We start from the raw sequence: 47,441 nt of genomic DNA on the forward strand, positions 1-47,441 counted from the left end.
GGCGTGGCCGACAGGTTCACCAGCGCGGCAGTGACGGTCGCGCTTTCGTCCGCCGCGTCCGGCGTGGGCATGTCCTGCGGGTCGGCGCCATAGTCCCAGCCGGGCATCACCGTGGCCTGGGCGGTGTCGCCCAGCATGGAGCGCGCCACTGCCTGCAAGGCCTGGTCGCGCGCCGCGTCGACGGCGAAGCTGTAGGGAATGACGCGCAGGCGCAGCGGCACCGGGCTGAGCGAACCCAGCAGCTTGCGGTAGTAGGGCTGGCCCATGTCCAGCGGAAAGTCCGCGCGCAGGCGTGTTTCCTTCCAGCGCGCCGCGGCCGCCAGCGCCAGGCGGGGAATCACGACCACGATGGCCAGCAGCGCCGCGTACAGATGGACCCAGCGGGCGCCGCCCGGCACGAAGCCGGCGGCGTCGAATCGCAGCGCGGCGATTTCCGCCGGCGTGAAACCCGGCAGGCGGAACAGCCAGGTCGCCGGCGCGAACAGCACGCCCAGGATGGCGTGCACCTGGCCGGCATCGAGGAAGGTGCTTTCCCAGCCGACGCGGTATTCGACGGTCAGCCCACGTGCGTAGAGCGACAGGGCGACGCCTGCACCGAACAGCGCGGCGCAAAGATGAAGGATGCGCTTGCCGCGCGCCAGGTGCAGCGGCGCCGCCAGGCGCTGCCAGTCGAGCGCGAAGCGCGCCCCGGCGGCGGCCAGCGCGGGCGAGCCCCGGCGCCGGCGCCAGCCTTGCGGCAGCCAGGGCCGCGCGAACAGCGCCGCGCCCCGACGCCGCAGGGGCGGCACCGCGACGGAGACGGCCAGGAGCGCATACATCAGCAGGTTCCAGCCCAGCACGGCCAGCAGCGGTGGCGACAACAGGTCCATGCGGTGCGGGTTGGCGATGCGTTCGGTCAGCGCGCCGGCCAGGAAGGCCGCCAAGGGAAGCAGCCAGCCGGCCAGGGCGGCCAGGCGAGGAGGATGGCGCATGGCCTTGAGCGCCGGCGCGCGCCGCTCCAGCCCATCCAGCAGCAGGGCCGCGCGGGTTTGCAGGAAACTGCCGGCCGGGTCCCGTCCGGCGTCGCGGCCGCCTTGCAATCCGCACAGGTTGCGGGCGCTCAGGCTGGCCTCGCGGCGATCCTCGGCGCGCAGCAACTGGTGTTCGTCGTCGGTGGTTTCCAGGGCGTGGGCCAGCACCACGTCCCTGGCCGCTCGTTCGTCCATCGGCGTCCTGATCGGGTCTACAAGCCGACAGACTATATAGGAATCGGCGCCCGGGGGCAGTGCGGGCCTTAGTGCGAAGTGTCCGCGGCGGACATCGTCTGGGCCTTGCGCCGGGGCGGCCGGTCCAGCGCCGCGCGCAGGGAGGCGTACTCCTGATCGATGCGCGTCAGCCGCGTCTGCCGCGCGGCCTCGTCGGTCCAGCTGCCCTGCAGCGCGCTTTGCCGGTCGAAGCGGTACACCAGGCCGGCATTGTCCAGCAGCGCGGCGTCGCCCGCGGGCTCGAACCCGGCAAGATCGTGCCGGGCCAACTGTTCCTGGCCCGGACGAGTCTGTTCCAATGAAGTCAGGTGGGCGGCCAGGCGCGCCCGCACGGATTCCGGCAGCGCGCGCCGGGCCACGACCAGCGGCGCGGGCAGCGGATCCGATCGCCACAGCACGGCCAGCCGGCCGTACTCCATCGGAAAACGTTCCTTGAAGCGCGCCAGGTCGGAGCCGGTGGTCAGGCCCACGTCCGCTTCGCCGTTGGCGACCGCCAGCGCATTGGTCTGGTGGCTGCCCTGGACCTCGGCCGCGAAGAAGGCTTCCATGCGCAACCCGCGCGGCAGGAACAACTGAAGCTGCGGGACCAGATAACCCGAGAAGGACCGCACCTCGCCCCGCGCCAGGCGCCACTTGGCCGACAGGGCCAGCATCTGGTCCAGCGTGGCGGGCGCGGCGCCGCGGCGGGCGATGAGGACGGTGCGATGACGGTCGGAGTCGGCGGGCAGGCCGCGGGCGATCACCGTCATGCCATAGCGGGTGACGGCGTCGATGGCCAACTGGCCTGACAGCACCGCCAGGTCGATGTCGCCCCGCCGCAGGGCCGCGGCCATGGCGTCATAGGAGGTCGGCGCGAGCAGTCGGGCCGGCTGGCCGAGCGCCCGCGACAGGTCCGCGACCAGAGGGGCCCAGTCGTTGCGCGTTTCCAGCGGGCCTTCGACCGGCAGTACGCCCAGCCGGAGCGATTGGCCGTGGACGGCGGAAGCAGCGGCCACCAGCCCCAGCGCCGCCAGGCGCAGCAGGGCGGGCGCCACGGACCGGGAAGGGCGCCGCGGCGGACGGCGAAAAACAGGCATGGGCGCGTCCTGATGAATCGGATCTGTGCTTATGGATTTATTTTTGGTATCTTGTTTTCCGTAATTGGATTCTTTTTTCATGTCCATTGCAAGGCGCGTCACAATATTTCCCTTCGAGCCCTTCCTGCCCATGCCCCTGCAAGCTCCCGGCCCGGCCGATCCGGTATTGGAGTTGCTGCTTTCGCGGCTGCGCCTGCACGACACCGTCACCACGCCGTACTACATCCAGTTGCAGCGCCAGATCCAGGCGCTGATCGACGGCGGCGAACTGCGTCCCGGCCACGGGCTGCCGTCCGAGCGCGTGCTGGCCCAGGCGCTGAACCTCAGCCGCACGACCATCAAGCGCTGCTATGACGCCCTGCGGGATACCCAGGCGGTGGCCAGTTCGCAGGGGCGCGGCGGCACCGTGGTCAAGGCGGCTCCACGCGTGTCGCCGGCCATGCAGCGGCTCAAGGGGTTCACCGAGGAAATGCGGGAGCTGGGGCTGGTTCCCTCGACCCGGGTGCTGGCGCGCGCCGTGGTCCAGGACCGCATGGTGGCGTCGATCTTCGGGCGGCCCTCGAATGCCGAGTTCCTGAAGCTGGTGCGGGTGCGCCTGGCCGACGACGCGCCCATGTCGCGCGAGGTCGCGTGGTACGACCTGGCCGTCGCGCCCGGGCTGGCGGAATGGGATGGCAAGGGGTCGGCGTACGCCCACCTGCGCGAACACTGCGGCATCGAACTGGCCTGGGCCGACCAGTCGGTCGAGGCCGTGTTCAGCTCGCCGGAAGAAGGCGAGGTCTTCGGCTTCGCGCAGCCCGGGCCTTGCCTGCTGCTGAAGCGGCGATCCCATTCGGCCCAGGACGTCCTGGTCGAATACGTGGAAGGCACGTTCCGCGGCGACGCCTACGTCTACCGGCTCAAGCTCCGGTCCTGAGCATCGCGCGCAGCCCGTCGCGGTCCGGCAGCGAGGCCAGGATGCCGGGATGCGCGATCGACCACGCGGCGCAGGCGCCGGCCGTCTCCAGCGCGGCCGCCATGCTTCGTCCGCCGGCCAGCGCCCGGCACAGGCCGGCGCTGAAGGCATCGCCCGCGCCTATGGTCTTGACTATGCGGGTGGGAATGGGCGCGGCCACGTGGTGTGCGCCGTCGCGGCTCCACGCCGCGCTGCCCTGGTCGCCCAGCGTGACCACCAGCCAGTTTCCCGGCCAGCGCCGCCAGAGCGAGGGCAGGGCGGACGCGATCGCGCGCAGCCGCTGGTCCCGGCCGGCCGGCAAGGCGCATTCCAGCAGGGCCTGCGCTTCGCCTGCGTTGACGACCAGCACGTCGGTGCAGGCCAGGACGTCGTCCGGCAACGCCTGCCAGGGCGAGGGATTGAGCACGGCCAGAACGCCGTGCGCGCGCGCCCGCGCCAGCGCGGCGCGCACCGTGTCGAGCGGGACTTCGAGCTGGGCGTAGAGCAGCGCGGCCGACGCGATGTCTTCTTCCGCCGCGGCGATCTGGTCCGGTCCCAGTGCCTCGTTGGCACCGGGGTGCACGACGATCTGGTTGTCGCCGTCGGCGCCGATGAATCCCGCGCCGTGGCCCGAGGGCTGGCCGCAGCGCAGGATCCGGCGGGTGTCCAGTCCTTCGCCGTGCAGCCATGACAGCAGGCTATCGGCCGGGGTGTCGTTGCCGATCGCCATCAACAGGTCGACCCGGGCGCCCAGCCGGTGGCATCCCACCGCCACGGCCAGCCCCTTGCCCGCCGCCTCGGCGACGAAGCCGCGGGCCCGCAGCGTTTCGCCCGGCCGGGGCAGCCGATCCACGCTCCAGCAGCAGGCCTGCATGAAGCTGCCCAGGACGGCGATGCGCGGCGGCTTGGCGGACATGGCAGGGTCCTCGTGTCGCGGGTGGCCTTTCATGGTCGAGCAAACCCTTCCTGCGCCGGCGAGCGCCTTGCATTACGACTTCGTAATGGTCTTTGGCGCCCGAATCGCGCGTATGACGGGCGTGAGCGCCAAATGGCCCCTTTCCGGATAGTAACCGTCCAGGCGGCCACGGCGGGGGGGCCGACACTAGACTGGAAGTTCTCAATAGGAGGACTCGCCATGGCTACATTTCTGGTCTTTATCGGCATCATCGCGGCAACGGTGGCCGTCATATACATCCTGGTCAAGCTCCTGATGATGTTCAACGGCGGGGACAAGAATGAAGAGACCCCGCAGGATGTCGCTTCCTCCGATCACCATCACGGCAAGGTGGAAACGGTCCGGAAATAGCCGTGGGCCACGCGCGGCCTCACGGGTCCGAAAACTCGTCGAAGATGAGGCCGCGCAGCCACTGGTTGGACGGCTCGCGGTGGAACTTCGCGTGCCAGAATAGATTGATGCCGATCCGGGGCAGCGCCACCGGATGGTTCACCGCGGTCAGGTTGAACGGCTCCAGGCACTCGTTCGCGTAGCGCTCGGGCACGGTGGCGATCATGTCGGTCGATCGCAGGATGTGGCCGATCGCCACGAAGTGCGGCACGGTCAGGCGCACCTTGCGCTGCACGCCTTTCTTCTTCATGAATTCGTCGACGATGCCATGCCCGGTGCCGGCCGATACCGCCACCACGTGGTCGGCCTTGCGGAACGCATCCAGCGTGAGCTTGCGGCCGTCCAGTTCGTGGCCGCGCCGGAACATGCAGACGTACTTCTGCGTGAACAGCCGGCGCTGGAAGAAGCCGGCGTTGAGCTGTGGCAGCAGCCCGATGGCCAGGTCCACGTGGCCGGCTTCCATTTCATCCCTGAGGTTGACCGTGGTGTTGCGCACCGTGTTGATCGACACGCCGGGCGCGATCCGGGCGGCGGCCTCCATCAGCCTGGGCAGGAAATAGATCTCGCCTATGTCGGTCATGCCCACCGTGAAGGTGCGGTTGCTGCTGGCCGGATCGAAGCTGCTGCGGAAATTCAGCGTGTCCTGGATGGTGCCGAGCGCGTAGGCGATCGGCTCGGCCAGCTGCCGCGCGTAGGGCGTGGGCTCCATGCCGCGGGTGGTACGCAGGAACAGGTCATCGCCCAGCAGCTTGCGCAGCCGGTTGAGCGCGTTGCTGACCGCCGGCTGCGTCAACCCGAGCTTCTGGGCCGCGCCGGATACCTTGCGTTCCATCAGCATCTGGTTGAAGACGACCAGCAGGTTCAGGTCGATGTCTTTCAGTTCCATGGGCGTCACCATTCACGCTGGTGATTGAGTCTATTCACGATATTCTATATATAAATAATCCGCCCGTTCCTATACTTTCGTCGACGAATACAACTACTCCAAGACGCGAGACACACATGGAATTGGTCGTTCAGCCCATGGGCCGCTCGCTGGCGGTGGAGCCGGGCGCGAACCTGCTGCAGACGCTGCGCAGCAACGACGTGCCGGTGTCCTACAGCTGCATGGCCGGCCGTTGCGGCACCTGCCGATGCAAGGTGCTGGACGGCGGCGTGCTGGAGTCGGGCCGCGAGGCCAAGCTCACCAACCCGCATGACGGCCGCTACGTGCTCGCCTGCATGAGCGTGCTGACGGACAACTGCACCATCGAGATCCCCGAGGTCGACGAACTGGTGGTGCACCCGGCCAGGGTGCTCAAGGCTTCGGTGGCCAGCATCGAGGCCGTCACCCACGACATTCGCCGCGTGGTGCTGCAATCGGCCAAGACGCTGGAGTTCTCGCCCGGCCAGTACGCGACGCTGCAATTCACCCCCGAGCACATCCGGCCGTATTCGATGGCCTGCCTGAGCGGCAACGAGCTGGAGTTCCACGTGCGCGTGGTGCCCGAGGGGCGCGTCTCGGGCTACATCGACACCCGATTGAAGGTGGGCGACCAGGTGCGCGTCAGCGGCCCGCTGGGCACGGCCTACCTGCGCCGCAAGCACACCGGTCCGATACTGTGCGTGGCCGGCGGGACCGGGCTGGCGCCCGTGCTGTCCATCGTGCGCGGCGCGCTCGAGGCGGGCATGCGCAACGACATCCACCTGTACTTCGGCGTGCGTTCCGAACAGGACGTCTACGGCAAATCCTGGCTCGACGCGCTGGCGGCCCGGCACGACAATCTGCGCGTGCACATCGTCGTGGCGGCCGGGGCCGAACTGCCGGGACATCGCAGCGGCCTGGTGACGGACGCGGTCGACGCCGACTGGGCCGGCCTGGCGGGCTGGCGCGCCTACCTGTGCGGGGCGCCGCCCATGGTCGACGCCGCCGCCCTGGTGCTGGCGCGCAAGGGCCTGTCCGCCGACCACGTCTACGCCGACGCTTTCTACGCAAGCAGCGATTGACCGCGCCCGCGCGCGATCCCAACCATCACGACAAGGAGGCAAGCATGGGCGAAACCACCGTTTTCCCGCGCGAACTCGAATGGAAGGACAGCGGTTCCAGCCGCATCCCGTTCTGGGCCTATACCGACGAGTCGCTCTACAAGAAGGAGCTGGAGCGCTTCTTCTATTCGGGCCATTGGAATTACGTCGGCCTGGAGGCCGAGATCCCCAACCCGGGCGACTTCAAGCGCACCGTGGTGGGTGAGCGCTCGGTCATCATGACCCGCGCCGAGGACGAGACCATCCATGTGATCGAGAACGTCTGCGCGCACCGGGGCATGCAGTTCTGCCGCGAGCGCAGCGGCAACCGCAAGGAACTCGTCTGTCCCTATCACCAGTGGAACTACACGCTGAAAGGCGACCTGCAGGGCGTGCCGTTCCGGCGCGGCGTCAAGCAGGGCGGCAAGGTCAACGGCGGCATGCCGGCCGACTTCAAGACCGCGGACAACAACCTGAACAAGCTCAAGGTCGCCACTCGCGGGGGCGTCGTGTTCGCCTCGTTCGACCATGACGTGCCGTCGTTGGAGGAGTTCCTGGGGCCGGTCATCCTGGGCTATTTCGACCGCCTGTTCAACGGCCGCAAGCTCAAGCTGCTGGGCTACAACCGCCAGCGCATCCCGGGCAACTGGAAGCTGATGCAGGAGAACATCAAGGACCCGTACCATCCGGGCCTGCTGCACACCTGGTTCATCACCTACGGCCTCTGGCGCGCGGACAACAAGTCCGAGCTGAAGATGGACGAGCGGTTCCGCCACGCCGCCATGATCTCCACGCGCGGCTCGGCGGGCGTGAAGTCCGAGGTTACCGCCGGCGTGACCAGCTTCAAGGAAACGATGGAGATCAACGACAAGCGCCTGCTCGACATCGTGCACGAGCCGTGGTGGGGCGAACCCACCGCCGTGATGATGACGATCTTTCCCAGCGTGATCTTCCAGCAACAGGTCAACAGCGTGTCCACGCGGCACATCCAGCCGAACGGCCATGGTTCGTTCGATTTCGTCTGGACGCATTTCGCCTTCGAGGACGATACGCCGGAGATGATCCAGCGCCGCCTGGTCCAGGCCAACCTGTTCGGCCCGGCGGGATTCGTCTCGGCCGACGACGGCGAGGTCATCGAGTTTTCGCAAAGCGGTTTCGAGCAGAAGCCCTACCACCGCGCCCTGGCGGAACTGGGCGGGACAGCGGTCGAGAACACGGACCACATGGTGACCGAGACGCTGATCCGCGGCATGTACGAGTACTGGCGAAAAGTGATGGACGTCTGAGGGCCTGGAGAAACGAACATGAACGATGTGCAGACCTATCTGGAAGTGGCCCGCCTGCATGCCGACTACGCGGCGGTCGTGGATAGCCGCCAATGGGAGGCGTGGCCCGACTTCTTCCTGGACGAATGCGAGTACAAGATCCAGCCGCGCGAGAACTTCGATCGCGGGCTGCCGCTGGCCACGCTCTACCTGATCAGCAAGGGCATGCTCAAGGACCGCGTGTACGGCATCAGCGAGACCCTGTTCCACGATCCCTATTACCAGCGGCACCTGTGCGGCCTGCCCCGCATCCTGAAGGACGAGGATGGCGAGTTGCACGTGGAGGCCAACTACGCCGTGTTCCGCACCAAGCTGACCGGCGAGTCCACGGTCTTCAACGTGGGCCGCTACATCGACCGCATCCGGCGCACCCCCGAGGGGCTGAAGTTCGCGTCGCGCGTGTGCGTGTTCGATACCGAGATGATTCCCAATTCCCTGATCTATCCGATTTGAGGTGACCATGGCTGACTGGACCGATGTGGCGGCGACGGATGACGTGCCGGAAGACGACGTGATCGGCGTGCAGGCGGCGGGCAAGGACCTGGCGCTGTACAGTGTGGAAGGAGAGTTCTACGCTACCGACAACATCTGTACGCACGGCCACGCGCGCCTGTGCGATGGCTTCCTGGAAGGCGCGGAGATCGAATGCCCGCTGCACCAGGGCCGCTTCGACGTGCGCAGCGGCAAGGCGATGTGCGCGCCGTTGACCGAAGACATCAAGACCTACCCCCTCAAGGTCGAGGGCGGACGCATCTGGCTGCAACTGGCGTAGAAATTCGCGACAAGGAGACATGCATGCAGGAGCCTGACCAGGCGGGCCGCCCGCTACGGGCCTACACCGATCCGGCGTACCGGCCGCTGTGCGCGACGCTGGCCGAGGTCCGCGCCAGCATCGACCGGCTCGACGACCAGATCGTGGCGCTGCTGGCGCAGCGCGCCATGTACGTGAAGGACGCCGCGCGCTTCAAGAAGGACGCCTTCCAGGTCAGCGCCCCGGCGCGTCAGGCCGAGGTGTTCGCCAAGGTGCGCGCGCTGGCCACCCGCCACAATCGGGGGTTCGAAGGCCTGGAGGACGTGGTGGATGCCGGCTACCGCGCGCTGGTGGCCGCGTTCATCGCCGTCGAACAGAAGTATCACGACAGAATGACCAGCACGGAGGACGGACATGCATAAGGAATGGAAACGCGCCGCGGCGCGAGGAGTGATGGCCGCGCTGGTGGCCTGCGCGCTGCCGCTCGCGGCCCAGGCGCAGGCCTGGCCGGCCCATCCGCTGAAACTTATCGTGCCGTTCGGGCCCGGTTCCAGCCCCGACCAGGTCGCGCGCGTGGTGAGCGACCGCCTGGGGGGGCTGCTGGGCCAGACCGTGGTGGTCGAGAACCGTCCTGGCGCCAGCGGCAACATCGGTACCAATGCCATTGCCAAGGCGCCGCCGGACGGCTACACCTTCGGCGTGTCGATTACCGGCCCGCTGGTCAACAACACGGTGCTGTTCGACTCGCTGCCCTACGATCCCGCCAAGGACGTTGCACCGCTGACGCTGGCGGTGCACCAGCCCAACGTGCTCGTGGTGCCGACCGCGTCGGGCATCGCCAACGTGGCGCAATTGCTGGACACGCTCAAGAAGAATCCGGACAAGTACAACTTTCCGTCCACCGGCGCCGGCACGGTATCGCACCTGTCAGTGGAGCTGATGCTGCAGCAGATCGGCGCCAAGGCCGTGCACGCACCGTATCCGTCGTCCCCCGCCGCGCTGACCTCGCTGCTGTCCGGCGACACCCAGTTCGCGGCACTGCCGCCCATCGCCGTCATGCCCATGGTGAAGGACGGCCGGCTCAAGGCCCTGGCCGTGACTTCGTCCAAGCGTTCGGCGCTGCTGCCCGACATCCCGACCCTGGGCGAGGCCGGCGTGCCCGGCATCGAGGGTTCGGCCTGGATAGGCTTCGTGATTTCGTCCAAGGTGCCGGCCGACATCCAGAAGAAGCTGTCGGATGCGCTGATTACCGCGTTGAAGGACCCGGAAGTCCGCAAGAAGCTCGAGACGCAATACATGGAGCCGGCCGCCACAACGCCGCAGGCGTTCCGCCGCTACATGGACGACGAGCTCAAGCGCTGGGCGCCGTTGATCAGGAAGCTGGGGTTGAAGGGGCAATAGACGGGAATCCTGCCCAGACTGGCGGGCATGCTGCAAAATAGGAGCCGATACCCCGCAAGCCGGCCTGTCGCGCTTGCGGGGGAAGATCAGGATGGCTCATTGCATATGAAGAACGAAACTGGAACGAAGCGCAAGCCGCGGGCCGAGCCGGAGAGGGCGGCGGCCCCGAAGCCGGGCCGTCGGGCGGCCTCGGCGCGAGGCGTCAAGACCGACCTGCAGCGGGCCGATTGGGTGCGCGCAGGCCTGCGTGTGCTGGCGCAATCCGGGGTGGACGCCGTGTTGATCCCGCGCCTGGCCACGGACCTGGGAGTGACCAAGGGCAGCTTTTATTGGCATTTCGAATCGCGCGACGACCTGCTGCTCGCGCTGATCGAGGAGTGGAAGCAGCACGCCACGCTGCGCGTGATCGAGATCGTCGAAAGCGCGTCTACGTCCCCGCAGGAAAAAATCCGCCTGATCGCCTTCATCGGCACCAACTCGCCCATCGACGAATTCGGCGGTGCCATCGAACTGGCCGTGCGCAACTGGGCCCGGACGAATCCCGCCGTGCGCAGCGCCGTGGCCGACGTCGACCAGCAGCGGCTGACCTACCTGACCAGCTTATATGCCGAGATGGGCGCCAAGGTCGATCCGGAGCTGCTGGCCTGCCTGCACTATAGTTTTTCGACGGGCCTGCGCCTGATCTTCGCCTACCCCGAGCAGCAGAAACTGGCGATGCGGCAGGCCGCGCTCGACACCATTTTCTTTCCTTCGCCCGTCAAGTAGCCCGCCCGGCCAAGCGTTCGAGATCCGCCAGGGCCTGGGCATATTCGGCCGCCAGTCCATCGACGATGGCGGCGGTGGAGGCGATGCCGGTGACTGCGCCCACGCCCTGGCCGGCGCTCCAGACGTCGCGCCATGCCTTGGCCTCGCCGCTGTCCGCCCGCTTGCCGAATGAAAAACTGCGGCGTTCGCGGGACGCCAGCGTGCCGATGTCGACTCCCGCCGCCTCGAAACTGCGGACGAGGTAGTTGGCGGGCAGCCCCGTGACCGCATCGCTGCAGACGATGTCGGCCGCCGTCGCATCTACCACCATGTTCTTGTAAGACGCCTGGGCGTTGGCCTCGTGCGAGGCGATGAAGCGCGTGCCGATGTAGGCCAGGTCGGCCCCCATTGCCTGTGCGGCCAGCACCTGGCGGCCTTCGGCGATGCACCCCGACAGCACGATGAGTCCATCGAAGAAACGCCTCGCTTCGGCGGTGAACGCCATCGGGTTGATGCTGCCGGTGTGTCCGCCTGCGCCCGCGCAAACGAGGACGAGGCCATCGACGCCGGCATCGACGGCCTTGCGCGCATGGCGCAGCGTCGAGACGTCGTGCAGCACGATGCCACCGTAGGCGTGTACGCGGTCGACCACTTCACCGGGGGGATTCAGGCTGGTGATGACGATGGGCGATTCGTGTTCGCAGACGATCTCCAGGTCGTGGGCCAGGCGTGGATTGCTCGGATGGACGATGAGATTGACCGCGTAGGGGGCGGCGGGCCATGGCGGCGAGCCGCGGTTCCATTCATCTATCTGCGCCTGCACATGGGAGAGCCAGAGCGACAGCTCGCTTTCCGGGCGCGCGTTCAAGGATGGGAAGGCTCCGATGATGCCCGCCTTGCATTGCTCCGCCACCAGTTCCTTCGACGAGACGATGAACATGGGTGAGCCCATCGCGGGGATGCGCAGGCGCCATGGATGAGCAACGCGGTGCGATCGCGGACGAGGCGTGTTCAAGGGTTTCTCCCAGGGTTGACGGTCATGGGGGCGTTCAATAGAGTAGCTTCCATACCGACCAGTATGGAACGGAATCCAGTTCAAGGCAAGAAGCAATGACGAGCTCCGATCACTCTTTTGGCCCAGCATCCGGTCACGCGTCGATCGGCGAACGCAGCGTTGCGCTGCGCTCGCTCTGGTCCCGCGGCGCGCGTCTGGCTCAGGGCCTGCGCGAGGGAGGTGTCAGGGAAGGCGACGCGCTCGCGATACTGATGCGCAACGACCTCTGCTTCCTTGAGGCCATGATCGCCGCCAGCCTGCTCGGGGCCTATGCGGTGCCCATCAACTGGCACCAGAAAGCGGATGAATCGGCATTCATCCTTGCCGATGCGGCGGCGCCGGTACTGCTGGCTCATGCGGATCTGCTGGTGGGGATGGGCGGGGCGATACCACGCGGCGTGCGGGTCATCGCCAGTCCCACGCCGCCCGAGATCCAGCGGGCCTACGGGTTGGATGCCGGATGCTGTGCCGTGCCTTCCGGGGTGGAGAGCCTGGAGCAAGTGATCGCGGCCCATGGCGAGCTGGAGGATCGCTCCGCGGCGGGCACTCGCGGCAGCATCATCTATACCAGCGGAACCACGGGGCGGCCCAAGGGGGTGCGGCGCGCGGCGCTCGAGCCGGACGCGGCCCGCCGCTTCGCGGCGCTGTCGCAGCAATGGTTCGACCTGCGCCCCGGCGTGCGTACCGTCATGGCCGGCCCCATGTATCACAGCGCGCCCAACACCTATACCCGGTCGGTCCTGAATTCGGGAGGCAGCATCGCATTGATGCCGAGATTCGATGCCGAGGAATTGCTGGCGTTGATCGAGCGCGAGCGCATCACCCACCTGCATCTGGTTCCCACCATGTTCGTGCGGCTGCTTCGCCTGCCCGAGGCGGTCAGGGCACGCCATGACCTGAGTTCGCTGGAGTTCGTCATCCACGGCGCGGCGCCCTGTGCCCGCGAGATCAAGCAGGCCATGATCGATTGGTGGGGGCCGGTCATCCACGAGTACTACGGGGCGACGGAAACCGGCATGGCCAGCCGCAGTTCGTCCGAGGAGTGGCTGGCCCGGCCAGGAACCCTCGGCCGGGCCTGGCCGGGACGGGAGCTGCGTGTCTATGGCGAGAATGGCGAGCGCCTTGGCGCCGGGCAGATCGGCGAGATCTACGTGGGACTGCAAGGGGTGCCCAACTTCACCTACCTGAACGCCGACGCGCAGCGGGTCCAGGTCGACCGGGACGGGCTGGTTACCAACGGCGACGTCGGCTATCTGGACGAAGACGGCTACCTGTTCCTGGTCGATCGGAAGAAGGACATGGTCATTTCCGGTGGCGTGAACATCTATCCCGCCGAGATCGAATGCGCGCTGGCCGAGCACGAGGGCGTGGCCGACAGCGCGGTGATCGGCGTGCCCGATGCCGAGTACGGGGAAAGGCTGGTGGCCTTCGTGCTGCCGTCCGACGGCCTGGCCCTGTCGGAAGACGCGCTGCGCGGCTTCCTGAAGAGCAAGCTGGCGAATTTCAAGGTTCCCCGGGAGTTCGTCTTCGTCGATGAGCTTCCCCGGGACGACTCCGGCAAGCTGATGAAGCGCAAGTTGCGCGATCCCTATTGGGCCGGGCGGGCGGCGGCCATCTGAACGAGCACGCACCGAGGAGACGACGATGCGAACTATTGCGGTCGCGGCGGCCCTGTCGGCCGCCTTGGCGGGATTCCCCTGCTGGGCGAAGTATCCGGAACGCCCCATACGGCTGATCGTGCCGTATCCGGCGGGCGGCACCACCGACGTGCTGGCGCGCCTGGTGGCCAAGGTCATGGCCGAGGCATTGGGGCAGGAGGTATTCGTCGACAACCGGGCGGGCGCGGCCACCATCGTGGGCGTGGACGCCGCTGCCAGGGCTCCCAACGATGGTTACACCATCCTGCTCGCGACGGCCACGTCGTTCGCGGTCAATCCCCACATCTACAAGAAGCTCCCCTATCGCCTGGACGAGTTCATTCCGATCGGGTTCATCGGCGAAGCGCCCATCCTGCTGGTTTCTCCCGTGTCGTATCCCGCACGCAACCTGCCCGAACTGGTCTCCAGACTGAAGGCCGATACCGCCGGCACGGCCATCGCGACTACCGGCAAGGGCGGCTTCTCGCATTTGACGGCCGCCATGTTCTTCAACGCCATCGGCGCCAAGTACCGCGACGTGCCGTACCGTGGGGAAGCTCCGGCCATCCAGGACGTGGTGGGGGGCCAGGTGAACCTGTACTTCGGCAGCATGCCGGGCACGCTTCCCCATGTCAGCGCCGGACGACTGCGCGCCTATGGCGTGACGTCGGAACAGCGGTCGCCGTCGGCGCCCGCCATCCCCTCATTCGCCGAGCAGGGACTGCCCCAGGTGGTCGCCACGTCCTGGTTCGGGCTGTCGGCGCCCAAGGGAACGTCGTCCGACATCATCGCCACGTTGGGGGCGGCGCTGGCGAAGGCGATGAAGGAACAGAGCATGCGCGACAGGCTGGCGCAGGAAGGCGCGGTCACGCGCGAGATGTCGCCGGCCGGTTTCGCCGATTACATTCGCCGCGACAACGAGCGCTGGGGCGTCATCGTGCGGGCGGCCGGCGTGGAAGCGGAGTAGGCCATGAGCGGATACATGCTGGAGCAGGTGTTGTACGACCTGGGAACGCGCCGCGATGCGCGTGAGGCTTTCGCGGCTGATGCCGCGGGGTTTCTTGCACGCTACCGCCTGGAACCCGCCCAGGCCAGGATGGTCGTGGAATTCGACGTGGCGCAATTGCAGCGCGAGGGCGTCAGCCCATTGCTGACCTATGGCTATTGGATGATGAACGCGCCGTCGCGGACGAGGGCCTCCTATCTGGCGAGGCTGCGCGAAGCGCGGGAGGAGGGGGCATGGCAAGCATCGTAGGCGGCTTCGTCATGCCGCATGAACCCGGCATCTTCTACATGCCCAGGGAGCGCTGGACGGAAGGCCAGCACCGGGTCATGGCGGCCTATGGCGAGATCGCGCGCCGCATAGGCGAACTGGAAGCCACCGCGGTGGTCGTGGTCGGCGCCGACCACTACGTGCTGTTCGGGCCGGGATGCCTGCCGAGCTATCTGATCGGGATAGGCGAGGTCAGCGGACCTTATGAGAAGTTCGCCGGCATCGACCAGGGCGCGATTCCCAACCATGCGCCGCTTGCCGGGCACATCGCGCGCCATGGCCGGGACCATGGATACGACTGGGCCGTGGCCAAGGTGCTGCGCGTGGACCATTCGATCGGCCTGCCCGCGCGCGTGTGCGCGCTCGTCAATCCCTCGGTGCGCGGCGTGATACCGGTCTACCTGGCCAGCGGCGTGGAGCCGGTGATATCGCTGCGGCGGGCCCACCAACTGGGCGGCGCCCTGCGCGCGGCGGTCGAGGCCTGGGACACCGACGACCGCGTCGTGGTGATCGGTTCCGGTGGCATCAGCCATTGGGTCGGCATGCCGCAGATGGGACGGGTGAACGAGGCCTTCGACCATCGCGTGCTCGATTGCGTGGCGCGGGGCGATTCCCATGGCCTGCTGGAGATGAGCGATGCCGAGATCCTGGAGCAGGGCGGCAACGGCGCTTTCGAGATAAGGAATTTTCTTTGCATGATGGGCGCGCTGCCGGGCCGGACCGGACGAGTGCTGTGCTATGAGCACGGCGAAGAATGGGTGACCGGCCTGGGGTTCGCCGAAGTCCTGGAGCCAGCATGACGACTGACGTTATTCAACCCGGTCCGGACGAGCTCCGCGCGCTGGTGGATCTGGAACGTGGCGCGATCGACCGCCGCGTGTATTGGGACGAGGCCGTCTACCGGCTGGAGCTCGAACGCATCTTTGCCCGCTGCTGGCTGTTCGTGGCGCACGAGAGCCAGGTCGCGGAGCCCGGCGACTTCCTGACCACCTACATGGGCGAGGACGGGGTGATCGTGGCCCGGGACGGCAATGGCGCGATCAACGTCTTCCTGAACTCCTGCACGCACCGCGGCAACCGCATCAGCCTGGCCGAGGTCGGCAATCGCCGGCGCTTCACCTGCAACTATCACGGCTGGACTTTCGGGCTGGACGGCGCGCTGGTGGCGCTGCCCCAGGAGGACGTCTATCGGCAGACCTGCCCTGGCTTCGATCCGGGCGATCTCGGCCTGCACCGGGCCCGGGTCGCATCCTACAAGGGACTGGTGTTCGCGACCTTCGACGAGGAAGCGTCCGGCCTGGAGGATTACCTGGGCGACTATCGCTGGTACCTGGACGTGCTGCTGGACAACGATGAGGACGGTACGGAATTTCTGGAAGGCAGCATCAAGTCGCGCATGGCATGTAACTGGAAGTTCCCGGCGGAGAACTTCGCCGGCGATTCGTACCACGCCGCCTGGACGCACAACTCGGGCGCGATGGCGATGCTGGGGATGGGCGTGGGCAAGTCGAACCAGGAGAACAGCTACCAGATCAACGTCAACGGACATGGCTGGCAATTCGGCCTCGACATGGTCGGCAACGCGATGGTGCTGGGCGAACAGGACATCGTCGACTACCTGCGCGAGCGCGAGGAGCAAGTAGCCGCCCGCCTGGGCAAGCTGCGATCGCGCATGGTGGGGTCCATCAGTTCGGCCAACCTGTTTCCCCATATGTCCTTCCTGCCCGGCCAGAGCACTTTCCGCACCTGGCATCCCAAGGGGCCGAAGGGAATAGAACTGCATACCTGGGTGCTGGTCAACAAGTCCGCGCCTGAAAGCCTCAAGAGCCTGTACATGAAGGGGGTCATGAGGACTTTCTCGCCGTCGGGCACCTTGGAGATGGACGATGGCGACAACTGGGAGAACTCGACGCAGACCAACGATGGCGTGGTGACCCGGCGCCAGAAGCTGCACTACGCGCTGGGCCTGGACAGCGGCATCCAGCATCCCGAGCTGAAGGGGGCGGTGCATCTGCGCAAGTACAACGATTCGAACCAGCGCGCCTTCTACCGCCAGTGGCTGAAGCTGATGTGCGACGAGCGCGCGCACGTATCCAGGAGCTGAGCACATGCCCGTGAACCTAGGCGAGACCCCCACCCTGCGCAAGCCGGTCGCGCCGCCGCCGCCGATGCTGCCGCCGCGGGACCTGGTGTTCGAAGTGGAGCAGTTCCTGTATCGCGAGGCCCGCCTGCTGGACGACGAACGCTACCAGGAGTGGCTGGGACTGATGACCGAGGATGTCCATTATTGGATGCCCGGTATCCAGTCGCGTCACCGGCGGGACAAGAAGCCCAGGCTCGATCCCCGGCGCATGGCATTCTTCGATGACGACCTGCTGAACATGCGGCGGCGGGTGACCCGCTTTCTCGATCCGACGGCATGGGCCGAGGATCCGCCGACCCGCTCCTGCCACATCATCTCGAATATCGAGGTCGAACTGACCGATGCGCCCGGCCAATACCGGGTGTACTCCGCCTTCGTCAATTGCCGGGGCAGGGGCGAGGCGGAAGAGTACTGGTTGTCCGGCCGCCGCAACGACGTGCTGCGGCGCGTGGAGGACGGCGGCCTGCGCCTGGCGTCGCGCGAGATCGTCATCACGCAGACCGTCCTGCTGGCCAAGAACCTGAACGTATTCCTATGAATACACGGGCTCTCGAACGCGGCGCTTCTTCCTCGTCCGGCTGGCTGGCGGGGCAGGTCGCGGTCATTACCGGAGCGGCCAGCGGCATCGGCCGCGCGGTGGCCGAACGCTACCTGGAAGAAGGCGCGCTGGGCGTGGTATGCGTGGATGCCGACCGGGCTGGCCTGGACGAGTTGGCCCGGGAGCACGGGAGTCGCGTCGAACCGGTGATCGGCGACGTACGCGACCATGCGGTCCACGAACAGGCGGTCGAACGCGCGCTGGCAAGCTACGGCGGCCTGGACGTGCTGGTGGGCAACGCGGGGCTGTTCGATTTTCGCCGGCCCTTGAGAGGCTATACCGCCTCGGCCCTGGCGGCGACGATGGACGAGTTGTTCGCGGTCAACTTGCGCGGCTATCTGTACGCGGCCATGGCCGCGCGCGAGGCGCTGGAGGCAGCCGGTGGCTGCATGATCTTTACCGCCTCGGTGGCCAGCTTCCATGCGGGGGGCGGAGGCGTGCTCTACACCATGGGCAAGCACGCCGTGGTCGGCCTGGTGCGTCAGTTGGCCCTGGAGCTGGCACCCAGGGTGAGAGTGAACGGCGTCGGGCCGGGCGGCACGCTGACGGGACTGCGGGGCACGCAGACGCTGGGACATGGTGGCCGCCAGATCGATGCCGATCCGCGCGCCTTTGATGAACGTGTATCGGCGGCGGTGCCGCTGGCGTTCGCTCAGCGGCCGCGCGACCACGCCGGCCTTTATGTGCTGCTGGCCAGCCGCGACAACGCGCGCGCGGTCACCGGCGAAATATTCATGAGCGACGGCGGCGTGGCCGCCCGCTCGATTTGAGGAAACGGGCATGGACATTTCCGCGAGACATCCGGCCGTGGGCAAGACCGTCGAGGCCAACGGATTGCGCACGAACTATCACGAGGCGGGCGACGGGCCGCCGGTCATTTTCCTGCACGGTTCGGGGGCAGGGGTCAGCGGCTGGGAAAACTGGCATGGCGTCATGCCCGCGTTCGCGCGCCGGCACCGGGTGCTGGTCCCGGACATCGTCGGCTTCGGCTTCACCGAGCGGCAGCCGGGTGCGCGGTACAACATCAAGGTGTGGGTACAGCACCTGCTGGGATTCATGGATGCCATGAACGTGCAGCAGGCCGATCTGGTGGGCAATTCGTTCGGCGGCGCGCTGGCATTGGCCGTGGCGCTGCGCAATGGGCACCGCGTCCGCCGGATGGTGCTCATGGGCACGCCGGCCGGAGAGTTCGAGCAGCGCGCCTCGTCGGCGAGGTCCTGGTACTACCAGCCATCGCTGGAGAACATGGCGGAGCTGCTGCGCACCTTTCCCTACGATCCGGCCGTGATCACCGACGAGATGGTGAGGCTGCGCCACGAGGTCAGCCTGCAGGCGGGCGGCATGGACGCCTACCGCAAACTGTTCCCCGAGCCCGGGCAGGCGGGGGAGGTCAAGATGGTCAAAGGCATTCCGGAACGGGACCTGGAGTCGATCGCGGCGCCCGTCCTGGTGCTGCATGGGCGCGACGACCAGCGCGTACCCGTGGAGTGCGGGCTTCGTATCGCCCGGCGGTGTCCGCGCGCCGACCTGCTCATGTTTGGCCAATGCGGCCACTGGGTGCAGATCGAACGGCAGGATGCCTTCGTCCAGTCGGCCATGTCCTTCCTGGCGTGACCGCCAGGCTGTCTGTGCGATTCGCGCCCTCTACCCGATAAGGAAAGCCCGTGCTCGATTCCGATACCTCATTGCGGCTCGCGAAGGAGCTGGAGGCGGCTCAACACAGTCGCGTGCCGGTGCGGCAGTTCTCGCTGCGCCATCCCGACATGACCGTGGACGACGGCTATGGCATCCAGCGGGCGTGGATGCGCCTGAAGCGGGAGAGCGGCCGGACGCTGCGCGGGCACAAGATCGGCCTGACCTCGCGCGCCATGCAGCAGTCCAGCCAGATCGACGAGCCCGACTATGGCGCCCTGCTCGACGACATGTTCCATGAGTCGGGTCATGACATCGCGCACGACCGGTTTCTGGCGCCGCGCGTGGAAGTCGAGTTGGCTTTCGTGCTCGGCCGGCCGTTGCGCGGACCGGGAGTGACCGTCTTCGACGTATTGCGCGCCGCGGACTACGTGGTGCCCGCGCTGGAGATCATCGACGCGCGCATCGAGCAGACGGATCGGGAGTCGGGCCGGCCGCGCAAGGTGTTCGATACCATTTCGGACAACGCCGCCAGCGCGGGCGTGGTGCTGGGAGGCCGGCCGGTGCGGCCGGACGCCGTGGACCTGAGGTGGTGCGGCGCCCTGCTGCACAAGAACGGGATCATCGAGGAGTCGGGGCTGGCCGCCGCCGTGCTGGGCCATCCGGCCACCGGCATCGCGTGGCTGGCCAACAAGCTGGCGCGCCACGATGAAATGCTGGGCGAGGGCGAGATCGTCCTGGCCGGATCCTTCACCCGGCCCGTACCGGGCGCCCGGGGGGATACCTTCCATGCGGACTACGGTCAGCTGGGTTCGATCGGCTTTCGCTTCGCCTGACGGGGACATGGCATGAATCTGCCCGAGAATGCTTTCAAGCGTGCGCTCATCGACCGCCGGCGGCTTATCGGCCTATGGGCCGCGATGGCCGATCCCTATAGCCTGGAGATCTGCGCCCAGGCCGGATTCGACTGGCTGCTGCTGGATGGGGAACACGGTCCCAACGACTTGCGCAGCGTCCTGGCGCAGTTGCAGGCATTGGCCGCCTATCCGCCGGCGCCGGTTGTTCGCGTGCCCGACGGCGACGCCGTGCTGTTGAAGCAGTACCTGGAGATCGGCGTCCAGAATTTCCTCGTTCCCATGGTCGAGTCCGCGGAGCAGGCGCGGGCGATCGTCGCGGCGACGCGTTATCCGCCGCACGGGACGCGCGGCGTGGGGAGTTCCATCGCGCGGTCCTCGCGGTGGGCCACCTATGCGGACTACCTGTACGCGGCGAACGGGCAGATATGCGTGCTGGCGCAGGTCGAGACCGCGGCCGGCGTGGACCGTGTCGCGCAGATCGCCGCGGTGGACGGCGTCGACGGTATCTTCATCGGTCCGGCTGACCTGGCTGCTTCCATGGGGCACCTGGGGGAGCCGGGTCATCCCGAGGTGCGGGCGGCCATCGATCGGGCAAGGCGGGGGGCTTTGTCGCATGACAAGGCGGTGGGTACGCTGGCCACGGATTCCGCCCTGATACGGCAACATCTGGAGCAAGGCGCCAGCTTCGTCGCGGTGGGCGTGGATGCCGCTTTGCTGGCGCGCGCCACCCGCGAACTGGCCGCCGCCTGGATCAATCCAGCCTGACCTTGGCCTTGCGCACGACCTCGCCCCACTTGGCGCGGTCGGCCGCGATGAACGCCGCGAATTCCGCCGGCGTGTCCCCCTTCAGTTCTCCCCCATACGAGCGCCATTTCTCGGCCAGCTCCGGCGACCGCGCGGCCTTGCGCATGGCTTCGCTCAGCTTGTCGACGATGGCCTTGGGGGTGCCGGCCGGCGCCAGCAGCCCCTGCCAGGCGATGGGTTCGAAGTCGGCGATGCCCGACTCGGCGAAAGTCGGCACGTCGGGGAAGGTGGGGTGCCGCTGCTTGCCCGTGATCGCCAGCAGCTTGAGCTTGCCCGCGCGGATGTTGCCCGCCGCCGCCGGAAGCCCGTCGAACATCAGTTGCACCTGGCCCGCCAGCAGGTCCGCATAGGGGCTGTTGCTGTTGTAGGGCACGAAATTCAGCTTGGTGTCGGCGCTGAAACCAAACCATTCGCCCGACAGGTGGGAGTAGCTGCCCGGCCCCTGGGTGGCCACGTTGACCGCATCGGGCCTGGATTTCATCAAGGCCAGCAGGGCGCGTACGTCGTTGGCCGCCAGCTTGGGCGTGGCGATCAGTCCGGTGTTCAGGATGCCGAGCAGGCTGACCGGCGTGAAGTCCTTGGCCGCATCGAAGGGCAGCTTGGAATACAGGTGCGGCACGACCGACAGCGTGCTGGTGGTGCCGATGTACAGGGTGTAGCCGTCGGGCGTGGCGCGCGCGGCAGCCTCGGTGCCGATGATGCCGGAGGCCCCCGGCCGGTTGTCCACGAACACTGTTTGTCCCAGCACCTTGGTCAGCTCGGCCGCGATCTCTCGGGCATTGGCGTCGGGTCCGGTGCCGGCGGCGAAGGGAGCGATGATGCGGACCGCCCGTGCGGGGTAGTCCTCGGCGTGGGCGCCGGTCGAAACGAGGGCCGCCAGGGCGATGGCGGGCAGGCCGATGCGGCGTAACAGCGGATTCATGGAGAGTCTCCTGGGTTCATCACGATCGTGATTTTTGTTGGTCTATTATCAAAATAAGAGAATTCGTATATATTAAAAACATACGACAAACAAAAAATCAACTTTTATTCTCTTTTAAAGAGAACAAAAGGAGGAGTAATGACAATGCAACCCTCCCGCGCCCCCCAGGCCAGCCTGCCGCTCGCCTTCAGTCATCTTGGGCTGTACGCGCGCGACATCGACGCGCTGGCGCACTTCTACCGGACCGTGCTGCGCTTCACCGAGACCGACCGCGGCAACCTGGGCCATACCCGCCTCATCTTCCTGAGCCGCGACCCGGCCGAACACCACCAGATCGTCCTGGTGTCGGGCCGTCCCGACGACGTGCGGTTCAGCGTCGTGAACCAGATATCGTTCCGCGTTCCCGACCTGCCCACGTTGCGGCGCTTCCACGAACTGCTGGTTGCGGCCGGCGTGGATGACATCCAGCCCGTGACGCACGGCAACGCCGTGTCCATCTATTGCCGGGATCCGGAAGGCAACCGGCTGGAGCTGTTCATGGACACCGACTGGTATTGCGAGCAGCCGCTGCGCGAACCGGTGGACTTCCGCGACAGCGACGAGGAGATCATGCGCAAGGCGGAGGCCATCGCCCGCCGCTATCCCCGTTTCCAGCCTCGTGCCCGGTGGCAGGCGGAGGTCGCCCGACGGATGGAAGCCGACCAGCATGCCTGAACGTTCATCGATGACGGCCGACGTGGCGATCGTCGGCTACGGGCCGGTGGGGGCCATGCTGGCCAATCTGCTGGGGCAGGCGGGACTGTCCGTCCTGGTGCTGGACAAGGAGCGCCAGGTCTATCCCCTGCCGCGCGCCATCCATTTCGATGGCGAAGTCATGCGCATTTTCCAGAGCGCGGGCCTGCGGGAGGCGGTGCTGGAGGTGGCGCGTCCCGGCAACCAGGGCATGCACTTCGTCAACGCCGAGGGCCGGACACTGCTGATCCGCGGCGGTACCTCCGACGACGGTCCGCACGGGTGCGCCAACAACTACTACTTCCACCAGCCCGAGCTGGAGCGCGTGCTGCGCGAGGGCGTCGCCCGCCACTCGGACGTGGCGGTGCGGCTGGGCTGCGAAGTGACGGCATTGCGCGAACGCGGCGACTGGGTCGAACTGGACTTGTCGGACGGCGGCACCGCGCGCGCCCGCTATGCCGTCGGCTGCGACGGCGCCCGGTCGCTGGTCCGCAAGACCATGGACAGCAGGATGGAGGACCTGGGCCTGCACCAGCCGTGGCTGGTCTTCGATGCGATCCTGAAGGACGAGGGGGTATCCCTGCCCGCGCATACCGTCCAGTACTGCGATCCCGCGCGGCCCATGACGTACTGCAACGTGGTCGGACGCCGCCGTCGCTGGGAAATCATGATCATGCCGGGGGACGACACCGCGGCCCTGGTCCGGCCGGATACGCTGTGGAACCTGGTGCGCCGCTGGGTCACCCCCGAGCAGGCCGATCTCGAGCGCGCCGTGGTCTACACCTTCCATTCCGTGCTGGCGCACGGCTGGCGCAAGGGCCGGATGCTGCTGGCCGGCGATTCCGCGCACCAGACGCCTCCCTTCCTGGGGCAGGGCATGTGCGCCGGCATGCGCGACGCCGCCAACCTGGCCTGGAAGCTCGAGGCGGTGCTGCGCGGGCGCGCCGGCGAGACGCTACTGGATTCCTACGAGTCCGAGCGGGCGCCCCACGTGCGGGCCTTCGTGGAGCTGGCCGTGCGCCTGGGCGCCATCATCCAGACCACCGATCCCGACGCGGCCCGCGAACGCGACCGGCGCTTCTCGGCCGGCGAGCCGGAGATCTTCGAGTTCCCGTCGCCCGCCCTGGGGCCGGGGCTCCAGGGCGATGCGCCCGCGCCCGCCGGGCAGCCCTTTCCGCAGCCCCGGCTGGATGACGGCAGCCTGCTGGACGAGGCGCTGGGCAACCGCATGGCCATCATCGGCGAGCCCGGCGTGCTGGGCGCGGTGGGCCAGGCCACGCGCGAGCGGTGGCGCGCGATGGACGCGACGGTGCTCGACCGCCCGGGCCGTACACTAGCGGCCTGGCTCGATGCGCACGGCGCGCGGGCCATCGTGCTGCGTCCCGACCGCTACCTGATGGGCGTGGCGCGCACCTCCGACGAACTCGAGCGCATCACGGCCCGCCTGCCCGCGGCCGAGGTCGCTTTGTCCCGATGACCGCATGGAAGAAAAATCCGCCACCAGCCTGGAACGCATGCTGCGGGTGCTGGACCTGTTCGACGACGAGCACCTGACCCGCACCGCCGAGGAGATCGCGTCGCTGCTGGACGTGTCCCTGCCCACCGGCTATCGCTACGTGAAGACGCTGGGCGACGCGGGGCTGCTGCAGCGTGCCGGCGATTCGCGCTACGCGCTGGGCCCGCGCATCGTGGTGCTGGACTACTACATCCGGCGGGCCGACCCGCTGTTGCAGGTCGCGATTCCCCACATGGCCGAACTGGTGGAGAAGACCGGCTTCGATTGCGTGACCTCGGCCTGGTTCGGTGCGCAGATCCTGGACACGCACCGCGAGATGGGCAAGGCGCCCGCGACGCTGTCCTACGGACGCGGGCGGCCTCGTCCGCTGTTCAGCGGCGGCGCGCCCAAGGTCATCCTGGCTTCGTTTCCGCCCGCGCAGCTGCGCAAGCTGTTCGACGCGCATGCGGCCGACATCGCCCGGGCCGGACTGCCCACGGAATGGCCGGCGTTCCGGAAGTACTACGCCGCGATCCGCCGGGCCGGCCATTACGTGTCCCGCGGCGAACTCGAGCCGCAGCTGGCAGCCATCGCGGCGCCCATACCCAAGGCCGACGGCGCCGTCTGGGGGGCCTTGTCGGTGGTGATAGACATGCCGCGCATCGACGTGGTGGACGTGCCGCGCGTGGTGCAACTGGTCAGGCAGGCGGCGGGCAGGATCGCCGGCGAACTGGCGGGCGACTAGGGCTGCCGCCTTTCCCCCCGCCTCAGTCCGGCGTCAGCCGCGTATTGCTCGGCTGGCGCCGCTCGATGCTCCACTTCAGCAGCGCGGCGCATCGATAGATGCCGTGCGCGAACTTGCCGTAGGGCAGGGTCAGGAACAAGGCCATGACCACGCCCAGGTGCACGGCCAGCAGCAGGCCCATGGCGCCGGTGTCGCGCAGGGCCAGCAGCGCGAGGCCGGTCAGGCTGGTCAGGAACAGCAGGCAGATGAAGCCGCGGTCCATGGGGCGCTGGTCGGGATCGCCATGTGCCGGATGGCGGCGCAGGTTCAGCCACAGCAGGCCGGCCGGCCCGATCAAGAGGCCGATGCCGCCCCCGGTGCCCAGCAGCACGGGCAGGCTGGTCAGCGGATACGGCGCGTGCAGCCCCAGCGCGTAGTGGTAGAGCGTGGCCACGCAGGTGGCGGCGAAGCACAGCATGAAGCCATAGAAGGTGAAATGGTGGAAGCGGCGCCGCGCCAGCGTGAACGCGTCGTCCGTTTCATTGCAGCCCTTGCCGTGTCCGCCGTCCAGGTACTTCAGGCGCAGCGCGTCGTGCGCGGCCTCGGCCACGGCCGGCGCGGTGGGCGAGCCGGGCGAGACGTTCCGCCAGAAGCGCGTCACGCCCACTCCCAGCGCGACGATGGCCAGCACGAATACCGTGCCGAACATCGCCACCAGCAGGTTGTGGGGGAAGATGGCATAGAAATCGCCGGCGAGCGGCGCGTGCAGGATGCCGCCGTTCATGGCGGCGGCCAGCACCAGGAACAGCGCCAGCGCGAACGCCGTCCCCAGGGCCAGCGTGACGCCGTTGTGCCGGTACAGGCGTCCCAGGACTCCTGGCCAGGCGTAGTCGCCGTAGGTCTGCACGCGCACCTTGGCCATCGCGCGGGGCACGTTGACGCCGAATTCGTTCGGTGGCGCGTATTGGCAGGCGTGCAGGCAGGCGCCGCAGTTGTGGCACAGGTTGGCCAGGTAGTGCACGTCGGCCTTGCCGAATTCCAGCCTGCGCATCATGGCCGGGAACGTCGCGCAGAATCCCTCGCAATAGCGACATGCATTGCATATTTGCAGGACGCGGGCCGCTTCGTTCTCGTCGGCGGTCAGCGCGGTCGAACAGGCGCCGCCTTGCGCGGCGGCTTGGGTCCGCCATTGGATCGGCACGGCCTGTACGCCGGCCGCCAGGGTTTGCGCGTCGTGCGCGAGATCCTCAAGCTGCTTCAAGATCGGGTGCTCCGTGAATACGAGGGTGCCGCGCGGCCTCGGCGGCGCGGGTGCCGGCGATGCGGCCGAAGGCCGTGCCGATGGACATGCCGACGCCGGCGGTATAGCCCTTGCCCAGCACATTGCCGGACATCATTTCGCCGGCGCAGAACAGATTCGGGCTGGGACGCCCGCCGAAGTGCACGGCCGCGTTCTCGTCCACCTTGGTGCCGAGATAGGTGAAGGTGATGCCGGGGCGCAGCGGATAGGCGAAATAGGGCGGCGTATCCAGCGGCCGGGCCCAGTGCGTCTTGACGGGCGAGATGCCTTCCGTGCGGCAGTCGTCCATGATGGTGTGGTCGAAGTGTTCGCCCCGGCAAGCGGCGTTGAATTCCCGCACCGTCTGTTCCAGGCGGGTTTCGTCCAGCCCCGTCAGCCGCGCGAGCTCGGGCAGGCTGTCGGCCCGGATGCCGTTGAACACCGGCGGCATGAAGCGTCCGACCGCCTTGGCATCGATGATGGAATAGGCGATCTGGCTTGGCTGGAAGGCGACCAGCCGGCCCCAGATCGCATAGCGCTTGGGCCAGAAGTCCTCGCCTTCGTCGTAGAAGCGCTGGGCGTCGCGATTGACGACGATGCCCAGCGACACGCAGTCCAGGCGGGTGCAGATGCCGCCGTCGTACAGCGGCGAGCGCGCGTCGATGGCGACGCAATGGGATTGCGTGGGGTCGCCGATCATGTCGGCGCCGGCGTCGATCATGAACTTCAGCAAGGCGCCCTGGTTGTACCGGGTGCCGCGTATCAGGAAGTTGTCCGCCGGCCATTCGCCCCGTTCGTTCTGGCCCCAGGCTTCGCGCATCCATTGCAGGTTGGACTCGAAGCCGCCGCACGCCATGACACAGGCGCGCGCGGGGATGCGTTCGTCCCCGGCCAGCGCCGCGACGAAGCGATCGCCGTCCAGTTCCAGCGCATGCACCGGCGTGCCGTAGCGGATCTGCACGCCCAGGTTCTCGGCGCTGCGGTAGTAGGCATTGACCAGCGCCCGGCCGCCGCCCATGAAGAAGGCGTTGGTGCGGGCGATGTGCAAGGTGCCGGACAGCGCGGGCTGGAAGTTCACGCCATGCTTGCGCATCCAGTCCCGGCAACTGGACGATGCCCGGATCACCAGGCGCGCCAGCTTCTCATCGGTGATGCCGCCGGTGACCTTGAGCAGGTCCTGCCAGAACTCCTCTTCCGGGTAGCTGTCGACCAGCACGTCTTCCGGACCGTCGTGCATGCAGCGCAGGTTGCGCGTGTGCTGCGAATTGCCGCCGCGCCATTCCTTGGGCGCCGCTTCCAGCAGCATGACGCTGGCGCCCGCCTCGCGGGCCATCAGGGCCGCGCACAAGGCGGCGTTGCCGCCGCCGATGACCAGGACATCTATCATTCCGCTTTCCTATCAGTGAGGAGTCACTGTAGGCGGGGCGGCCGCGCCGGGCTAGACGGCGCGTGGGCAATAGGTGTTCACGATTCGTGAATGGTGGCGCCCGGCCAATGGCCGTCGCGCACCAGCGTGCGCATCAGGTCGGCCAGCACCACCCGCGCGGCCAGCGCCGCGGGGGACAACTCGTCGTCCGAGACGCTGGTGACGACGTTGCGCCGGAACAGGTACGGGTCGTCCAGCGGATACAGGCACAGGCGCCCTTCATGCATCCCGCCGGCGGCGACACCGGGCTGGATGGTGGCGATGGGCGCGTCGATCACGGTGTTCATCAGCGTGGTCAGGCCGTCGATCTCCAGCGCGATGTCCGGCTCGACGCCCGCGCGGTCGAAGGCGGCATCGACCAGGATGCGCAGGCCGTGCGTCTTGCTGGGCATGGCCAGCGGCAGCCGCGCCGCTTCCGCCACCGTCATCGGCTGGCGGGGCTGGCGGTCGGATACGAGATCGGGCCGGGCCACCACGAACAGCTTTTCGTCCAGCAGGGGCAGGACGCTCCAGTGCCGGCCGCTGTCGGTCTGGAACAGCACGGCCAGGTCCAGCAGGCGGGCGTTCAGCAAGCCCGCCAGATGGCCGGACAGGCTTTCCACCAGATGCAGCCGCACGTCGGGATAGCGTTCCTGCATGGCGGCGATGAAGGGGCGGGCCAGCAGCGATGCCGTCGACGGCGCGAAGCCTATGCTGACCGCGCCCGACAGCCGGGCCTCGCGCGCCGCGACCACGGCCTGGTCGGCGTGGCGCAGCGCCATCTGCGCCTGCCGCCAGAAAGCCAGCCCCGCGTCGGTGGGGATGACGCCGGTGGCGGTGCGCTGCAGGAGCCGGGTGGCCAGCTCGCCTTCCAGGCGGCTGATCTGCTGGCTCAGGGCGGAGGGCACCAGCCCCAGTTCGCGCGCGGCGCGGCCCATGCTGCCCAGCTCGACGACGCGGACGAAATAGCGGAGTTGGCGCAGTTCCAAGGTCGGATCAGTCCTCTGCCAGCAACCGATAGAGCGATGACCCCGACCGCATCTGCGGCTGGCCGTCCACCGTCGAGAATTCGAGCTCGACCAGGTCGCGCCCATGATTGACGGGCACCTGTATCGTCATCCTGGCGCGGTCGTCGCCATCGGGGCGCAGCAGCTGGCCGTCGTTCCACATCACGTATCCCGGCAACTCGGGCAGCGCGCTCAGCGAGGCGATGCCATCGCCCAGGACCAGCGCCACCGACTCGGGCGATTCGTTGGTCGGTTCCCAGCGCGTGCCCAGGCGGGCTTGCCAGGCGGCGGACAGCGGCGGCAGCGGCGCCAGGCGCTGGCCCACGGACATGGTCAGCCGGTAATGTCCCCAGCCTGCCGGCACGCGCTGGATCATGTAGTGCTTGCCGTCCAGCGTCAGCCAGCGGTAGCTGTTCCCCGAAGGCGCGTCGTTCCACCACCAGCCGTCGGCGCGCAGGGTCAGGCCCGTGGCGATCGGGTCCCAGGCGCCGGCCTTCCTGTGCAGCACGTCGATCGTGCCCGCACTGGCGGCCTGTACCTTGTATGGTCCTTCGTAATTGGCATAGATGCCCGCCAGGCCGGCGGCATCGATGGACGGCGACGCCGCCGCGGGGATGCCTTCCAGCACCGCCGGCACGGCCGGAATCGCGCGTGTGGCGGCCAGGGCCCGCAGCAGCACGCCTTCGGCGATGCGCAGCGGCCCGTAGGTGGTGCCGGCCCCCGTCAGCAGCAGGGCCATGCGCTGGTCGGGCAGCACGAAGAACTCGGTCGAGAAGAAACTCGTGCCGCCGTTCTTCTGCCAGGCCTTGATGCCGACACTGTCCAGGCCGGGCTGCCGCGTCGAGTCCCAGCCCAGGCCCCAGCGCCATTCGGGGCAGGGGTTGATGCGCAGGCCCTTGGTCTGATCGGTGCCCATCTCCTGGACCGCCGCCTGCGACAGCAGGCGCTTGCCCTGGTACATGCCCAGGTCCAGGAACATCTTCGCCAGCCGCATCATGTCGCCGGGGGTGGAGGCCAGGCCGCCGGTGGCGTAGGCAGACACGAATTCCTGTCCCATGCGCCGCCCTTCGTACACCGGGTGTACGAAGCTGCCTTCGGGGAAGGGCTGTACCGGGTAGGCGGAATGGCTCATGCCCAGGGGTTCGAGGATCTCGCGCCGCACGAACTCGGCGTACGACTGGCCCGTGACCGCCGCCACCAGGTTTTCCACCATGGTGAAGCCGTCGTTGCAATAGACCGCCAGTTCCCCCGGCTGGTGCTTCAGGTGGAAGTAGGCCAGGCCGTCCTCGGTGTCCTGCGCGTAGCCGGCGATGGGCTCGAATGCGAAAATGTTGCGCCAATTGGTACCGGGCAGCCCGGATGAATGGCTGAGCAGGTGGCGCAGCGTGATCTGGTCGTACTCGCTGGAAAGCATCGAGAAGCGGGGCAGATAGCGGGTGATGGGCGCATCCAGCGCCAGCTTGCCCCGGTCGCACAGCACCATCGCCGCCAGCGCGGCCAATACCTTGCTGACCGAGCCGATGTTGAAGCGGGAGTCGACCGTGGCGGCCACCTTGCCCTGGGGATCCGCGACCCCGAAGGCTTCCTGCCAGATGACGCCTTCGCTGGTCATCAGCGCGACCGAGACCGCGGTGGCCTGGTTCTTCTGCAAGGCCTGGCGGATGGCGTCGCGCCCCCACTGGATGGCCTCGGACAACCGGCCGGCGTCGGGAGCGGGGTCGTCGCCGCCTCCGCAGCCGGGCAGGGCATGGAGCAGGGCGCCGGCGCCGGCGAATTGCAGCCAGTGGCGGCGCGATGGGGAAAGCGGGAGCGCGATCCCTGCCGGCCGGGCCCCGTCGGGGCAATCCAGATTCAGTTTCGTTGAATTCATCTCGATTACCCTTACGTGGCCGAATATCGGGAAAACGATTCTATCCCGGCTCGACCGTGCGGAGACACTGTTTATGTCTTATATAAGATATAAGACAGTTGCGGCTCGCCGCCGCTAGTCCTACAATCCCGGCGATCGCCCTCAATCCCTTCATACCGGGACACCTCCAATGCTTGAATCCTACCGTCAACACGTAGCCGAGCGGGCCGCGCTCGGCATTCCTCCGCTGCCGCTGTCGGCGCAGCAAACCGCCGACCTGATCGAACTGCTCAAGAACCCGCCCAAGGGCGAGGAGCAGGCGCTGCTGGATCTGCTGACCCATCGCGTGCCGGCCGGCGTGGACGACGCCGCCAAGGTCAAGGCCTCGTATCTGGCCGCCGTGGCGCTGGGCAAGGACACCTGCCCGCTGATCGACCGCACCAAGGCCACCGAACTGCTCAGCACCATGCTGGGCGGCTACAACATCGGCGCGCTGATCGAGCTGCTGGACGACGCCCAGATGGGCGGCATCGCCGCCGACGGCCTCAAGAATACCCTGCTGATGTTCGACGCCTTCCACGACGTGAAGGAAAAGGCCGACAAGGGCAACGCCAACGCCAAGGCCGTGCTGCAGAGCTGGGCCGAAGCCGAATGGTTCACCAGCCGCCCGGAAGTGCCGCAAAGCCTGACCGTGACCGTGTTCAAGGTGACCGGCGAAACCAATACCGACGACCTGTCGCCCGCCCCTGATGCCTGGAGCCGCCCCGACATCCCGCTGCATGCGCTGGCCATGCTGAAGAACCCGCGTCCGGGCATCGAGCCGCAGGAGCCCGGCAAGGTCGGTCCGCTCAAGCTCATCAACGAACTGAAGGAAAAAGGCCACCCGGTCGCCTACGTCGGCGACGTGGTCGGTACCGGTTCGTCGCGCAAGTCGGCCACCAACTCCGTGCTGTGGTGGACCGGCGAGGACATCCCCTTCGTTCCCAACAAGCGCTTCGGCGGCGTCTGTCTGGGCGGCAAGATCGCCCCCATCTTCTACAACACCATGGAAGACGCGGGCGCGCTGCCGCTCGAGCTGGACGTCTCCAAGATGGAAATGGGCGACGTCGTCGAACTGCGCCCCTATGAAGGCAAGGCCCTGAAGAACGGCGAAGTGATCGCCGAATTCGAGCTCAAGTCCGACGTGCTGTTCGACGAAGTGCGCGCCGGCGGCCGCATTCCGCTGATCATCGGCCGCGGCCTGACCGCCAAGGCGCGCGAAGCGCTGGGCCTGCCGCCCTCGACGCTGTTCCGCCTGCCCAAGGAACCGGTCGACACCGGCAAGGGCTACACGCTGGCCCAGAAGATCGTCGGCCGCGCCTGCGGCCTGCCGGAAGGCAAGGGTATCCGTCCGGGCACCTATTGCGAGCCGCGCATGACCTCGGTCGGCAGCCAGGACACCACCGGCCCCATGACCCGCGACGAGCTGAAGGACCTGGCCTGCCTGGGCTTCTCGGCCGACCTGGTGATGCAGTCGTTCTGCCACACCGCCGCCTATCCCAAGCCCGTGGACGTCAAGACGCAGCACACGCTGCCCGAGTTCATGAGCAATCGCGGCGGCATCTCGCTGCGCCCGGGCGACGGCATCATCCACTCTTGGCTGAACCGCATGGTGCTGCCCGACACCGTCGGCACCGGCGGCGATTCGCACACCCGCTTCCCCATCGGCATCAGCTTTCCGGCCGGTTCGGGCCTGGTCGCTTTCGCGGCCGCCACCGGCGTCATGCCGCTGGACATGCCGGAATCGGTGCTGGTCCGCTTTAAGGGCAAGCTGCAGCCCGGCGTCACGCTGCGCGACCTGGTCAACGCCATTCCCTACTACGCCATCAAGCAGGGCCTGCTGACGGTCGAGAAGCAAGGCAAGAAGAACGTGTTCTCGGGCCGCATCCTGGAAATCGAAGGCTTGCCGGACCTGAAGGCCGAACAGGCGTTCGAACTGTCCGACGCCTCGGCCGAGCGTTCGGCCGCCGGCTGCACGGTGCGCCTGAACAAGGAACCGATCATCGAGTACATCAACAGCAACATCACGCTGCTGAAGTGGATGATCGCCAACGGCTACGAAGACGAGCGCTCCATCGGCCGCCGCATCAAGGCCATGGAAGCCTGGCTGGCCAACCCGCAACTGCTCGAGCCCGATGCCGACGCCGAATACGCGGCCGTCATCGATATCGACCTGGCCGACGTGCACGAGCCCCTGGTGGCCTGCCCGAACGACCCCGACGATGTGAAGACCCTGTCCGAGGTGGCCGGCGCCAAGATCGACGAAGTATTCATCGGCAGCTGCATGACCAACATCGGCCACTTCCGCGCGGCGTCCAAGCTGCTGGAAGGCAAGCGCGACATCCCGGTCAAGCTGTGGGTGGCGCCGCCCACCAAGATGGACCAGAAACAGCTGACCGAGGAAGGCCACTACGGCGTCCTGGGCTCGGCCGGCGCCCGCATGGAAATGCCGGGCTGCTCGCTGTGCATGGGCAACCAGGCGCAGGTCCGCGAAGGCGCGACGGTCATGTCGACCAGCACCCGCAACTTCCCCAACCGCCTGGGCAAGAACTCCTTCGTGTACCTGGGTTCCGCCGAACTGGCCGCCGTCTGCTCGCGCCTGGGCCGCATTCCGACCAAGGAAGAGTACATGGCCGAGACCGGCGTGCTGGCCAAGGACGAGAAGAACATCTATCGCTACATGAACTTCGACCAGATTCCGGACTTCAAGGATGTGGCGGATTCGGTAGGGGTTTGATCTGTGTGCCCCCCTTACGCGCTTACGCGCGGGGGGGCCGACGGCGGTGGACCGGCGGAGCCGGATCCACCGTGTCGTGTCTGGAAATCCCGACGTGGTTGCGTCGGGTTTTTTTATGCGACGCCCGCTGGGCGAACCGGTTCGTGCGTCGGACGAGGCGCGGCCGGAGGCGGCTATCATTGACCGGGTTCAACGATGCCTCACGATTATGCGCACTCAAGACTATCCCATCGATCGCAGCATAGGCTTCCTGCTCGGCAGGACCTTCCGCCGCTGGCGCCCGATCATGGAACAGCAGATCAGCAGCGCGGGAATCTCGCATGGCATGTGGTTCTTCCTGCGCGCGTTGTGGGAAAAGGACGGGGTGAGTCAGCGCGAGATCGCCGAGATGGTGGGGCTGACCCAGCCCACGGCGTGGGCGGCGCTGCGCAAGCTCGAGGCGCAGAAGATGGTGGATCTGCAGCCCGATTCCGAGGACAAGCGCAAGGTCCTGGTGTTCCTGACCGACAAGGGCAGGAGCCTGGAGGAAGTGCTGCTGCCCAGGGTCGAGCACATCAACGAAGTGGCCCTGGGGGGGCATCAGCAAAACGGACCTGGCCACCTTCCGCCGCGTGCTGGGCCGGATAGAAGCCAACATCGCGTCCGCCGAATGATGCCCCCGCGGGCGGGCGCGCTCAGATGGCGTTGATGACGCCGCCGTCCACCTGCAATGCCGTGCCGTTGATGTACGAGGCGCGTTCCGAGCACAGGAAGGCCACGGCCGCGGCGATGTCCTCGGGTTGTCCGAAGCGCCCGACGGGAATGCCGGCCAGCTTGCCAGCCGTGTAGGCCTGGCTGTCGGCGGCCAGCTCCTGGCCGCGCTTGAAGCGGTCGGTCATGATGCGTCCGGGCACGATGGTGTTGAGCAGGACGCCGTCGCCGGCCACTTCCTTGGACAAATACCTTGAACGGGCCATTGACGCCGGGGCGGGTGGTCACCGAGGTCACCAGGTCGGGTATCGGTTCGCACACCGACCGCGCCTGCACGGTGACCACGCGGCCCCAGCCCCGGGCCCGCATGCCGGGCAGCGTGCGGTGCAGCAGCCGGAAGGCGGCGATGACCGACATCTCGAAGGCGTCGCGCAGGTCCTGTTCGGAAATGGCATCGAATCCGCCGCGCTTGGGCGAGCCGCCGATGGAGACGAGGATGTCGACGCCGCCGTGCTGCCGTTCGGCGGCATCGACCAGCGCTTCGATGTCCGCGGCCGAGGTCAGATCCGGGGGAATGGCCGTGACCTCGCCCCGCGCCACCGAGCGCACCTCGTCGGCCGCCTGTTCCAGCTGCGGCCGCCCGCGCGCGCACATGACGACGTGCGCGCCCTGGCTGGCCAGCTCCATCGCACAGGCCTTGCCTATGCCCTTGCTCGATGCCGTGATCAGTGCCGTGCGTCCGGCGATTCCCAGGTCCATGGTGTCATCCTTGCGATGAAGTTGTCGGCCTGCCCGTCATGGCTGCAGGCTGCGGTCGAGAAAAGAGCGGTCCCAGATCTCGTCCAGCCGGAGGGCGGAACGCGAGTAGGAAGGCGCGTACAGGTCGATGACCCGCTGCATGCCAGCTTCCGAGGGATAGGGCCGGCGCTGGAAGCGCCGGGCATAGAAAGCATGGACCGCCAGCGCCTGTTCGTGGTTCAGGAAGCCCAGGTGGCGCTTCATGCTTTCCAGGACCCGGTCCGGCTGGTCCAGGAACAGCGCGATCGTCTGCACGTAGGCGTCGACCGCGCGCTGCACGCGCTCCGGGTGGGCGCGGGCATAGCCGCGGGTGGTGGCGACTATGGGGCCCTGGAAGCGCAGTTCCTGGCCCAGGTCGGCCAGCCTGCGCAGGCCGAAGGCGACCGAGCCGGCCACCTCGTAGTCGGCGGTCAGGACGCCGGCCGCGATGCGGCCCTCCTGCAAGGCCCGGTAGATCGCCGGGTAGGTGCCCAGCTCCAGCAGTTCCACGTCCTCGAGGCGCAGCTTCCACTTGTCCAGCATCGCGGCGGCGCTGACCCCGGTCTGGCCGGGAATGCTGAGCACGCCGATGCGTTGCCCGGCCAGCGCATGCGGCGCGTCGACGTGGGCGGCGCCCTGCTGGCCGAGGCCAGGGAGGCGGACCGCCGGTTCGCGGCGGGCCGGCCGGCGGGCGGGCTCGATCGTGCTGGGCAAGACCAATGTCCCGCCGATGGCCCTGGCGGCCGTCACCGGCAACGAGATATACGGACCGACGCGCAATCCGCTTGTGCCGGTGTTGACGCCGGGCGGTTCCAGCGGCGGCGCGGCGGCCGTGCTGGCCTGCGGCATCGGGGCGTTGGCCCTGGCCACCGATGCCGGAGGGTCGATCCGGCGCCTGGCCGCCTATACCGGCACGGTCGACTTCAAGCCGTCCGCCGGCGCCACCCGGTCCTCCAGCGGCTTTCCCCGCACTTCTCTCGATTTCCAGGTCGTGGGGCCCATGGCGCGGTCGGTGGAGGACTGCGCGCTGCTGACCGCGGTGCTTGCCGTCGACGGTTCCTGTTTTCCCTGGCGGACGGATGCCGGGCGGCCCGAGGCGTGGCTGCGCGACCGGGCGCAGGCGCGGCGCGCGCGCATCCTCGCCGTTTCTCCGCCCGCGCAGGGGCAGGAGCCCGAGGTCACCGCGGCGTTGAACACATGCGCGGAGCGCCTGGCGCGCGCCGGCCACCGGATCGATTGGCGGCCCATGCCTTATTCGGTGGCCCAGGTCGACGCGTTCTGGTCGGAACTCATTCCGCACGGCGTGCGCACTGCCGTCGACGAGCTGGGCCTGGACGAAGCGGCGCTGCCGGCGCCCTTGCGGGACCTGGCCCGGCGCTCGTCCGAATCCACCGCCGCCGACATGTATCGCACGGTTGCGCGGCTGCTGGAATGGCGGCAGCAGCTCCGGGCGCTCTGGTCGGAGGCGGACGTGGTCCTGTCGCCGGCATCCCCCTGTCTTGCCTGGCCGCACGACGAGCCTTACCCGGCGCGCATCGACGGCGGGCCGGCCTCGCCGCGGGCAGGGGCGATCTATGCGGCCTTCGCCAACGCGGCGGGGGCGCCTTCGATCTCGGTGCCGGTGTCGTGGCACCCGGGTATCGGCATCCAGTTGACCGGCGTGCCCGGCAGCGATGCCCGATTGCTTGCCTGGGCCTGGGGAATGCGAACAGGCCATGCAGGCGTGAAAGGCTGTTTTCACTTTAATAAAACGTTAGCTATCTATTTGAATGAATGCTGACGTCTAGCCCTGACAGGAGGAGAACGTGAGCGATAGGCAGGATGTCCCGGAACTCGTGCGCGGCGTGCCGCGGGGGTTGGAACTGGGGTTGAGGAACTATTGGTATCCCGTGGCGCAGAGCGAGGAGCTGGCGGCCGACAAGCCGATCGGCACGCACTGTCTGAACGAGGACCTGGTGCTGTTCCGCGACAAGCAGGGTACGCCGGGCGTGCTGTACGACAGGTGCCCGCACCGGTACGTCAAGCTGTCCAGCGGCAGGGTGCTGGACGGGCAGTTGCAGTGCGCCTACCACGGCCTGCGATACGACCGCGGCGGCGCATGCACGCTGATCCCCTGGGAAACCGACGCCGACGCCGGGCAGTTGTTCAAGGCCCGTGCCCGGTCCTATCCCTGCGTCGAGCTGGGCGGCTACGTGTGGGCCTACATCGGGGATCCCGACCGCTTCGTGCATTTCCGGCTGCCGACCGACGAATGGGGCGCGAACTGGCTGCTGGTGATCGATGGCGGCGATGCCTATCATGCCGTCACCCTGCACATGGAGTCGCAATACCATGAAGCCGTGGCCCGCTACCTGGGCGCGGGCGGGGAGGGGACGGCGCCGAAGCTGACGCCGCTGGAGGACCGGCGGGTCAAGATCGTCGAGACCGACGGCCATGGCCTGCGGGGCATCTCCGTGGACCTGGAGGGCAACATGCTCGATCATGGCCACGGCCTGGACAAGTTCAAGGGCGAGCGTTTCAATCTGCCCGGCCTCGTCTCCAATGTGCTGCGCCCCAAGGCCGGCGATGCCGCCTACGTGTCGCGGCTGTTCCAGGTGCCGATCGACTACCATCGCACGCGGCTGTTCCGCTACGCGGCGTGGCGCGCCGAGACGGCCGAGGAACGCGAGCGCCTGGCCCGGCATTTCGAGGCCGTGGTCAAGCCCAGGCAGTTGAAGACGGGGGCGGAAGACCGGGAGATGGCCCGCGTGGCGGGCGATCTGGTGGAGTCCCGCAAGAACGAGATCCTGTTCGGGCCGGACCGCGACATGATGCGGATCCGGCGGCGCCTCGCCGCGGCGTTCGTGGCGCAGCAGGACAGTCGGCGCGCGCCCGCCGACGAGCCGACCCCGACGCCCGCCTCGCTGGCGTTTCCCGTTTGAGCGCGTCCCCGCAACGCAGTGTCGTGGCGGCGGTCCATCCGGACCGCCGCCGTGTTTCCCGTCGTGTCTAGCAGAGGTGGAACATGAAGAAGCTTGTGGCAGTCTTCGGCATGGGCATCGCGGCCGCGCTGACCGCGCCGGCATGGGCGCAGGTCCACGATTATCCGGCCCGGCCCGTCACCCTGATCATGCCGTACAGCGCCGGTACGGGCATCGACACTGCCACGCGCGCGCTGGCCGAAAAATTGCGCGTGGGCATGAAGACGCCCTTCATCGTGCAGAACAAGGTCGGCGCGGGCGGCAACATCGGCACCGAGTTCGTCGCCCGCTCGGCGCCAGACGGCTACACCTTGCTGGTCGTCGCCAATACGCTGGCCATGAACCCCAGCCTGTACAAGAACCTGCCCTACGATCCGGTGCGCGATTTCGCTCCGGTCGGCTTGCTGTTCAAGGGGGCGATGGTGCTGGTGGCCGGCAGCAAGGTGCCGGCGCGCAATCTTGCCGAGTTCGTGGCGGCGGCCGCGAAGGCGCCGGGGCAATACAACTATGCCTCGGCCGGGGTCGGCACGCCGCAGCACCTGGCCATCCAGTCCGCGCTGGCCCAGATCGAGGCCGGCAAGATGCATGCGCTCGCGGTATCGAGCCCCGTGCGGCACCCGGCCCTGCCGGACGTGGCCACGGTCGCGGAGTCGCTCGGCAAGCCGTTCGACGTGGATCTCTGGTATGGGCTGTTCGCACCCGCGGGCACGTCCGCGGCCATCGTCGACAAGCTGCATCGTCAGGCGCAGGAGGCCCTGGCCGACCGCGACATGCGCCAAAGCCTGTCGGCCCAGGGCATGGCCGGCGCGATCAGCACGCCGGCCGAACTGGGGGCGCTGGTGAAGTCGGACCTCGCGCGCTGGGCGCGGGTCATCGAGGCCCGCGGCATCGCGCCCAACTGACGCAGCCCGATGCTATGCGGGGTGTCGAAACAAGGGCCCGCCTCCGGCGCGGCCTTGCACGACATTGACGACCATCGAGCCTATGTTGTCGAAGGCGATGCGGACCCGATCGCCGTGCCTGATCGGCCCGACACCGGCCGGCGTGCCGCCGGCGATGATGTCGCCAGGCTCGAGGGTCATCATCTGCGATGCCATTTCCACCATGCCGGGAACGTCGAGGACGAAGTTGCGGTTGTTCGCATCCTGCCTGAGCTCGTCGTTCACCCAGAGCCGGCCTTGCAACTGCGACGGATCGCCCACTTGGACCCACCTTCTTCTTGTCTCAGCCAGTGAGAAATTCCGTTGACCCGGGCGGCGCGGCGCGGGATAGTCTGCCCAACGGGGAATGGGACCCTATGGGTGGAACGAAACGATGGAATTGGGCGCATCGCTGCATCATCTGCACTTGACCTCGCCGGACCCGCAGCGGCTGGCGGATTTCTACTCCCGCACGCACGGCCTGGCGCCGCGCGCCGAGGCCGGCCGCTGGGTGTGCGCCGCGCCGGGGCGCATGCTCGTGCTGTCGGCGGGCCCGGCCAACCGCCTGGCATACGCGCTGTTCGGCTTCGCGGACGCCGGGCGCTGGCAGGCTTTCAAGGAACGGGTGGGCGCGCGCGCCACGGCCGAGGTGCCGCCGCTGCCCGTGCCGTACGAGGACGCGCTGGCGGCGCGCGACCCCGACGGCAATCTCGCCGTCTTCGCGCTGCGCCCCGGCGCGCCGCCGGGCCCGGCGTCCGGCAATGATTTGCCGCCGGCCCATACGCAGCACTTCGCGCTGCGCACCCTGGATCCCGCCCCCATGCTGGCCTTCTACGAAGGCGTGCTCGGCTTCACGCTGTCGGACCGGGTCCAGGACGACGAGGGGGTGCTGCGCGCCTGCTTCCTGCGCACCGAGACCCTGCATCATGCGCTGGCGCTGTTCCGCGCGCCCGTGAACTGTTTCGATCACCAGTCCTTCGAGACCGCCTCATGGAACGACATGAAGACCTGGGGCGACCACATGGCCACCATTCGCGAGACCATCGTGTGGGGCATCGGCCGCCACGGGCCCGGCGACGACGTGTTCTTCATGGTGCGCGACCCCGACGGCAACCTGGCCGAGATCTCGGCCGAGATCGAAGTCTGCGCGCCGGATCGTCCCGCGGGAGTGTGGGTGCACGAGGAACGCACCCTCAACCTCTGGGGCAAGGCCATCATGCGTGATTGAGGCGGCCGTGTCGGAACGTCTGCTGCGCATCCTCGGTTCCTTCGACCTCAGCCGCCCGGTGCGCAAGCCGGCCCAGCTCATGGCGGAGCTGGGCGTGTCGCGGGCCAGCATCTACCGGGACCTGAAGGCGCTGGAAGAGGCCGGCCTGCTCGAGCGGGTGGCGGACCGGGGCTATGCGCTGGGGCCGCTGATCGTCGAGCTGGATCGCCAGATCCGCCTGGCCGATCCGCTGCTGCAGGCGTCCGGTTCGCTGTTGCGCAAGCTTGCCGCCGAAACCGGCGGAACCGTGCTGTTGTGCCGGGTCCACGGCGACAAGGTCCTGTGCATTCACCAGGAGGTGCCCGCCGATCCGGTTGCGCCGGTCAGCTACGAGCGCGGCCGCGCCATGCCGCTGTACCTGGGAGCCACCTCCAAGGTCATCCTGGCCCACCTGCCGCGCGCCGAGCTGGAACGGCTATGGCACCGGGACCGCGCCGCCATCGTGCGGGCCGGTTTTCCGTCCGGCCTGCAGGGTTTCCTGGCCGCACTCGAACCGCTGCGCGAGGCCAGGGCCTGCGTGACGCACAGCGAGGTCGATCCGGGCATGGCCGGACTGGCCGTCGCCCTGCTGGACGGCCAGCGGGTCCTGGGCAGCCTCAGTGTCGTCGTGCCGCTCGCCAGGCTGCCGGCGGCGCGCGGCAAGACCGTGCTGTCCCGGCTCTTCTCGGTGGCCTCTGCCATCGAATCGACTCTCGAAAACGAACGTCTGCGGGCTCGCAGCAAAAGATAGCGATCATGCAAGCAACTTCCCACTATCCGGTCATCGTTCTCGGTGCCGGTCCGACCGGCTTGACCCTGGCGAACCTGCTCGGTGTCCATGGCGTCCGCACCTTGCTGCTGGAGCGCAACGCATCGACGGTGGACGAACCCCGCGCCGTGTCCATCGACGACGAGAGCCTGCGCACCGCCCAGTCGGCGGGACTGGTGGACGAGATACTGCCGTCCATCGTGCAGGGCTACGGCGTCCACTATTTTTCCTGGTCCGGGCGCGAGTTCGCCCGCATCGAACCGCAGTCGACCGAGTACGGCTATCCCAAGCGCAACGCGTTCCGGCAGGCCGTGCTGGCGGCCCAGCTATGCGCCGGGCTGGAGCGGTTTGCGCATGTCGAGACGAAGTTCGAGCATGAATTGCGGCGCTTCGAGCAGGATGCCGACAAGGTCGTGCTGGAGATCGATCATCGCGGCACGCCGGTCACGCTGAGCTGCGACTGGCTGGTGGCCTGCGACGGCGGGCGCAGCGGGGTGCGCGAGCAGTTGGGCATCGCGCTGTCGGGCGACACCTTCGCCGAGAAATGGCTGATCGTGGACCTGCTCGATCGCCGGACGCCGTTCCGCCATACCCGCACCTATTGCGATCCGGTCCGTCCGGCGATCCGGCTGCCGGGCCCGCAGGGCACGGTGCGGTACGAATTCATGCTGAAAGAGGGCGAGACCGCCGAGCACGTGCTGGACGAGACCCGCCTGCGCGGCTGGATCCGCGCCCGCGAGCCGCTCGACGAAGACCTGCCGATCGCGCGCAAGGTGGTCTACACCTTTCACGCCCGCCTGGCCGAGCGCTGGCGCGACGGCCGGGTGCTGCTGGCCGGCGACGCCGCCCACCTGACGCCGCCGTTCGCCGGGCAGGGCATGAACAGCGGCGTGCGCGACGCCGCCAACCTGGCGTGGAAGCTGGACGCCGTGGTCGGTGGGCGCTGCGGCCCCGCGCTGCTCGACACCTACGAGCTCGAACGCAAGCCGCACGCCTGGGCCTTGATCGAGATGGCGATGCGCATCGGCCGCTACATGCAGCCCAAGTCGCGCCTCGAGGCCATGGCGGCGCAATGGGCGCTCGGGCTCTGCAGCCTGTACCCGCCGGCGCGGGACTACGTGCTGCAGCTCAAGTTCAAGCCCAAGCCGCGCTTCGCGCAGGGTTTCTTCCTGCCGTGCCGGGCGCCCGACACGGCGATCAGGGCCGGCCAGTTGCTGCCGCAGCCGCGCATGGAGTGGCCCGGCGGCGCACGCCGGCTGCTGGACGAGGCGCTCGGCCCGGGCTTTGCCTGCCTGGCCTGGGCGGGCCGGCCGCTGGATCCGGATACCGACCGCGTCGTGGCCGCGGCGGGCATGCGGCGGATCGAACTGGTGGCGGCCGAGGACGATTTCCCCTGGCCGGCGCAACCGGGTGCGCCCGGCCGGCTGGTCGTGCGGGACTGCGGCGGCGTCCTGCGGCGGGTGCTGGCCGGGGCGGACGCCCGCGCCGTGCTGGTCCGGCCGGACCGCTACGTGCTGGCCTTCCTGTCCGGCGCCCCGGGCGAGGCGGCGCGGCTGCGGGAGCTGTTCGACCGCTACGGCCCGCGGCGATAGGACGCCGGGCTACCAGGCGACCCGGCTCATCGGATCGTCGTTTGCCTCGCGGTCCGCCGCCAGCACTTCCGAGATCCGGTCGCGCACCCAGCGGTGCAGCGGGCTCAGGTGGGTCCGCACGTGCCAGGCCATGCCGAACTCGATGCGGGGCAGGGTGTAGGGCAGCGGGTAGCTCTTGAGCGAAGACATCATGCCGCGCACCAGCGTAGCGGGAAACACCGACACGAAATCCGTGCCGCGCAGCACGCGCTCGGCAACCAGGAAGCTGGGCACCGACACGACGGTGCGGCGCGCGAGGCCCATCTGCCGCAGGATGTCGTCCGTGGCGTCGTCGAACTCTCCGCCCAGCGGCAGCACGATGACGTGCTGCATGGCGACGAAGTCCTTCAGCGTGAGCTGCTTCTTGCGGTAGGGGTGGTCCCAGCGCATCGCGCAGACGAAGCTCTCGTCGTGCAGCGGCCGCACGTGCAACCGGTCGGAAAAGCTCGAGCGGCGCGAAATGATGAGATCCACCTGGCCCGAGGCCATGTGCTGCTCGATGTCGGGGACCATCGCGCGCGTCGCGGTGACGAAGCCGATCCGCACGCCCGGCGCCGTCTGCGCCAGATCGCCGAACCACCTGGCCAGCCGGCACTGCGTCACGTCGTTGGTGCCGATCAGGATGCTGCCCTGTGCCGTCCGGGGGTCGAAGCGGTCGGGCTGGACGATCGCGCGGAACCCATCCAGCAACTCGGAAAGCCGCGGGGCCAGCTCCAGCGCGCGCGGCGTCGGCGTCATACCGCGCGCGCCCGGTATCAGCAAGGGATCGCCGAACATCCGCCGCAAACGCACCAATTGAGCGGAGACGGCCGGCTGGCTGCTGTTGAGCTTGACCGCCGCCCTGGTGACGTTGCGCTCGTTGAGCAGCGTCTCCAGCGTCAGCAGCAGGTTCAAGTCCATACGGCCAGCCATCATCCAATCCTTATACCAGCAATCCGGTTTATTGATTTCAATTATGCCTTCAAAGGGCGCAATATTCCTACACGGTCACTCAAGCAATCAGCACATACCCTTGATTCTGGCTGAAAGATCAACGAAAAAACGGAGTTCATCATGAAAGTGCAAGCCCTTGCCTATACCGCCCTGATTGCCGCCTCGCTCGTCGGCGCGGCCGCCCATGCCGACCAGGGCAACGACTACGCCAACGATTTCCCCCCTCCCGGGATTTCGACCACCCATGCCTTGACCCGCGCGCAAGTGCGGGCCGAGCTGGCCGAAGCCAGGGCCCGCGGCAACATCGAATACGGCCAGGAAGGCTTCCCCAGCGAGACCACGCAGCCGGCCGCCGCGCCGCTGAGCCGCGCGCAGGTGAAGGAGGAACTCAGGCGCGCCGAGCTGGCGCATCGCGCCGGCGGTCCGGGCGAATACCCGAACAATCTGTGATCCGGGCCGGCCCGCCGCCAAGGCGGGCCCAGGTCCCCTTTATTCGAACCGATAGCCGATGTTGGTCAACAGCAGCGTGTCGGATTTCTTCACGCCGGGCTGCGGGTTGCTCATGTAGCGGTTCGACAGCGTGACCTTGAGTTCGATCTTCTTCGTGATCGAGGTGGTGATGCCCGCGTCGAACTGGATGCGGTATTCGCCGCTGTCGCTCAGGTTGGGATAGAGGGCCAGGCGCTGGTTCAGCGACGTGGCATCCGAGATCATGTGGTTGGATTCCTCGCCCAGCAGCAGTTCGGTCGAGTTGCGCGTCTCGGTGGTGAAGCGTTCGTGGTTGTAGGCAAGGCCGGTGAAGACGTCGAACAGCGTCTTCTCGGTCTTGATCAGGTGGCGCCCGACGCCGGCCGCCGCGACGCCGCGCATGTCCAGTTCCTGCAGTTTGTCGTGCTCGAGGTCCAGCGAGCCGAAGCCGAAGGTCCGGTCGGTGATGTCGCGGTCGTACTTGCCGCCCAGGCGCAGCAGGTTGGCGGTTTCCGAACTGCTGCCGTTTTCCTTCTTGGTCCCGTAGAGCGCGGTCAGCGTGAAGTTCAGGCGGTCGTATTCCCTCGCCCGGCCGGCGTTGGCGCCGAGATTGAACGAGGTGGAGTCGGTGTTGCCGGAAGCGATGCTGGCGCCGGCGCTGATCGCGCCGCGCCATTTGCCATCGGTCTTCAACGGCGCCTGTGCCCACGCCGGGGCGGTTGCGAGAGCGAATGCGAGAGGAACGACATGTCGGGTTTTGAACATCGATGCTTTCTCCTTATTGCACCAGGCCGCATGGCGGGCATGCGGCGGGACATCCTCAATGACGGGTTGCCATTCGGAGTGGGTTGGACGAGTCCGCGGCCGGGCGCTGCATGACTGCGGGCGGCCTGGACGTGGCTCGAGGGAGTGCGTCGCGAGACGCGGTTGAACACGGGCGGGCGGCGCGGCCGCTGCCCGGATCGGGCGCGCCGCTTGTCGGGCGCGCCGCCTGGGCGACGATGCGCCCAGGCGTCACCATACACTGCCCATCCCCCCGGTGCCAACGTAGAATGGCGTGATCGTTCATTCCGGCGGACGCCGCCTCGTCTACATGGATGTCTTCGTTTCGCTCTGGGACCGGCTGGTGACCTGGTTCACCGCCTCCGATACGCCCGGCCAGCTCGTGCTGTCGGTGGTGGTGCTGCTTGCCGCCACGTTCGCCACGCGCGCGGCCAACCGCTACTACCGGGGCAAGGGATCGGGGTCGACCGAAGAGCGCCGCACCAGCTATCTGGCCGTGCGCAACTTCACCGCCATCGCGACGATGCTGCTGATGCTGTTCGTCTGGGGCGGCCAACTGCGCCATTTCGCGCTGTCGGTGGCGGCGCTGGCGGCCGCGGTGGCCATCGCCAGCAAGGAATACGTCATGAGCGCGCTGGGCTCGCTGATGCGCGCCACGCAGCAGTCCTACTCGGTGGGCGACGTGATCGAGATCGGCGGCATGAAAGGCGAGGTGCTGACCATCGACCTGTTCACCACGGCGCTGCTGGAGCAGACCGCCTCGGGGCTGGTCACCGGCCGCGTCTGCCGGTTTCCCAACATGATGCTGCTGCTCAATCCCGTGCGCACGATCTCGGCCATGGGTATCTTCGTGCTGGAATCGGTGCGCGTGCCGCTGGAGCCCGGCGACGACATCCCGGCGGCGCAGGAACGGCTGCTGCGGGCGGGCAGGGAAGTCTGCGAACCCTGGCTCGAGCAGGCGGACGTGCATTTCCGGCACCTCGAGGGCGCCTACCTGATCGCGCTGCCCGCCAGCGAACCGCTGGCGGTGATCGAGCCCGTCGACCCCAAGCGGCTGGACGTGGTGCTGCGCTTTCCCTGTCCCAGCAATCGGCGCGTGCGCACCGGCCAGGAAGTCCTTGCCCACTACTACCGGCAATTGCAGGAACCGGCGGCGGACGGCTGAGGCGCGCTGTACACTGGCTTCTTTTAGTGTGAACGGGCCCCGGCCTCGTTCCTGCCATGACCCAGGTTTCCTCTCCTCACGCCGACATCGTCGTCGTCGGCACCGGTATCGCCGGGCTGGCCGCCGCGCTGGCGCTGGCGCGCCAGGGGCTGCGCGTGGAGTTGCTCGGCCCGCGCGCGCCGCTGCCCGCGCCCGAGGCCGGCCGCTTCGATCCGCGCGTCTACGCGCTGTCGCCGGCCAGCCGCGGCCTGCTGGCCGGGCTGGGCATCTGGGACGCGCTGCCGGCCGAGCGCATCGCCGGCGTGCGGCGCATGGAGATCGTCGGCGACCGGCCGGCGTGGGGCGATCGGCCCGGCCGGCTGGGATTGTCGGCGTGGCAGGCCGGTTGCGACCATCTGGCCTGGATCGCCGAGTCGCGCGAGCTGGAGCGGGTCCTGCGGCAGGCGGTGCAATGGTCGGGCATCCGCTGGACGACCGAAGATTTCGTCGCCCTGGACGGCGCGCGGGGCGCCCCCGGGCTGACATTGCGGACTGCCGGCGGGCAGGCGCTGCAGGCGCGCCTGGCGGTGGCGGCGGACGGCGCCGATTCGAAACTGCGCGAGGCGGCGGGGCTGGCCGTCAGCCGCTCGGACTACGGGGCGACCGGCGTGGTCGTGCACCTGACCGCGGCGCTGCCGCATCAGGAGTGCGCCTGCCAATGGTTCACCCCCGACGGGGTGCTGGCGCTGCTGCCCATGCACGATACGGACGAAGGGCCCCAGGTCTCGATGGTCTGGTCCATGCCGCGGGCGCGGGCCGACGCCTTGCTGGCGCTGCCCGACCACGAGCGGGCGCCGGCGCTCGAGGCGCGGCTGGCCGCCGCCACGGGCGGCAGGCTGGGGGCGCTGCGCGTGCGCAGCCCGCTGTTCGGCTTTCCGCTCACGTTGCAGCATTGTCCCCAGCTTGCGCAGCGGGGCGTGATCCTCCTGGGCGATGCCGCGCACGTGGTGCACCCGCTGGCCGGCCAGGGATTGAATCTCGGCCTGGGCGACGTGCAGGCGCTGGCGCAGGTACTGGGCGGCCGCGAACCGTACCGGGCGGTCGACGATCCCCGGCTGCTGCGCCGCTACCAGCGCGCCCGCGCCGAACCGCTGCTGGCCATGCGCGCCGTCACCGACGGCCTGTTCCATCTGTTCGGCTCCCGGGCCGGGCCGGCGGCCTGGCTGCGCAATGCCGGCCTGGACCTGGTGGACCGCGTGCCCCTGCTCAAGCGTATGCTGGTCAATGGCGCATCGGGCATCGCAACCCGGCCATGGCCGGGCGGTCCGACTATATGATTTCGAGGGACGGGCGCGAAGACGCGGCGCCGGCCCCACAAGGAGAATCGATGAAACGCATGCTGACTTCCCTGTTGCTGACCGCGGCCCTGGCCGCGCCCATGTCCATGGCCTGGGCGCAAGCCGCCAATTCGAGCGAGCCGACCGCCGAAGAGGGGGTCAAGCAGCGTTTCGAGCAGCGCTTCGGCCAGGTCGGCGTCGATGGGGTGTCCCGCACGCCGTACGGCCTGTACGAGGTGCGCATCGGCGCCGAGCTGGTCTATACGAATGAGAAGGTCGACTTCGTGCTGGACGGCAACCTGATCGACGCCTCGACCCGGAAGAACGTGACGCGGGAGCGCAAGGAAAAGCTGCTGGCGGTGAAGTTCAACGAACTGCCGCTGAACCTGGCGATCAAGCAGGTGCGCGGCAACGGGTCGCGGCGCATCGCGCTGTTCGAGGACCCCAACTGCGGCTATTGCAAGCAGTTGCGCCATTCGATGCAGGGCATCGACAACGTCACCATCTACACCTTCCTTTATCCCATCCTGTCGCCCGACTCCACCGTCAAGACGCAGGCGGTCTGGTGTGCGCCCGACAAGGGCAAGGCCTGGGACGACTGGATGCTGAACGGCAAGGCGCCCAAGGCCGGCACCTGCAACGCGCCGATCAAGGAACTGCTGGCCCTGGGCAAGAAGCTGCAGGTGACCGGCACGCCCACCATCATCTTCGGCGACGACAGCCGGGTGGGCGGCGCGATTCCCGCCGAACGGCTGCGCCAGAAACTCGACGC

General features: G+C 68.0%; 50 protein-coding genes (1 of these 50 only partly in view). 35 read left to right on the forward strand and 15 right to left on the reverse strand.

What is annotated here, in order from left to right; all coding sequences use genetic code 11:
* Window positions 1-1,205, reverse strand: partial view of a DUF2868 domain-containing protein gene (locus tag N5K27_RS19520; RefSeq protein ID WP_279818213.1) — the 5' portion only. It extends 220 nt beyond the left edge of the window; 1,205 of the gene's 1,425 nt are visible here — the first part of the coding sequence; the start codon lies at window positions 1,203-1,205; its stop codon lies off the left edge, out of view.
* 68 nt (window positions 1,206-1,273) lie between these two features.
* Window positions 1,274-2,320: a phosphate/phosphite/phosphonate ABC transporter substrate-binding protein gene (locus tag N5K27_RS19525; protein WP_087840738.1), complete on the reverse strand. Its 1,047-nt coding sequence runs from the start codon at window positions 2,318-2,320 to the stop codon at window positions 1,274-1,276.
* 79 nt (window positions 2,321-2,399) lie between these two features.
* Between N5K27_RS19525 and N5K27_RS19530 the strand changes: the two genes are divergently transcribed.
* Entirely contained in the window at window positions 2,400-3,236 is an 837-nt protein-coding gene (locus tag N5K27_RS19530; protein ID WP_279818215.1) for a GntR family transcriptional regulator, read from the forward strand.
* On the opposite strand, the gene N5K27_RS19535 is transcribed toward N5K27_RS19530, so the two are convergent.
* Window positions 3,220-4,170: a ribokinase gene (locus N5K27_RS19535; RefSeq protein WP_279818217.1), complete on the reverse strand. Its 951-nt coding sequence runs from the start codon at window positions 4,168-4,170 to the stop codon at window positions 3,220-3,222. The genes N5K27_RS19530 and N5K27_RS19535 overlap by 17 nt on opposite strands.
* Before the next feature lie 219 nt (window positions 4,171-4,389).
* Between N5K27_RS19535 and N5K27_RS19540 the strand changes: the two genes are divergently transcribed.
* Complete coding sequence (locus N5K27_RS19540) at window positions 4,390-4,560, forward strand: hypothetical protein (protein ID WP_165404349.1); 171 nt, start codon at window positions 4,390-4,392, stop codon at window positions 4,558-4,560.
* Window positions 4,561-4,579: 19 nt separating this feature from the next.
* Here N5K27_RS19540 and N5K27_RS19545 read toward each other — a convergent pair whose 3' ends face one another.
* Window positions 4,580-5,485, reverse strand: coding sequence for a LysR family transcriptional regulator (locus N5K27_RS19545; RefSeq protein ID WP_130355488.1), 906 nt, complete (start codon window positions 5,483-5,485; stop codon window positions 4,580-4,582).
* 116 nt (window positions 5,486-5,601) lie between these two features.
* Here N5K27_RS19545 and N5K27_RS19550 point away from each other — a divergent pair, with 116 nt between their 5' ends.
* The 7 genes from N5K27_RS19550 (at window position 5,602) to N5K27_RS19580 (ending at window position 10,845) form a co-directional block, all read left to right on the forward strand.
* Window positions 5,602-6,585, forward strand: a complete 984-nt coding sequence (locus N5K27_RS19550) for a 2Fe-2S iron-sulfur cluster-binding protein (protein ID WP_279818221.1) — start codon at window positions 5,602-5,604, stop codon at window positions 6,583-6,585.
* Between the two features lie 44 nt (window positions 6,586-6,629).
* Window positions 6,630-7,889, forward strand: a complete 1,260-nt coding sequence (locus tag N5K27_RS19555) for an aromatic ring-hydroxylating dioxygenase subunit alpha (protein ID WP_130355486.1) — start codon at window positions 6,630-6,632, stop codon at window positions 7,887-7,889.
* 18 nt (window positions 7,890-7,907) lie between these two features.
* The gene (locus N5K27_RS19560; RefSeq protein ID WP_279818222.1) at window positions 7,908-8,381 is read left to right on the forward strand and encodes an aromatic-ring-hydroxylating dioxygenase subunit beta; all 474 of its coding nucleotides are present in this window, start codon (window positions 7,908-7,910) and stop codon (window positions 8,379-8,381) included.
* Window positions 8,382-8,388: 7 nt separating this feature from the next.
* Window positions 8,389-8,700 carry a non-heme iron oxygenase ferredoxin subunit gene (locus N5K27_RS19565; protein WP_130355484.1) on the forward strand — a complete coding sequence of 104 codons (312 nt, stop codon included), beginning with the start codon at window positions 8,389-8,391 and terminating at the stop codon, window positions 8,698-8,700.
* Window positions 8,701-8,723: 23 nt separating this feature from the next.
* Window positions 8,724-9,101, forward strand: coding sequence for a chorismate mutase (locus tag N5K27_RS19570; protein WP_279818226.1), 378 nt, complete (start codon window positions 8,724-8,726; stop codon window positions 9,099-9,101).
* Window positions 9,102-9,132: 31 nt separating this feature from the next.
* Complete coding sequence (locus tag N5K27_RS19575; RefSeq protein WP_279818281.1) at window positions 9,133-10,080, forward strand: tripartite tricarboxylate transporter substrate binding protein; 948 nt, start codon at window positions 9,133-9,135, stop codon at window positions 10,078-10,080.
* A 105-nt stretch (window positions 10,081-10,185) separates the two neighbouring features.
* Complete coding sequence (locus N5K27_RS19580; protein ID WP_279818228.1) at window positions 10,186-10,845, forward strand: TetR/AcrR family transcriptional regulator; 660 nt, start codon at window positions 10,186-10,188, stop codon at window positions 10,843-10,845.
* Here N5K27_RS19580 and N5K27_RS19585 read toward each other — a convergent pair.
* On the reverse strand, window positions 10,838-11,776 hold the full coding sequence (locus N5K27_RS19585) for a nitronate monooxygenase family protein (protein ID WP_279818283.1): 939 nt from the start codon (window positions 11,774-11,776) through the stop codon (window positions 10,838-10,840). The genes N5K27_RS19580 and N5K27_RS19585 overlap by 8 nt on opposite strands.
* A gap of 158 nt (window positions 11,777-11,934) precedes the next feature.
* Here N5K27_RS19585 and N5K27_RS19590 point away from each other — a divergent pair, with 158 nt between their 5' ends.
* Genes N5K27_RS19590 through N5K27_RS19635 form a run of 10 tightly spaced genes read left to right on the forward strand, consistent with a single transcriptional unit; the run spans window position 11,935 to window position 20,783 of the window.
* A complete protein-coding gene (locus tag N5K27_RS19590) occupies window positions 11,935-13,497 on the forward strand; it encodes an AMP-binding protein (protein WP_279818230.1) in 1,563 nt (520 codons plus the stop codon).
* A gap of 25 nt (window positions 13,498-13,522) precedes the next feature.
* Window positions 13,523-14,482 carry a tripartite tricarboxylate transporter substrate binding protein gene (locus N5K27_RS19595; protein ID WP_130355479.1) on the forward strand — a complete coding sequence of 320 codons (960 nt, stop codon included), beginning with the start codon at window positions 13,523-13,525 and terminating at the stop codon, window positions 14,480-14,482.
* Window positions 14,483-14,485: 3 nt separating this feature from the next.
* Window positions 14,486-14,770 (forward strand): extradiol ring-cleavage dioxygenase, encoded by a 285-nt coding sequence (locus N5K27_RS19600; protein ID WP_124691327.1) that lies wholly within the window; start codon window positions 14,486-14,488, stop codon window positions 14,768-14,770.
* Window positions 14,755-15,588 carry a hypothetical protein gene (locus N5K27_RS19605; protein WP_279818234.1) on the forward strand — a complete coding sequence of 278 codons (834 nt, stop codon included), beginning with the start codon at window positions 14,755-14,757 and terminating at the stop codon, window positions 15,586-15,588. Before N5K27_RS19600 ends, N5K27_RS19605 begins: the two co-directional genes overlap by 16 nt.
* On the forward strand, window positions 15,585-16,892 hold the full coding sequence (locus tag N5K27_RS19610) for an aromatic ring-hydroxylating dioxygenase subunit alpha (RefSeq protein ID WP_279818236.1): 1,308 nt from the start codon (window positions 15,585-15,587) through the stop codon (window positions 16,890-16,892). The genes N5K27_RS19605 and N5K27_RS19610 overlap by 4 nt, the downstream gene beginning before the upstream one ends.
* A gap of 4 nt (window positions 16,893-16,896) precedes the next feature.
* Entirely contained in the window at window positions 16,897-17,469 is a 573-nt protein-coding gene (locus N5K27_RS19615; protein ID WP_279818238.1) for a 3-phenylpropionate/cinnamic acid dioxygenase subunit beta, read from the forward strand.
* Window positions 17,466-18,299, forward strand: coding sequence for an SDR family NAD(P)-dependent oxidoreductase (locus N5K27_RS19620; RefSeq protein ID WP_279818239.1), 834 nt, complete (start codon window positions 17,466-17,468; stop codon window positions 18,297-18,299). The genes N5K27_RS19615 and N5K27_RS19620 overlap by 4 nt, the downstream gene beginning before the upstream one ends.
* A gap of 10 nt (window positions 18,300-18,309) precedes the next feature.
* The gene (locus N5K27_RS19625; RefSeq protein WP_279818240.1) at window positions 18,310-19,143 is read left to right on the forward strand and encodes an alpha/beta hydrolase; all 834 of its coding nucleotides are present in this window, start codon (window positions 18,310-18,312) and stop codon (window positions 19,141-19,143) included.
* 50 nt (window positions 19,144-19,193) lie between these two features.
* Window positions 19,194-19,997, forward strand: coding sequence for a 2-oxo-hept-4-ene-1,7-dioate hydratase (gene hpaH, locus N5K27_RS19630; protein ID WP_279818242.1), 804 nt, complete (start codon window positions 19,194-19,196; stop codon window positions 19,995-19,997).
* Window positions 19,998-20,009: 12 nt separating this feature from the next.
* Window positions 20,010-20,783, forward strand: a complete 774-nt coding sequence (locus N5K27_RS19635; protein ID WP_279818243.1) for an HpcH/HpaI aldolase/citrate lyase family protein — start codon at window positions 20,010-20,012, stop codon at window positions 20,781-20,783.
* Here N5K27_RS19635 and N5K27_RS19640 read toward each other — a convergent pair.
* A complete protein-coding gene (locus N5K27_RS19640; protein WP_279818244.1) occupies window positions 20,770-21,744 on the reverse strand; it encodes a tripartite tricarboxylate transporter substrate binding protein in 975 nt (324 codons plus the stop codon). The two genes, N5K27_RS19635 and N5K27_RS19640, sit on opposite strands and share 14 nt — an antisense overlap.
* Before the next feature lie 144 nt (window positions 21,745-21,888).
* Between N5K27_RS19640 and N5K27_RS19645 the strand changes: the two genes are divergently transcribed.
* From N5K27_RS19645 to N5K27_RS19655, 3 genes are read left to right on the forward strand one after another with little or no spacing between them, the layout of a single operon-like run.
* Window positions 21,889-22,458 carry a VOC family protein gene (locus N5K27_RS19645; RefSeq protein ID WP_279818245.1) on the forward strand — a complete coding sequence of 190 codons (570 nt, stop codon included), beginning with the start codon at window positions 21,889-21,891 and terminating at the stop codon, window positions 22,456-22,458.
* A complete protein-coding gene (locus N5K27_RS19650; protein WP_279818246.1) occupies window positions 22,451-23,953 on the forward strand; it encodes a bifunctional 3-(3-hydroxy-phenyl)propionate/3-hydroxycinnamic acid hydroxylase in 1,503 nt (500 codons plus the stop codon). Before N5K27_RS19645 ends, N5K27_RS19650 begins: the two co-directional genes overlap by 8 nt.
* Before the next feature lie 4 nt (window positions 23,954-23,957).
* Window positions 23,958-24,716 carry an IclR family transcriptional regulator gene (locus tag N5K27_RS19655; protein WP_279818247.1) on the forward strand — a complete coding sequence of 253 codons (759 nt, stop codon included), beginning with the start codon at window positions 23,958-23,960 and terminating at the stop codon, window positions 24,714-24,716.
* 22 nt (window positions 24,717-24,738) lie between these two features.
* Here N5K27_RS19655 and tcuB read toward each other — a convergent pair whose 3' ends face one another.
* The 4 genes from tcuB to N5K27_RS19675 form a co-directional block, all read right to left on the reverse strand.
* Entirely contained in the window at window positions 24,739-25,956 is a 1,218-nt protein-coding gene (tcuB, locus tag N5K27_RS19660) for a tricarballylate utilization 4Fe-4S protein TcuB (RefSeq protein ID WP_279818248.1), read from the reverse strand.
* Window positions 25,943-27,361, reverse strand: coding sequence for an FAD-dependent tricarballylate dehydrogenase TcuA (gene tcuA, locus N5K27_RS19665; protein ID WP_279818249.1), 1,419 nt, complete (start codon window positions 27,359-27,361; stop codon window positions 25,943-25,945). Before tcuA ends, tcuB begins: the two co-directional genes overlap by 14 nt.
* Before the next feature lie 77 nt (window positions 27,362-27,438).
* Window positions 27,439-28,368, reverse strand: coding sequence for a LysR family transcriptional regulator (locus tag N5K27_RS19670; protein WP_087840710.1), 930 nt, complete (start codon window positions 28,366-28,368; stop codon window positions 27,439-27,441).
* Between the two features lie 7 nt (window positions 28,369-28,375).
* Window positions 28,376-30,256: a serine hydrolase domain-containing protein gene (locus N5K27_RS19675; RefSeq protein ID WP_279818250.1), complete on the reverse strand. Its 1,881-nt coding sequence runs from the start codon at window positions 30,254-30,256 to the stop codon at window positions 28,376-28,378.
* 169 nt (window positions 30,257-30,425) lie between these two features.
* Here N5K27_RS19675 and acnB point away from each other — a divergent pair, with 169 nt between their 5' ends.
* Both acnB and N5K27_RS19685 read left to right on the forward strand, forming a co-directional pair.
* Complete coding sequence (gene acnB, locus N5K27_RS19680) at window positions 30,426-33,011, forward strand: bifunctional aconitate hydratase 2/2-methylisocitrate dehydratase (RefSeq protein WP_279818251.1); 2,586 nt, start codon at window positions 30,426-30,428, stop codon at window positions 33,009-33,011.
* A gap of 76 nt (window positions 33,012-33,087) precedes the next feature.
* A complete protein-coding gene (locus tag N5K27_RS19685) occupies window positions 33,088-33,699 on the forward strand; it encodes a MarR family transcriptional regulator (protein WP_279818253.1) in 612 nt (203 codons plus the stop codon).
* Here the strand turns inward: N5K27_RS19685 and N5K27_RS19690 are convergent.
* The gene (locus N5K27_RS19690; RefSeq protein WP_279818254.1) at window positions 33,686-33,967 is read right to left on the reverse strand and encodes an SDR family oxidoreductase; all 282 of its coding nucleotides are present in this window, start codon (window positions 33,965-33,967) and stop codon (window positions 33,686-33,688) included. The genes N5K27_RS19685 and N5K27_RS19690 overlap by 14 nt on opposite strands.
* Here N5K27_RS19690 and N5K27_RS19695 point away from each other — a divergent pair.
* Window positions 33,955-34,479 (forward strand): hypothetical protein, encoded by a 525-nt coding sequence (locus N5K27_RS19695; RefSeq protein ID WP_279818256.1) that lies wholly within the window; start codon window positions 33,955-33,957, stop codon window positions 34,477-34,479. The genes N5K27_RS19690 and N5K27_RS19695 overlap by 13 nt on opposite strands.
* Before the next feature lie 17 nt (window positions 34,480-34,496).
* On the opposite strand, the gene N5K27_RS19700 is transcribed toward N5K27_RS19695, so the two are convergent.
* Window positions 34,497-35,192, reverse strand: coding sequence for an ABC transporter substrate-binding protein (locus N5K27_RS19700; protein ID WP_279818258.1), 696 nt, complete (start codon window positions 35,190-35,192; stop codon window positions 34,497-34,499).
* Between N5K27_RS19700 and N5K27_RS19705 the strand changes: the two genes are divergently transcribed.
* The 3 genes from N5K27_RS19705 (at window position 35,182) to N5K27_RS19715 (ending at window position 38,340) form a co-directional block, all read left to right on the forward strand.
* Complete coding sequence (locus N5K27_RS19705; RefSeq protein WP_279818259.1) at window positions 35,182-36,258, forward strand: amidase; 1,077 nt, start codon at window positions 35,182-35,184, stop codon at window positions 36,256-36,258. The genes N5K27_RS19700 and N5K27_RS19705 overlap by 11 nt on opposite strands.
* A gap of 25 nt (window positions 36,259-36,283) precedes the next feature.
* A complete protein-coding gene (locus N5K27_RS19710) occupies window positions 36,284-37,399 on the forward strand; it encodes a Rieske 2Fe-2S domain-containing protein (protein WP_279818261.1) in 1,116 nt (371 codons plus the stop codon).
* Between the two features lie 83 nt (window positions 37,400-37,482).
* Window positions 37,483-38,340 (forward strand): tripartite tricarboxylate transporter substrate-binding protein, encoded by an 858-nt coding sequence (locus N5K27_RS19715; RefSeq protein ID WP_279818263.1) that lies wholly within the window; start codon window positions 37,483-37,485, stop codon window positions 38,338-38,340.
* Window positions 38,341-38,352: 12 nt separating this feature from the next.
* On the opposite strand, the gene N5K27_RS19720 is transcribed toward N5K27_RS19715, so the two are convergent.
* Window positions 38,353-38,640: a fumarylacetoacetate hydrolase family protein gene (locus tag N5K27_RS19720; RefSeq protein ID WP_279818264.1), complete on the reverse strand. Its 288-nt coding sequence runs from the start codon at window positions 38,638-38,640 to the stop codon at window positions 38,353-38,355.
* Window positions 38,641-38,752: 112 nt separating this feature from the next.
* Here N5K27_RS19720 and N5K27_RS19725 point away from each other — a divergent pair, with 112 nt between their 5' ends.
* Genes N5K27_RS19725 through N5K27_RS19735 form a run of 3 tightly spaced genes read left to right on the forward strand, consistent with a single transcriptional unit; the run spans window position 38,753 to window position 41,965 of the window.
* A complete protein-coding gene (locus N5K27_RS19725) occupies window positions 38,753-39,586 on the forward strand; it encodes a VOC family protein (protein ID WP_279818266.1) in 834 nt (277 codons plus the stop codon).
* Window positions 39,587-39,593: 7 nt separating this feature from the next.
* Complete coding sequence (locus tag N5K27_RS19730; RefSeq protein ID WP_279818269.1) at window positions 39,594-40,355, forward strand: IclR family transcriptional regulator C-terminal domain-containing protein; 762 nt, start codon at window positions 39,594-39,596, stop codon at window positions 40,353-40,355.
* A gap of 5 nt (window positions 40,356-40,360) precedes the next feature.
* Window positions 40,361-41,965 carry a bifunctional 3-(3-hydroxy-phenyl)propionate/3-hydroxycinnamic acid hydroxylase gene (locus tag N5K27_RS19735; protein ID WP_279818271.1) on the forward strand — a complete coding sequence of 535 codons (1,605 nt, stop codon included), beginning with the start codon at window positions 40,361-40,363 and terminating at the stop codon, window positions 41,963-41,965.
* Between the two features lie 9 nt (window positions 41,966-41,974).
* Here N5K27_RS19735 and N5K27_RS19740 read toward each other — a convergent pair whose 3' ends face one another.
* Entirely contained in the window at window positions 41,975-42,904 is a 930-nt protein-coding gene (locus N5K27_RS19740; RefSeq protein WP_279818272.1) for a LysR family transcriptional regulator, read from the reverse strand.
* Between the two features lie 153 nt (window positions 42,905-43,057).
* Between N5K27_RS19740 and N5K27_RS19745 the strand changes: the two genes are divergently transcribed.
* Window positions 43,058-43,387 (forward strand): DUF4148 domain-containing protein, encoded by a 330-nt coding sequence (locus N5K27_RS19745; RefSeq protein WP_279818273.1) that lies wholly within the window; start codon window positions 43,058-43,060, stop codon window positions 43,385-43,387.
* A gap of 39 nt (window positions 43,388-43,426) precedes the next feature.
* On the opposite strand, the gene N5K27_RS19750 is transcribed toward N5K27_RS19745, so the two are convergent.
* Window positions 43,427-44,170, reverse strand: coding sequence for a DUF481 domain-containing protein (locus N5K27_RS19750; protein WP_279818274.1), 744 nt, complete (start codon window positions 44,168-44,170; stop codon window positions 43,427-43,429).
* Window positions 44,171-44,462: 292 nt separating this feature from the next.
* On the opposite strand from N5K27_RS19750, the gene N5K27_RS19755 reads away from it, so the two are divergent.
* From N5K27_RS19755 to N5K27_RS19765, 3 genes are all read left to right on the forward strand, one after another.
* Entirely contained in the window at window positions 44,463-45,353 is an 891-nt protein-coding gene (locus tag N5K27_RS19755) for a mechanosensitive ion channel family protein (RefSeq protein WP_279818276.1), read from the forward strand.
* 56 nt (window positions 45,354-45,409) lie between these two features.
* Window positions 45,410-46,669 carry an FAD-dependent monooxygenase gene (locus N5K27_RS19760; RefSeq protein WP_279818277.1) on the forward strand — a complete coding sequence of 420 codons (1,260 nt, stop codon included), beginning with the start codon at window positions 45,410-45,412 and terminating at the stop codon, window positions 46,667-46,669.
* A 50-nt stretch (window positions 46,670-46,719) separates the two neighbouring features.
* Window positions 46,720-47,441: DsbC family protein (locus N5K27_RS19765; RefSeq protein WP_347945199.1), on the forward strand; the 722-nt coding region annotated here is incomplete at its 3' end.

Source organism: Pigmentiphaga sp. GD03639, assembly GCF_029845405.1.
In the GTDB taxonomy this organism is placed as follows: Bacteria; Pseudomonadota; Gammaproteobacteria; order Burkholderiales; family Burkholderiaceae_B; genus Pigmentiphaga; species Pigmentiphaga daeguensis.

Coding starts and splice junctions, on each gene's coding strand:
- N5K27_RS19610 (WP_279818236.1), top strand. CDS start 15,585: ATGACGACTGACGTTATTCAACCCGGTCCGGACGAGCTCCGCGCGCTG.
- N5K27_RS19535 (WP_279818217.1), bottom strand. CDS start 4,170: ATGTCCGCCAAGCCGCCGCGCATCGCCGTCCTGGGCAGCTTCATGCAG.
- N5K27_RS19540 (WP_165404349.1), top strand. CDS start 4,390: ATGGCTACATTTCTGGTCTTTATCGGCATCATCGCGGCAACGGTGGCC.
- N5K27_RS19565 (WP_130355484.1), top strand. CDS start 8,389: ATGGCTGACTGGACCGATGTGGCGGCGACGGATGACGTGCCGGAAGAC.
- acnB (WP_279818251.1), top strand. CDS start 30,426: ATGCTTGAATCCTACCGTCAACACGTAGCCGAGCGGGCCGCGCTCGGC.
- N5K27_RS19585 (WP_279818283.1), bottom strand. CDS start 11,776: ATGGGCTCACCCATGTTCATCGTCTCGTCGAAGGAACTGGTGGCGGAG.
- N5K27_RS19675 (WP_279818250.1), bottom strand. CDS start 30,256: ATGAATTCAACGAAACTGAATCTGGATTGCCCCGACGGGGCCCGGCCG.
- N5K27_RS19735 (WP_279818271.1), top strand. CDS start 40,361: ATGCAAGCAACTTCCCACTATCCGGTCATCGTTCTCGGTGCCGGTCCG.
- N5K27_RS19570 (WP_279818226.1), top strand. CDS start 8,724: ATGCAGGAGCCTGACCAGGCGGGCCGCCCGCTACGGGCCTACACCGAT.
- N5K27_RS19625 (WP_279818240.1), top strand. CDS start 18,310: ATGGACATTTCCGCGAGACATCCGGCCGTGGGCAAGACCGTCGAGGCC.
- N5K27_RS19645 (WP_279818245.1), top strand. CDS start 21,889: ATGCAACCCTCCCGCGCCCCCCAGGCCAGCCTGCCGCTCGCCTTCAGT.
- N5K27_RS19725 (WP_279818266.1), top strand. CDS start 38,753: ATGGAATTGGGCGCATCGCTGCATCATCTGCACTTGACCTCGCCGGAC.
- N5K27_RS19580 (WP_279818228.1), top strand. CDS start 10,186: ATGAAGAACGAAACTGGAACGAAGCGCAAGCCGCGGGCCGAGCCGGAG.
- N5K27_RS19590 (WP_279818230.1), top strand. CDS start 11,935: ATGACGAGCTCCGATCACTCTTTTGGCCCAGCATCCGGTCACGCGTCG.
- N5K27_RS19595 (WP_130355479.1), top strand. CDS start 13,523: ATGCGAACTATTGCGGTCGCGGCGGCCCTGTCGGCCGCCTTGGCGGGA.
- N5K27_RS19525 (WP_087840738.1), bottom strand. CDS start 2,320: ATGCCTGTTTTTCGCCGTCCGCCGCGGCGCCCTTCCCGGTCCGTGGCG.
- N5K27_RS19740 (WP_279818272.1), bottom strand. CDS start 42,904: ATGGACTTGAACCTGCTGCTGACGCTGGAGACGCTGCTCAACGAGCGC.
- N5K27_RS19615 (WP_279818238.1), top strand. CDS start 16,897: ATGCCCGTGAACCTAGGCGAGACCCCCACCCTGCGCAAGCCGGTCGCG.
- N5K27_RS19650 (WP_279818246.1), top strand. CDS start 22,451: ATGCCTGAACGTTCATCGATGACGGCCGACGTGGCGATCGTCGGCTAC.
- N5K27_RS19550 (WP_279818221.1), top strand. CDS start 5,602: ATGGAATTGGTCGTTCAGCCCATGGGCCGCTCGCTGGCGGTGGAGCCG.
- N5K27_RS19715 (WP_279818263.1), top strand. CDS start 37,483: ATGAAGAAGCTTGTGGCAGTCTTCGGCATGGGCATCGCGGCCGCGCTG.
- N5K27_RS19690 (WP_279818254.1), bottom strand. CDS start 33,967: ATGGCCCGTTCAAGGTATTTGTCCAAGGAAGTGGCCGGCGACGGCGTC.
- N5K27_RS19545 (WP_130355488.1), bottom strand. CDS start 5,485: ATGGAACTGAAAGACATCGACCTGAACCTGCTGGTCGTCTTCAACCAG.
- N5K27_RS19560 (WP_279818222.1), top strand. CDS start 7,908: ATGAACGATGTGCAGACCTATCTGGAAGTGGCCCGCCTGCATGCCGAC.
- N5K27_RS19600 (WP_124691327.1), top strand. CDS start 14,486: ATGAGCGGATACATGCTGGAGCAGGTGTTGTACGACCTGGGAACGCGC.
- N5K27_RS19635 (WP_279818243.1), top strand. CDS start 20,010: ATGAATCTGCCCGAGAATGCTTTCAAGCGTGCGCTCATCGACCGCCGG.
- N5K27_RS19655 (WP_279818247.1), top strand. CDS start 23,958: ATGGAAGAAAAATCCGCCACCAGCCTGGAACGCATGCTGCGGGTGCTG.
- N5K27_RS19530 (WP_279818215.1), top strand. CDS start 2,400: ATGTCCATTGCAAGGCGCGTCACAATATTTCCCTTCGAGCCCTTCCTG.
- tcuA (WP_279818249.1), bottom strand. CDS start 27,361: ATGATAGATGTCCTGGTCATCGGCGGCGGCAACGCCGCCTTGTGCGCG.
- N5K27_RS19555 (WP_130355486.1), top strand. CDS start 6,630: ATGGGCGAAACCACCGTTTTCCCGCGCGAACTCGAATGGAAGGACAGC.
- N5K27_RS19640 (WP_279818244.1), bottom strand. CDS start 21,744: ATGAATCCGCTGTTACGCCGCATCGGCCTGCCCGCCATCGCCCTGGCG.
- N5K27_RS19605 (WP_279818234.1), top strand. CDS start 14,755: ATGGCAAGCATCGTAGGCGGCTTCGTCATGCCGCATGAACCCGGCATC.
- N5K27_RS19620 (WP_279818239.1), top strand. CDS start 17,466: ATGAATACACGGGCTCTCGAACGCGGCGCTTCTTCCTCGTCCGGCTGG.
- N5K27_RS19750 (WP_279818274.1), bottom strand. CDS start 44,170: ATGTTCAAAACCCGACATGTCGTTCCTCTCGCATTCGCTCTCGCAACC.
- N5K27_RS19745 (WP_279818273.1), top strand. CDS start 43,058: ATGAAAGTGCAAGCCCTTGCCTATACCGCCCTGATTGCCGCCTCGCTC.
- N5K27_RS19575 (WP_279818281.1), top strand. CDS start 9,133: ATGGCCGCGCTGGTGGCCTGCGCGCTGCCGCTCGCGGCCCAGGCGCAG.
- N5K27_RS19760 (WP_279818277.1), top strand. CDS start 45,410: ATGACCCAGGTTTCCTCTCCTCACGCCGACATCGTCGTCGTCGGCACC.